Below are 57,671 nucleotides of genomic sequence, written 5' to 3' on the forward strand. Positions count from 1 at the left end.
GCCCAGTTCCCGGGCGCGGCCCACGAAGTGGGCGAAGTCCTCCAGCGTGCCCAGGTCGGGGTGGACGGCGTCGTGGCCGCCCTCCGGGGAACCGATCGCCCACGGCACCCCGACGTCCTCCGGGCCCGCGGTCAGGGTGTTGTTCGGGCCCTTGCGGAACGTCCTGCCGATCGGATGGACCGGCGGCAGGTAGACCACGTCGAAGCCCATCCGAGCGATCGCCTCAAGCCGCCGCTCGGCACTGCGGAACGTCCCGTGCGGCCGCTCAGCCGTCCCCTCCGAACGCGGGAAGAACTCGTACCACGACCCGTACAGCGCCCGCTCCCGCTCCACCAGCAACGGCATCGCCTCCGACGCCGTCACCAGATCCCGCACCGGATACCGCGTCAGCACCGCCTCCACCTCGGGAGACAGCGCCGCCGCCAGCCGCCAGGCGGGCGGGCGGCTCTCGTCCCGGAGCGCCGTGACGGCGTCGAGAACGGCCCGGCGCCGTTCCTCCGGCACGCCGGCGGCGGCCCGTTCGTACAGCCGTGCGCCCTCCTCGAGGACCAGGTCCGTGTCGATCCCCGCCGGGATCTTGATCCGGGCGTGGTGCCGCCAGGTGCCGACCGGGTCCGACCAGGCCTCCACCGTGTAGGTCCAGTGGCCGGGCTCGCCCGCCGTGACGGTGGCGCCCCATCGGTCGGTGCCCGGGGCGAGTTCGCGCATCGGGGTCCAGGGGCCCGGCCGGCCCTCCGGGTCGCGCAGCACGACGTTCGCGGCGACGGCGTCGTGTCCCTCGCGGAACACGGTCGCCGACACCTCGAACGCCTCGCCGGTCACGGCCTTGGCGGGCCGGCGCCCGTGCTGGACCACGGGGCGCACGTCGAGGACGGGGATGCGCCCGACGGCCGTAGGACCGGCCGGCGCGTCGGCCGGGCGCTGCCGGGGCGGGCCGGGGTCGTGGAGGTCTGCCGCCGGCTTCCCGGTCTTCCTGCCCGGGCTCTGCTTGCCGGCTGCGCTGGTTGTCGGTGGTGCTGACGAGTGGTGCGTGGCGGGCATGACCGCTCCTGTCCGCGTCAACGTGGGTGTGGGCGGATGAATATGGGGAGGTGGGTCCTGCGTACGTGCTGTGGTGCTGCCGTGGGGTGTACCGGAGGAGCCTTCCCATCCGTATCGGGTGGGCAATCCGGCACTTTGTTAACTACTCGCGCGTATGTCTACGTTCAAGACCGGCCCTCTTTCCCGGGTGCCCCCGGACAGCCGCCCCACGCCCCGTCACGACCCCGATGACCCCGCCGCGCCCGACACCCGTCCCCGGTACGTCCCCACCGACCCCCCGGTAACCACTACCGTCGACAGGGACGACGAGACGTACAGCGCCGTGCGTCTCACACCACGCACGCGTCCGAGGTGAGATGTGAAGGCGATCCGTCGGTTCACCGTCCGTCCCGTTCTCCCCGAACCCCTCCGGCCGCTGAGCGACCTGGCGCGCAACCTGCGCTGGTCCTGGCATGCGGAAACCCGTGACCTGTTCCAGTCCGTCGACCCCGAGCGGTGGGCCGCGGCCAAGGGCGACCCGGTGCGGCTGCTGGGCGGGGTGCGCCCGGCCCGGCTGGCCGAGCTGGCCGCCGACCGGCGCTTCCTGCGCCGGCTGACCGCGGTCGTCGACGACCTGGGCGACTACCTGACCGGCGACCGCTGGTACCAGCACCAGGGCGACGGACTGCCCGCCGCGGTCGCCTACTTCTCCCCGGAGTTCGGCATCACGGCCGCCCTGCCCCAGTACTCCGGCGGCCTCGGCATCCTCGCCGGCGACCACCTCAAGGCGGCCAGCGACCTCGGGGTGCCGCTGATCGGGGTGGGTCTGCTCTACCGGCACGGCTACTTCCGCCAGAGCCTGTCCCGGGACGGCTGGCAGCAGGAGCACTACCCGGTGCTCGACCCGCACGAGCTGCCCGTCACCCAGCTCGAGGAGGCCGACGGCACCCCGGCCCGGGTCTCGCTCGCGCTGCCCGGGGGCCGCGCGCTGCACGCCCGGATCTGGCTGGCGCAGGTCGGCAGGGTGCCGCTGCTGATGCTCGACTCGGACGTGGAGGAGAACGACCTCGGCGAACGCGGGGTGACCGACCGGTTGTACGGCGGCGGCAGCGAGCACCGGCTGCTCCAGGAGATGCTGCTCGGCATAGGAGGTGTCCGGGCCGTGCGCACCTACTGCCGGCTCACCGGCCACCCGGCGCCCGAGGTGTTCCACACCAACGAGGGGCACGCGGGCTTCCTGGGGCTCGAGCGGATCGCCGAACTGTGCGCCCGGGACCTCGACTTCGACGCGGCGCTGGAGGCCGTGCGGGGCGGCACCGTGTTCACCACGCACACCCCGGTCCCGGCCGGGATCGACCGGTTCGACCGGGAGCTGGTCGCCCGGCACTTCGGACCGGACGCCGAACTCCCGCGCATCGACGTGCAGCGGATCCTGGCCCTGGGCATGGAGACCTACCCGGGCGGCGAGCCGAACCTGTTCAACATGGCCGTCATGGGGCTCAGGCTGGCCCAGCGGGCCAACGGGGTGTCCCTGCTGCACGGGCAGGTCAGCCGGGAGATGTTCGCCGGCCTGTGGCCGGGGTTCGACGCCGAGGAGGTGCCGATCACCTCGGTGACCAACGGGGTGCACGCCCCGACCTGGGTGGCCCCCGAGGTGCTCCGGCTCGGCGCCCGGCAGATCGGCTCCCAGCGGGCCGAGGACGCGCTGACCGTCGGCGGCTCCGAGCGCTGGGACTCGGTCGCGGACATCGCGGACCAGGACATCTGGGAGCTGCGCCGCACCCTGCGCGAACAGCTCGTGTTCGAGGTGCGGGACCGGCTGCGCGCCTCCTGGCGGCAGCGCGGCGCCGGGGACGCGGAGCTGGGCTGGATCGACGGCGTGCTCGACCCCGACGTGCTCACCATCGGGTTCGCCCGGCGGGTGCCGTCGTACAAGCGCCTGACCCTGATGCTGCGCGACCGCGACCGGCTGATGGAGCTGCTGCTGCATCCGGAGCGGCCGGTCCAGATCGTCGTCGCGGGCAAGGCGCACCCGGCGGACGACGGCGGCAAGCGGCTGGTGCAGGAACTGGTGCGGTTCGCCGACGACCCGCGCGTGCGCCACCGCATCGTCTTCCTGCCCGACTACGGCATGGCGATGGCGCAGAAGCTCTACCCCGGCTGCGACGTCTGGCTGAACAACCCGCTGCGCCCGCTGGAGGCCTGCGGCACCTCGGGCATGAAGGCGGCGCTCAACGGCTGCCTCAACCTGTCGGTGCTCGACGGCTGGTGGGACGAGTGGTTCCAGCCGGACTTCGGCTGGGCCGTGCCCACCGCGGACGGCGCCGGCACCGATCCGGACCACCGCGACGACATCGAGGCCGCCGCCCTCTACGACCTGCTGGAGCGGCGGGTCACCCCGCGCTTCTACGAGCGCGGCCGGGCCGGGCTGCCCGACCGCTGGATCGAGATGGTCCGCCGCACCCTCGGCCGGCTCGGCCCGAAGGTGCTCGCCGGCCGCATGGTCCGGGAGTACGTCGACCGGCTGTACGCCCCCGCCGCCCGGTCCCACCGGGCGCTGACCCCGGACACCGCCCGCGAACTGGCCGCCTGGAAGGCCAGGGTGCGGGCGGCCTGGCCCGGCGTGAGCGTCGACCACGTGGAGACGACGGCCACGACGGCCACCGCGGAACTGGGCACGGCCGTGGGGCTGCGGGTGCGGGTGGGCCTCGGCGAGCTGGGGCCGGACGACGTGGAGGTGCAGGCGGTCTCCGGCCGGGTGGACGCGGAGGACCGCATCACCGAGGCCACGGCGGTTCCGCTGAAGCCGGCCGGCGCCCCCGACCTGGAGGGCCGCCGGCTCTACGAGGGCCCTCTCTCACTGGACCGCACCGGCCCCTACGGCTACACCGTCCGCATCCTCCCGGCCCACCGGCTGCTCACCTCGGCGGCCGAACTGGGCCTGGTGACGGTGCCCTCGCAGGACATGGCGGAGGGAGCGGGGGTGCTGCTGCGCTGAGGCGCGCCGGCCCGCCCGGCGGCGCGCCGCTCAGGCCTCGTCGAACTCGGCGCACAGGCGTTTCAGCACGGTGCCGCAGCGGCGGGCGTAGGCGTGCTGGAAACCCCGGGTCGCGGGGCCGCCGGCGCGGGCGTACCACTTGCGGGGGCGGCTGAAGGCGGCCACGGTCAGCCAGACCGTGCCGTCACCCGTACGGTCGACCACGAAGGCCTCCTCGCCGCACTCGGGGTGGCCTTCGAGGGTCCCGTAGGCCCAGCCGGCGCGCCGGGGCTCCTCGACGGTCCAGACAACGCGGCAGGGGGCCTTGATGACGCCGGCCAGGGTGACGGTGACGTCCACGCCCGGGGCGGCGCGGTCGGCGCCGGCGTCGATGCCCACGCCCATGGCGCGGTGCATCTCCCAGGTGAGGAGCGCCTCGGCGGCCCGGTCGAAGACGGCCGTTCCCTCGCCGAGGCGGGTGCGGACGAGCATCGGGCGGAAGCCGGGCGGGCAGGCGGTCGGGTCGTCGCGGGTCGCGCCGACCGGCTCGTAGGTGAAGGGCGCCTGGGGCATGGTCAAAAGAGTAGGGCGGTACCCGGGGCGAGCTGCGCCCGGGTACCGCCCTCGTCCGGCGGGAAGCGACTAGTTGACGTTGACCGCCGTCCAGGCCGCGGCCACCGCCTTGTACTCGGCGCTGGTGGAGCCGTACAGCGCGGACGCCGCGTTCAGGGTCGCCGTGCGGGCGCCCGAGTACTTGGTCGTCGACGTCATGTACGTGGTGAGCGCCTTGTACCAGATCTGCAGCGCCTTGGCGCGGCCGATGCCGGTCACCGCGGCGCCGTTGTAGGTGGGCGAGTTGTAGGACACGCCGTTGATCGTCTTCGCGCCGCTGCCCTCGGACAGCAGGTAGAAGAAGTGGTTGGCGACACCGGACGAGTAGTGCACGTCCTTGTTGCCCACGGTGGAGGACCAGTAGTCGGCGGAGCCGCCGTCCTTGCTGGGCTTGTCCATGTAGCGCAGCGGGGTGCCGTTGCCGTTGATGTTGATCTTCTCGCCGATGAGGTAGTCGCCGACGTCCGAGCTGTTGGCCGCGTAGAACTCCACGCCGGTGCCGAAGATGTCGCTGGTGGCCTCGTTCAGGCCGCCGGACTCGCCGCTGTAGTTGAGGCCCGCGGTGTTGGAGGTGACGCCGTGGCTCATCTCGTGGCCGGCCACGTCGAGCGAGGTCAGCGGGTGGGTGTTGCTGCTGCCGTCGCCGTAGGTCATGCAGAAGCAGCTGTCGTCCCAGAACGCGTTGACGTAGCCGCTGCTGTAGTGGACGCGGGAGTAGGCGCCGACGCCGTTGTTCTTGATGCCGTTGCGGCCGAAGGTGGACTTGTAGAAGTCCCAGGTCTCCTGCGCGCCGTAGGCGGCGTCCGCGGCGGCGGTCTGGTCCGTCGAGGAGCTGGAGGCCGTGCCCGTGCCCCAGACGTTGTCGGCGTCGGTGAACAGGGTGCCGGTGCCGGAGGTGCCGCGGGCCAGGTTGTACGTCTTGTGCCCGCCGCGCGAGGTGTCGTAGAGCTGGTACGTCGAGCCCGACAGGTTGGTGTTGAGGCTGACGGTGCCGGAGTACAGGGTCTTGCCGGTGCCGGTCGCGTTCTCGATGCCCTGGTACTCGTAGAGCTTCTTGCCCGTGGCCGCGTCGGTGATGACGTGGAGCTGGTTCGGGGTGCCGTCCTCCTGGAAGCCGCCGACGACCGTCTCGTAGGCGAGGACGGGCTTGCCGGAGCCGGCCCAGATCACCTTGCGCGCGCCGTCCGCCTGGGCCTTGTCCGAGCCCAGGGTCCGGGCGGCGCCGACGGCCTGCTTCTCCGCCTTGGCGGCGGTGATCTGCGGCTTGAGCGAGGCCACCTTCACGGCCGACTTGGCGGCCTTGGTGACGCCCTCGGCCTTGCCCGACTTGGCGGTGTGGACGATGAGGTCGCCGCCGAGGACCGGCAGGCCCGCGTAGGTGCGCTCGTAGCGGGTGTGCACGGTGCCGTCGACGTCCTTGACGACGTCCTTGACGACCAGCTTCTCCTTGGCGCCGAGGCCTATCTCCCGCGCGGTGTCCGCGGCGCCGGCCTGGGCCTGCTGGATCAGCGTGGTGCGGGCAGCCGCGGAAAGCTGGGTCGGGGCGGCCGCGAGCGGCTTCGCGGCGGCGGCCGCGGCCGGGGTCTGCGCGTTGGCACTGGTGGTCAGTCCAGTGGAAAGCAGGGCTCCGGCGGCGACAGCGGTGGCTACGGCCAGAGTGGTGCGCTTACGACGCGCGTAGAGGGGGCTCACAGAAGCTCCTTCTCAGGTGGGGGAGTCCGGTCAGCGTGGGGTCACTGGCCGGAGGTGTGGAAGTTGCTGTGCTGCTGCGGCGGTGAAGGAAGAGTGGCACCAGGGGTGCGTACATGTCATGACCCTGATGTGATGTTGGCTCAAAACCAACTGTCCGATATTCGTTTCGGCAATGTGAACGGGAGCCGCCCGGGGGCGTGGACCCCCGGACGGCGCGCCGTTTCCCGGCCTGTGGCGAACGGTTTACGGGAAGGTCAGCTTCCAGCTGTTGATCTTGCCCGTGTCATATGTGGCCTGATCCTGCACCTTCAGCTTCCACGTTCCGTTGGCCGATTCGGAGGAGGCGTTGACCGTGTAGGTCGCCTGGACGTTGTCCGCCGAGTCGGAGGAGGAGAAGTTCTTCAGGCGGTACGAGGTGCCCGACGGGCCGACCAGATCGACCACCAGGTCGCCGCGCCAGGTGTGCGAGATGTCCACGCTCACCTGGAGGTTGCCCGGCGCGTTCCCGCTCCTGCCGGAGACCGTGACGCTCGACGTGACGGCGGGTCCGTTGTCCGGGATCGGCACCGGGGTGGTGTTCTCGTACGAGGTGCCGCCGCCCCCGCCGCCGCCGGAGCGCGATCCGACCGCCACGCCCGCCCAGGCGTCCTGCACGGCCTTGTACTCGGCGCTGGTGGTGCCGTACAGCTCGCCGGCCGCCGCGAGGGTGCCGGTGCGCGCGCCCGCGTAGTTGGTGGTGGAGGTCCACTTGGTGGTCAGCGCCCGGTACCAGATCTGCAGCGCCTTGTCCCGGCCGATGCCGGTGACCGGAAGGCCGTCCGCCGTGGGCGAGTTGTAGCTGACGCCGTTGATGACCTTCGTTCCGCTGCCCTCGCTCAGCAGGTAGAAGAAGTGGTTGGCCGGGCCTGAGGAGTAGTGGACGTCGACGCCGCCTATCCCCGAGTACCAGCTGTCCTTGGACGCGCCGTCCTTGCTGGGCTTGTCCATGTAGCGCAGCGGGGTGCCGTCGCCGTTGATGTCGATCTTCTCGCCGATGAGGTAGTCGCCGACGTCGGTGGAGTTGTTCGCGTAGAACTCCACGCCGGTGCCGAAGATGTCGCTGGTCGCCTCGTTCAGGCCGCCGGACTCACCGCTGTAGTTCAGGTTCGCGGTGTTGGAGGTGACGCCGTGGCTCATCTCGTGCCCCGCGACGTCGAGGGACGTCAGCGGGTCGGCGTTGCCGGAGCCGTCGCCGTAGGTCATGCAGAAGCAGCTGTCGTCCCAGAAGGCGTTCACGTAGGAGTTGCCGTAGTGGACGCGGGAGTAGGCGCCGACGCCGTTGTTCTTGATGCCGTTGCGGCCGAAGGTGTTCTTGTAGAAGTCCCAGGTGACCGCCGCGCCGTAGTGGGCGTCCGCGCCGGCGGTGGCGGCGTTGGACGTGGTGCCGTTGCCCCAGGTGTCGCTGGACTGGGAGAACAGCGTGCCGGTGCCCGAGCTGCCGTGGTTCAGGTTGTACGTCTTGTGGCCGCCGCGCGCCCCGTCGGTCAGCGTGTAGGCCGAGCCCGACTGGGTCGTGGTGAGCGTGACCTGGCCGCTGTACTGGGTGTTGCCGACGCCGTTCCTGATCCCCTGGTACTCGAACAGCTTCTTGCCGGTGGCCGCGTCGGTGATGACGTGGAGCTGGTTCGGGGTGCCGTCCTCCTGGAGGCCGCCGACGACCGTCTCGTAGGCGAGGACGGGCTTGCCCGAGGCGGCCCAGACGACCTTGCGCACACGGTCGGCGGCCGGCGCGGTGCCGCCGAGGGACCTGGCCCGCTGGACGGCCTGCCTCTCGGCCGCGGTCCTCGCGACGGCCGGGGTGAGGTCACGGACCTTCAGCGCGGCCCGCGTGGCCTTGACGACCGACTTCACGGCGCCGGATCCGGCGGTGTCCACGACGAGGTCGCCGCCGAGCACCGGAAGTCCGGCGTAGGTGCGCTCGTAACGGGTGTGCAGGGTGCCGTCGGCGTCCTCGACGACGTCCTTGACGACCAGTCTCTCCTGGGCGCCGAGGCCGATCGCCCTGGCCGTCGCGGCGCTCGCGGCGCCGGCGTGCCGGATGAGACCGGTGCGCTGCGACGGTGTGAGGGCGACGGCCACATGGGCCGGGTCGGCCTTGCCGGCCCGCGGCCCGGCGGGTGCGGCGCTCGCGGCGCCGGACTGGACGGCCGCGGCGATCAGGGCGGCGACGCCGGCGAGGGCGACGGTGGCGGTGCGGTGGTGCCCGGTGTGGGGGGTGCGTCTGCGAGAGGTGCTGCTCAACACTGACTCCTTCTGCATGACCGCGGGTCGCGCGGCCAGGGAGACCGGACGGTGGGTTGGGACGTCCGGGCAGAACAGGGCGTTACGCGGAACCACGTGCAGGTGCGGGCGGGCTCACCCGGTGCGCGCGAACCTGTGCGTTCGCTGTGAGCCGGCCGTTGTGAAGCGTGACAGGGGATCACGACACCTGTCAGGACCACGTCACGAACTTGGCCGGAAACAGTTCGTAGTCCGGATGTTCATGTTCGGTATACGAACCGTTGGCCGTGGTACGGGACACGGGCGGCCGCTGCCGTCGCCGGCCACCGGCCGCCCGTGTCCCGCCGGATCAGTCCGCCGCGCCGTCCCCGTGCCAGGTCCGCCACAGGGACGCGTACGCCCCGCCCGCCCGCACCAGGTCCTCGTGCGTGCCCAGTTCCGTCAGGCGGCCGTCCTCCATCACGGCCACCCGGTCCGCGTCGTGCGCGGTGTGCAGGCGGTGCGCGATCGCGATGACCGTACGGGAGGCGAGGACCGCGGCCAGGGCGCGTTCGGCGTGGCGGGCGGTGGTGGGGTCGAGCATCGCCGTGGCCTCGTCGAGGATCAGGGTGTGGGGGTCGGCCAGCACCACCCGGGCCAGCGCCAGCTGCTGGGCCTGGGACGCGTCGGTGGGGTGACCGCCCGGCCCCAGAACGGTGTCGAGCGAGGCGGGGAGGGCGCGCACCCAGTCGTCGGCGCCCACCGCCGTCAGGGCCGCCCACAGCGCGGTATCCGTGGCGGCCGGCTCGGCGATCAGCAGGTTGTCGCGGACCGTGCCAAGGAACACATGGTGCTCCTGGGTGACCAGGACGACCTGACGGCGCAGCAGTTCCGGTTCCAGGGACGCGATGGGCACCCCGCCGACCGTCACCGAGCCCGCGCCGGGGCTGTCGATGCCCGCGAGGAGCCTGCTCAGGGTCGTCTTCCCGGCGCCGGACGGGCCGACCACGGCCAGCCGTTCGCCCGGCCGCACCGTCAGGTCCACGCCGCGCAGCACCTCGCCGCCGCGCTCGTAGGCGTAGCGCACCCCGCGCACGTCGATCCGGTCGCCGGCCGGGGCCGGGCAGGCGCCCGCCGGATCCGTCCGGGGCGCCCGCGCGAGACCCTCCACCCGCGCGAACGAGGCGCCGCTGCTCTGCAGTTGCTCCACCCGCATCAGGATCTGGTCCAGCGGCTCGGTGAACTGGCGCAGGTACAGCGCGGCCGCCACCACCGCGCCGACCCCCACCGCCCCGCGCTGGTGCAGCCAGCCGCCGAGCAGCAGCACGCCCACCACGGGCACGGTGTACGTCACCTCGACCGCGGGGAAGAACACGGTCCGCAGGCGGAGGGTGTGCAAGCGGGCCCGGCGGGACCGGTCCAGCGCGTCCCGGCTCGCCCGGATCCGCCGCCCGCGCAGCCGGAACGCCTCGACCGTGCGCGCCCCGGCCGCCGTCGACGCCACGATCTCGGCCACCTCGGAGTTGGCCGCGCCCTCGGCGAGGTAACCGTCCCGGGCCCGGCGCAGATACCAGCGCAGCGCCACCCACACGGGCGTCAGGCACACCACGCCGAACAGGCCCAGCAGCGGATCGAGCGCGAACACCGCGCCGAGCACGAACAGCGCCTGCACGGTGTTGACGAGCAGGTCCGGGCCGACGTCCCGCAGGGTCGTGCCGACGGTCGCCACATCGGCCGTGCCGCGCGCGGTCAGATCGCCGGTGCCGGCCCGCTCCACCACCGACGCGGGCAGCGCCAGCACCCGGTCGACGTACTCCTCGCGCACCCGGGCCAGCGTCCGCTCCCCGAACCGGTGCCCCACGTACCGCGCCCAGCGCGCCAGCAGCAACTGGGCGAGCGCGCAGACGAGGATGAGCAGCGCCGGCCCGTCCACCGCGCCGACCCCGTGCCCGGCGCGGACCTCGTCGATGATCCGCCCGACCAGCCACGGCCCGGCCAGCCCCGCCCCGGCCGCGAGCGCGTTGAGCACCAGCGCGGCGGTGAACGCCCGCCCGTCGGCGCGCACCAGCCGTACGGTCGCCCGCCGCACCCCGGCCCGGTCCGCGACCGGCAGCAGCCCCTCGCCCGCCGTCACCGTACGGCCTCCTCGGTCTCCTCGGTATCGCGGGCCACCAGTGCCCGGTACGCCGGTTCCTCGGCCAGCAGCCGCCGGTGCGGGCCGCTCGCCGTCACCTTGCCGTCGGCCAGGAACAGCACCGTGTCGGCGCGGTCCAGCACCAGCGGCGAGGTGCTCGTCACGACCGTCGTACGGCCCTCGCGGGCCTCCCGCAGCCGCTCGGCGACCGTGGCCTCAGTGTGCGCGTCCAGCGCCGACGTCGGCTCCACGGCGAGCAGCACCTCCGGGTCGGCGAGCAGCGCCCGCACCAGCCGGATCCGCTGCCGCTGACCGCCGGACAGGCTGCGGCCCTGCCCGGCGACGGCCGAGTCGAGACCGTCCGGCAGCCCTCGTACGACGTCCTCGGCGGCGGCCGCGTGAAGCGCCCGGCGCAGCGCGGCGTCGCCGGCCGGCTCCGCCGCGGCCACCGTCTCCCTGAGCGGCCCGGCGAACAGGTCCGCCTCGTTGTCCGCGACCAGGATCCGGGAGCGCACCGCCGCCAGCGGCACCGCGTCCAGCCGCACCCCGCCCCAGGTCGCGTCGGTGGGCCCGTAGCGGCCGAGGCGGTCCAGCACGGCTGCCGCGTCGGCGGGGCGCGCGGCGGCCAGCGCGATCAGCCTGCCGGGCGGCACCCGCACCCCGGACGCCGGGTCGCGCAGCTCGGCCGGCCCGTCCGGCGCGGGCAGCGAGCCCTCGTCCGGCTCGGGCTCCAGGCGCAGCAGCCCCACCACCCGGCGGGCCGCCACCACACCCCGGTTGAGCTGGTAGGTCAGCTCGATGAAGAACGCCACCGGCACGATCAGCACCGCCACGTAGCCGTACACCGACACCAGCTCGCCGATGCTGATGGCGCCCGCGGCCGCCTGCCGCGCCGCGAGCCAGGTCACCACCGCGAGGAACAGCGTGGGCAGGCCCATGCCCAGCGCCTGCACCCAGCTCGCCACCGCCCCCACCCGGTACCCCTGGACGCGCAGCCGCTGCGAGTCCCGCCGGAAGGCGTCCGCGAACAGCCCCTTGCCGCCCAGGCCGTTGAGGACCCGCAGGCCGCCCGCGAGGTCGCCGATGCGGGCCGTCAGCACGCCCTGCCGCTCCCGGTACTCGCCCTCCGCCCCCTGCAGCCGCAGCGTCAGCGGCCCGGTGACCAGCGCGATCACCGGTACCCCGAGCAGCACCACCGCGGCGAGCTGCGCCGAGACGGACAGCAGCACCCCGGCCACCACCACGTAGACCACCAGCGAGCCCACCCCGGGCCCGACCACGGTCAGCGCCTGCGCGATGGTCTGCACGTCACCGACGCCGATGGTGACGACCTCCCCGGCCCCGGCCCGGCGCGGCAGCGCCGCCCCCAGCCGGGCCGCGTGCCCCACGACCAGCTTCACCGTGCGGAAGTTGGCGTCCATCCGCACCCGGGTCATGGTGCGGTGCCGCATGATGCTCACCCACGAGTTCAGCGCGCCGAACGCGAACATCACGCCGGCCCACCCGGCCAGCGCGCCCATCCGGCCCGGCACCAGGCCCTCGTCCACCGCCCGCGCCATCAGATACGGCTGCGCGGCCATCAGCACCATCCACGCGCTGCCCAGCAGCGCGCCCGTCAGCGAACGCACCCGCTGGCGCAGCACCAGCCAGCCCAGGAAATGCCAGCCACCGCGGACGTCGGGCGTGCCCGGGTCCTCGTACGCGTCGATCAAGGCGCCATCCCGTCCTGTCCGTCCCGTTACGCGAGGCTGTCCCGCCACGCCTTGTGCAGGTCCGCGAACCTGCCGGTGCCCGCGATGAGTTCGTCCGGGCCGCCGTCCTCGACGATCCGCCCGTGCTCCATCACCAGCACCCGGTCGGCGATCTCCACGGTCGACAGCCGGTGCGCGATCACCACGGCGGTACGGCCGCGCAGCACCGTGGTCATGGCCCGCTGGACGGCCCGCTCGCCCGGGACGTCCAGCGAACTGGTCGCCTCGTCCAGGATCAGCACCGCCGGATCGGCCAGCAGCGCGCGGGCGAAGGCGACCAGCTGGCGCTGCCCGGCCGAGATGCGGCCACCGCGCTTGCGCACGTCCGTGTCGTAGCCGTCGGGCAGCGCGCTGATGAACTCGTGGGCGCCGATCGCCTTGGCGGCCCGCTCGATGTCCTCGCGCGTGGCGTCGGGCCGGCCGATCGCGATGTTGTCCGCCACCGTTCCGGAGAAGAGGAACGCCTCCTGCGTCACCATGACCACCCCGCGCCGCAGTTCGGGCATCGCCAGCCCGCGCAGGTCGACCCCGTCCAGCAGCACCCGCCCCTCGGTCGGGTCGTAGAACCGGGCGAGCAGCTTGGCCAGCGTCGACTTGCCCGCGCCGGTGGAGCCGACGACGGCGACGGTCTGCCCGGCGGGCAGCGTCAGATCGAAGCGGGGCAGCACCTCGCCGCCCGTGCGGTAGGCGAAGCGGACCCCGTCGAAGACCACCTCGCGGCCCGGGAGCCCGCTCCTGCGCGCGGGCAGTTCGCGCGGCGCCGACGGCTCCGGCACGGACGGCGTCTGCGCCAGCAGCCCGGCGATCTTCTCCAGGGAAGCGGCCGCCGACTGGTAGGAGTTCAGGAACATCCCCAGCCGGTCGATCGGGTCGTACAGCCGCCGCAGGTACAGCACCGCCGCCGCCAGCACGCCCAGCTCCAGTGAGCCGGACGCCACCCGGTAGGCGCCCCACAGCACGATCCCGGCGACCGCCGTGTTGGCCACGAGCCGGGAGCCGACCACGTACCGGGCCATCTCCAGCAGGGCGTCCCCGTTGGTGCGTTCGTGCCGCTGGTTCAGCACGGCGAACTCGGCGTCGTTCGCCGCCTCCCGGCGGAAGGCGCGCACCGGCCGGATGCCGTTCATCGTCTCCACGAACTTCACGATCACCGCCGCGATCGCCGTGGACCGCGCCCGGTACACCCGTCCCGCGCGCCGCTGGTACATCCGCACCAGCAGGTACAGCGGCACGAAGGAGGCCACCGCGACCGCGCCGAGGCCGAGGTCCAGCCACAGCAGCATCGCCGCGATGTAGACGAAGGACAGCACGACGGTCACCAGTTCCTGCAGACCCTCGTCGAGGAGTTCGCGCAGCGACTCGACGTCCGTCGTGGAGCGGGAGATCAGGCGGCCGCTCGTGTACCGCTCGTGGAAGTCGACGCTGAGGGCCTGCGCGTGCCGGAAGATCCGGCCCCGCAGATCCAGCAGCACGTCCTGGTTGACCCGGGCGGAGGCCTCGATGAACGCGAACTGCAGGCCGCCGGACAGCAGCGCGCACACCAAGTAGCCGGCGCCCACCGCGAGCAGCGGCCCGTGGTCGTGGTCCCGGAACGCCGGCACGGCGCTGTCGATGGCGTAGGCCACCAGCAGCGGGCCGGCCTGCACGGCGGCCTGCTGGAGCAGCAGCAGGAACGTGGTGAGGGCGACCCGGGACCTCATGGGCGCGAGCAGCGAGCGCAGCAGCGCGGCCGTGGCGCCGGGCGGGGCGGGCAGGACGTCGCGGTCGAAGGGGTCGCCGTCGCCGGCGCCCGGTGGCCCGGGCCGCCGGTCGTCCTCGTCCGTGGCCGGGGCGGCGGTGGTCGTGGTGGTCATCGGATGTCCTCCCGTCGCCCGGCGTCCGCGCCCGACATCAGGTGCGCGTACTCGGCGTTCGTGCGCAGCAGTTCCTGGTGGGTGCCGACGGCGGCGATCCGGCCGCCCGAGAGCAGGGCGACCCGGTCGGCGAGCAGCACCGTCGACGGCCGGTGGGCCACGATCAGCGCGGTGGTGTCGGCCAGCACCCGCCGCAGCGCGGCCTCCACGGCGGCCTCCGTGTGCACGTCCAGGGCGGACAGCGGGTCGTCCAGGACCAGGAACTCCGGCCGGCCGACCACCGCGCGGGCCAGGGCCAGGCGCTGGCGCTGCCCGCCGGACAGGCTCAGCCCCTGCTCGCCGACCTGGGTGCCGGTGCCTTGCGGCAGCGCGTGCGCGAACTGCGCCTGGGCCACCTCGAGCGCCCGGTCCAGTTCCGCCCCGCCCGCGCCGTCGGCCGCGCCCATCAGCACGTTCTCGCCGACGGTGGCGGAGAACAGCGTGGGTTCCTCGAAGGCCACGGCGACCCTGGCGCGCAGCTCCTCACGGGGCATCGCGGTGATGTCCAGGCCGTTCAGGGTGATGCGTCCGGAGGTGACCTCGTGCAGCCGGGGGACCAGCGCGGTCAGGGTCGTCTTGCCGCTGCCGGTGGCCCCGACCAGGGCCATGGACTCGCCGGGGCGGATGTGCAGGTCGATGTGTTCGAGCAGGGGCGGGGAGTCCGGCGGCGCGTCGGGATAGCGGAACCGGACGTCGTGGAAGCGCAGCCCGGTCTCCGGTGCGGCGCCGGCGCCGGGCGCGAGCGCCCCGGTGCTCTCCGGCTCCTCGTCCATCACCTCGAAGTACCGCTCGGTGGCGGTCGCCGCCTCCTGGCTCATGGCCAGCAGGAACCCGATGGAGTCCACCGGCCAGCGCAGGGCGAGCGCGGTGCTCAGGAAGGCGACCAGCGTGCCGGCGGACAGGGCGCCGTCGGCCACCTGCAGCACGCCGACGACCAGCGCCGCGCCGATCGCCACCTCGGGGAGCGTCACGATGACGCCCCAGATGGTGGCCAGCAGCCGCGCCTTGCGCAGTTCCGTGCCGCGCAGCCTGCCCGACATCTCGCGGAACGCCCGCGCCTGACTGCGGTGCCGGCCGAAGCCCTTGATGATGCGGATGCCGAGCACGCTCTCCTCGACGACCGTGGTCAGGTCGCCGACCTGGTCCTGGGCGCGCCGCGCCACCTCGGCGTAGCGCCGCTCGAAGACCACGCAGGTCCACATCACCGGCACGGCGGGCCCGAGGATGACCAGCCCGAGCACCCAGTCCTGCATCAGCATGATCACCACGCCGACGAGGATCGTCACCCCGTTGACCAGCAGGAAGGTCAGCGGGAACGCCAGGAACATGCGCACCAGCATCAGATCGGTCGTGCCCCGGGAGAGGAGCTGGCCGGACGCCCACCGGTCGTGGAAGGACACCGGTAGCCGCTGCAGCCGGCGGAACAGGGCCGCCCGCATCTCCGCCTCGACGTGCGACAGCGGCCGCGCCACCAGCCAGCGTCTTATGCCGAACAGCACCGCCTCGGCGACGCCGAGCAGCAGCAGGAACAGGGCGCCCAGCCACACCCCGGCCGGGTCCCGGCCGGCCACGGGGCCGTCGACCATCCATTTCAGGACCAGTGGGATCACCAGTCCGGTGCAGGAGGCGACGACCGCGACGAACGCGGCCGTGAACAGCCGGGCCCGCACGGGGCGGACGTACGGCCAGAGCCGGAGCAGGGTACGGACGGCGGAGCGGTCCTCGGTGGTTGCACGTGTCGTGGGCATCATCGCGAGCCTACGGACCGGCACCGACGACGCCCACCGAGTTTCGGCCGGACCCCCCTCCGCCGCTGGTCCTACGACCTGCGGATTCGGCCGTCCGGCGGGCCGCCCGCACGTCTGCGGTCGTACCCCGCCATCGACCGATCGGACGATGCCGCCGTCGCGGGACGGAGGATATGCCGGGCGAACCGGCCCCGGGACCCTGGGGCCATGCCAGTCATCGAAGTCACCGCACTGCGCAAGCTGTACGGCGGCCGCGCGGTCGTCGACGGCGTCTCCTTCGGGGTGGAGGAGGGCGAGATCTTCGGGATCCTCGGCCCGAACGGCGCCGGCAAGACCACCACCGTCGAGTGCGTCGAGGGCCTGCGCGTCCCCGACGGCGGCCGCGTCCGGGTCACCGGTCTCGACCCGGTCGCCGACCACGAGCGCGTGGCGCGGGTGCTCGGCGCCCAGCTCCAGGAGAGCGGGCTGCAACCGAAGATCACCGTTCGCGAGGCGCTGGAACTGTACGCGTCCTTCCATCCCCGCCCGCTGGACTGGGGGCCCCTCGCCGAGCGCCTCGGCCTCACCGCCCGGCTCGGCAGCCGCTTCGGCGGGCTCTCCGGCGGGCAGAAGCAGCGGCTTTCCATCGCGCTCGCCCTCGTCGGCGACCCGAGGATCGTGGTCCTCGACGAGCTCACCACCGGCCTCGACCCGCGGGCCCGCCGGGACACCTGGCAGCTCATCGAGGACGTCCGGGCCGGCGGGGTGACCGTCCTGCTCGTCACCCACTTCATGGAGGAGGCCCAGCGGCTGTGCGACCGGGTCGCCGTGATCGACAAGGGCCGGCTGGCCGCCCTCGACACACCGTCGGGGCTGATCCGCCGCTCGGCCGGCGCCACCGTCATCAGCTTCACCCCCTCCGCGCCGCTGGACGAGCGCGACCTGAACGCGCTCCCGCGACTGGCCTCGGTCGAGCACAAGGACGGCCGGATCACGCTCTCCGGCACCGACGACACCGTCAACGCCGTCATCACCCTGCTCGCCCGCCACCGCGTCACCGCCCACCAGCTCCGCGTCGTGGACGCCACGCTCGACGACGCGTTCCTCGACCTGACGAAGGAGCCGGCGCCATGACCGACGCCGTACTGCGCACCGAGGCCCGCCTCTTCCGCCGCGAGCCCGGCGCCGTCTTCTGGATCCTGCTGTTCCCGACGCTGCTGCTGGTGATCCTCGGCTCGATCCCGTCCTTCCGCCGGCACCAGGACGCCCTCGGCGGGCTGCGCGCGATCGACGCCTACGTCCCGGTGGCCGTGCTGCTCGGTCTGATCGTCGGCGGCCTCCAGGCCATGCCGCAGGCCCTGACCGGCTACCGGGAGCGCGGCATCCTGCGGCGGATGCGGACGACGCCGGTGCGGCCGGGCTCCGTGCTCGCGGCGCAGATGGTGGTCTTCGGCCTCGCCTCCCTGGCCTCGGCGGTGCTGGTCCTGGTGGTGGGGCGGCTCGCCTTCGGTGTACGCGTCCCGGGGCAGCCCGCCGGTTACGCGCTGGCCCTGCTGCTGGCCGTCCTGGTCTCCCTCGCCCTCGGATCGGTGGTGTCGGCCCTGTCCCGGACGACGAAGACCGCGGGCGCGATCGGGACCGCGGTGCTCTTCCCGGCCATGTTCTGCGCCGGTGTCTGGCTGCCGGTGCGGGCCATGCCGCACCTCCTCGCCAGGACCGTGGGCCTCACCCCCTTCGGGGCGGCCGCCCAGGCCCTGGACCGGGCGGCGGCCGGGCACTGGCCGGGCTGGAGCCACCTGGGGGTGCTCGCGCTGTGGATCCTGCTGCTCACCGGTGCGGCCGGCCGCTGGTTCCGCTGGGAGTAGGAACGGCCGGTGCGGACCGACGGGCCTGTGCAGACTGGGGACATGACCGCGGTGGACACACGGATCGACCGGCGCTGGGAGCAGTTGCACACCTGGGGGCCCTACGGCCTGCTCGGCATCGGCCTCGTCCTCGCGGCCGCCTCCGCCGACCCGCACGCCAGCCGGTCCACGTGGTACACCGCGTGGGCGCTGGTCGGCGCCGCGGTCGTGCTCCAGCTCTGGTGGCACGCCGCCCGCCCGCGCCGGCCCGGCGGCTGCCGGACGCCGTCCCCGGCCGGGACCGCCTACTACGGTGTCCGCTGGGCCCTGGCCTTCGCCCTGACCTGGCTCAACCCGTTCTTCGCGTTCTACGCCGCGGCCGGTTACATGGACGCCGACGACACCCTGCCGCGCAGGTGGCAGCGTGCCGGGCTGTTCGCGAGCGCCGTCACCGTGGCCGGCGCGCAGGCCGGCGGGCTGCCCTTCGGCGGCGCGGTCCAGTGGATCCTCTTCGCCGGCCTGCTGGTGGCCAACTCCGGCCTGCAGATGGTGGTCGCCCACCTCACCGAGCAGGAGGCGGAGCGCACCCGCGAACGCACCGAGACCATCGCCGAACTCGAGCGGACCAACGCCGCCCTGCAGCAGGCACTCGACGAGAACGCCGCGCTGCACGCCCAGCTCCTGGTGCAGGCGCGGGAGGCCGGCGTCGCCGACGAGCGGCGCCGTCTCGCCGCCGAGATCCACGACACCATCGCCCAGGGCCTGACCGGCATCATCGCCCAGCTCCAGGTCGTCGCCGGCGCCCCCGACCTGGTCGTGGCCCGCACCCACCTGGAGCGCGCCTCCGCTCTCGCCCGGCACAGCCTCGGCGAGGCCCGCCGCTCGGTGCACAACCTCGCCCCCGTCGCCCTCGCCGACGACGGACTGCCCGGCGCGCTGCGCAAGACGGTCGCCGAGTGGCGTGAACGCGTCGGGGTGCGCGCCGACTTCACGGTCACCGGCACCGCGGAGCCGCTGCACGACGAGGTCTCCGCCACCCTGCTGCGCATCGCCCAGGAGGCCCTGTCGAACACCGCCCGGCACGCCGGGGCCGCCCGCGTCGGCGTCACCCTGTCCTTCATGGGCGACGAGGTCGTCCTCGACATCCGCGACGACGGCCGCGGCTTCGACCCGCTCGCCGCCCCCGCGCGCACCCGCTCCGGCGGGTTCGGCCTGCCCGGGATGCGCGCCCGCGCCGAACGCATCGCGGGCTCCGTCGCCCTCGAGTCCGAACCGGGCCACGGCACCGCGGTGTCGGCTCGCGTACCGTTGGTGCGCCATGACCGATGAGCCCGTCATCACGCTGCTGATCGTCGACGACCACCCGGTCGTACGGGACGGTCTGCGCGGCATGTTCGAGTCCGCGCCCGGCTTCACCGTGCTCGGCGAGGCGGCCGACGGCGTCGAGGCGGTCGCCAGGGCGGCGTCGCTCGACCCGGACGTGATCCTGATGGACCTGCGGATGCCCGGCGGGGGAGGGGTGGACGCCATCCGCACGCTCACCCGCGGCGGCGCCCGCGCCAGGGTGCTCGTGCTGACGACGTACGACACCGACTCCGACACCCTGCCCGCGATCGAGGCCGGCGCGACCGGCTACCTCCTCAAGGACGCCCCGCGCGAGGAGCTGTTCACCGCCGTGCGCGCCGCCGCCCGGGGCCGGAGCGTCCTCTCCCCGGCCGTTGCCTCCCGGCTGGTCTCAGCGGTCCGCGCACCCGGCGGCGAGCCGCTGTCCGCCCGCGAGCGCGAGGTGCTGGGCCTGGTCGCGCGGGGCACGCCGAACCGCGAGATCGCCCGCGAACTGTTCATCAGCGAGGCCACCGTGAAGACCCACCTCACCCATCTGTACGCCAAGCTGGGCGTCAACGACCGCGCGGCCGCGGTGGCGGCGGCCTACGACCGCGGCATCCTCGGCCGCCCGGCCGGGTCGTAGGGGCCGGGCGAACGGCCCCGGCACGGGCCGCACCCGCCACGGCGCCGGGGCCGGACCGGGCGTCGCCCGCGCTCACCCCGCCCGCAGGAACAGCACCGACCGCGCAGGCACCGTGACCGCCGCGCCCGCCGGGTGGAGCGTCCCCGGCGCCTCGGACTGCTCCTCGCGCGAGGTGTCGACCACCACCTCGTAGCGCTGAGCCCACGGCGGCCCCGGCAGCACGAAGGCCGTCGGGCGGTCACCGGCGTGCAGTACCGCGAGGAAGCTGTCGTCCAGGACCGGAGCGCCCCGCTCGTCCCGGCCCGGGATGTCCTGACCGGACAGATACATGCCAAGCGTGGCGGCGGGGGCGTACCAGTCCCCCTCGGTCATCTCCTCGCCCCGCGGGGTGAACCAGGCCAGATCGCGCAGCCCGGCCGCCGAGTGGGCGCGCCCGGAGAAGAACGCCCGGCGGCGCAGCACCGGATGACGGTGGCGCAGGGCGATCAGCCGGGAGGTCAGGTCGAACAGGGGCCGCCAGGACGGGTCGTCCAGCAGGGACCAGTCCAGCCAGCTGATCTCGTTGTCCTGGCAGTAGGCGTTGTTGTTGCCGCGCTGGGTGCGGCCGAGCTCGTCGCCGGCGACCAGCATCGGCACCCCTGTGGACAGCAGCAGCGTCGTCATCAGGTTCCTGAGCTGCCTGCGCCGCAGGGACCGGATCCGCTCGTCGTCCGTCTCGCCTTCCGCCCCGCAGTTCCAGGAGCGGTTGTCGTCGGTGCCGTCCCGGTTGCCCTCGCCGTTGGCCGCGTTGTGCTTCCCGCCGTACGACACCAGGTCGCGCAGGGTGAGACCGTCGTGCGCGGTGACGAAGTTGACGGAGGCGTAGGGGCGCCGGCCGCCCCAGGCGTACAGGTCGCTGGAGCCGGACAGGCGGTAGCCCATCTCACGCACGTCGGGCAGGGCGTGCCGCCAGAAGTCCCGCACGGTGTCCCGGTAGCGGTCGTTCCACTCCGTCCACAGCGGCGGGAACGCGCCCACCTGGTAGCCGCCCGAGCCGACGTCCCAGGGCTCGGCGATCAGCTTCACCCGGCGCAGCACCGGGTCCTGGGCGATCACCGCGAGGAACGGGGACAGCATGTCCACGTCGTGCATGGAGCGGGCGAGCGCCGCCGCGAGGTCGAAGCGGAAGCCGTCCACGCCCATCTCGGTCACCCAGTAGCGCAGCGAGTCCGTGATCAGGCGCAGCACCTGGGGCTGGACCACGTGCAGGGTGTTGCCGCAGCCGGTGTAGTCGGCGTACCGGCGGGCGTCGGGCTGGAGCCGGTAGTAGCCCCGGTTGTCGATGCCCTTCAGGGAGAGCGTGGGGCCCAGTTCGCCCGCCTCCGCCGTGTGGTTGTAGACCACGTCCAGGATGACCTCGATGCCGGCCGCGTGCAGCGCGCGCACCATCCGCTTGAACTCGCCGACCTGAGCGCCCTGCGTCCCCGAGGCCGCGTAGGCCGCGTGCGGGGCGAAGTAGCCGATGGAGTTGTAGCCCCAGTAGTTCTTCAGGCCCCGGCGCAGCAGGTGGTCCTCGTGCGCGAACTGGTGCACGGGGAGCAGCTCCACGGCCGTGACGCCCAGCCTCGTGAGGTGCTCGATGGCCGCCGGGTGGGCGAGCCCGGCGTAGGTGCCGCGCAGCTCCTCCGGGATGCCGGGGTGCAGCTTGGTGAAGCCGCGCACGTGCAGTTCGTAGATGACCGAGTCGGCCCAGGGCGTCTTGGGGCGGCGGTCGTCGGACCAGTCGTCGTCGTCGTGGACCACGACGCCCTTGGGGACGTGCGGCGCGGAGTCCCGGTCGTCCCGGACGGTGTCGGCGACATGCTGCTCCGGCCAGTCGCGGACGTGCCCGTAGACCTCCGGAGGCAGGCGGAACTCCCCGTCCACCGCGCGCGCGTAGGGGTCGAGCAGCAGCTTGGCCGGGTTCCAGCGAGCGCCGGTCCACGGGTCCCAGCGGCCGTCCACGCGGTAGCCGTAGCGCTGTCCGGGCATCACGCCGGGCACGAAGCCGTGCCAGATCTCGTGCGTCAGTTCGGTCAGCGGGACCTGGGTCTCCCGGCCCCGCTCGTCGAACAGGCACAGCCGGACCGCCTCCGCCCCGGCCGCCCACAGCGCGAAGTTGGTGCCCGCGACCCCGTCAGGACCGACCCGGAAGCGGGCCCCCAGCGGGGTCGGCGCACCGGGCCAGACGGGCGGCGCGGGCGGCACGGCGCGACGGGCGCCGCTCACCGCGGCCGCCGCCGGCCCGCTCCCGGCGGCCGGTTGCCCGGCCCGTGCCCGCTGCTCGGCTGCGCTCGTCACCAGTCGGCCCCTCCTTCAGCGGCTCGCCCGCGGGGCGCGGCGCCGTGCCGAACGGGCGGGCGCGCGCGCAGGCGCACGCCCGTCCGCCCGGTCCGGTCGCGCCCCGGCGGCTCCGACGCGGGCTCGGGGAGCCTCCCCCCGCGGGAGGAAGGCTCCCCTTCGTGTCGTCCTCCCCACTGTTCTGCCCAGCCCGGGCGTCGCACTCACGTTTCCCCGGGGCGTGCCCGCTCGTTGAGTTCCATGTGAGTCATGCACAAGGACGCGCACGGCGCGCGGGGGCCGCGCTGGCCGCCGTACTGACATGGGTGGGACTGCTGGCCGGCTGCACCGCGGGCGGCTCCGGCGGTCTGGGTATCGACCGGGTGCTGGGCGGACCGCCGCCGGCCCCGAAGGACAGCATCCGGGTCACCCCGGAGGACGGCAGCACCGCCGTCCGGCCCGCGGAGCGGCTACGGGTAGGGGTGCCCGACGGCCACCTGGAGAAGGTGAGCGTCGTGAGGTCGCAGGACGCGCAGGACGCCCCGGTCCCGGGGCACCTGTCCGCCGACGGACGGAGCTGGGAACCGGACGGCGGACGACTGGCGCTGGCCGCCAAGTACACCGTCGACGCGGTCGCCCTCGACTCCCGGGGCCGCCGCTCGGCCCGGCACACCACGTTCACGACGTACGTGCCGGCGGAGCGGTTCATCGGCTACGTCACGCCGGAGAACCGGGCCACCGTCGGCACCGGGATGATCGTCTCCCTGTCCTTCAACCGGGAGATCACCGACCGCGCCGCCGTCGAGCGCGCGGTGCGCGTGCGAGCGAGCCCGCCGGTGGAGATCCGCGCCCACTGGTTCGGCAAGGACCGCCTCGACTTCCGCCCCGAGCGCTACTGGAAGCCCGGCACCGAGGTCACCGTCGACCTCGGCCTCAGGGACGTGGAGGGCGCGCCCGGGGTCTACGGCCTGCAGGACAAGACGTTCGCCTTCACCGTCGGCCGCGGCCAGGTCTCCCGGGTGGACGCAACCCGGCACATGATGGAGGTGCGGCGCGACGGGCGGCTGCTGGCCACCGTGCCGATCACCGCGGGCGCCCCGAAGACCACCACCTACAACGGGAAGATGGTGGTGATGGAGATGCTCGAGGTCACCCGCATGAACAGCCGGACGGTCGGCTTCGGCGGCGAGTACGACATCCCCGACGTCCCGCACGCCATGCGGCTCACCGACTCCGGCACCTTCCTGCACGGCAACTACTGGTCGCCGGAGGCCCCGGGGAACGTGAACGTCAGCCACGGCTGCGTCGGGCTCCGTGACGTCAAGGGCGGCGGCTCGGACACGCCCGCGGGTTGGTTCTTCGACCGCAGCCTCGTCGGTGACGTCGTCGAGGTCGTCAACAGCAAGGACAAAACGGTCTCTCCCGACAACGGGCTCGGCGGGTGGAACATGGCATGGAAGCAGTGGAAAGCGGGCAGTGCCGTCAAGTAAGGCCGAAGGAAGGCCTGTTCGGGCCCAGTGGGCCGTTGAAGTTGCGACGGAACGGTGACATTCCCCCGGGCCCTCCGCTCCTGACCCTGCGGTTAACATGCGCACACCGAATGCGGTGGGGAGCGGGCCGGACCTGGTCCGGCGAGGGGAGAACAAGTGAACGTGCGGCCGATATCGGGGGCGTCGGTGGGGGGCCGAAAGTCCGGCCGTAAGGGGCTGGTGCTGATATCCGGCGCTCTGCTCGTGGCCGTCACCGCGTGCGGCGGTGGCGGTGGCCAGGAGTCCGGACCCGGTTCCGGGAACGGGAAGAACGCGGACTCCGGCGCGCGGCAGAGCGAGCAGTCCACGGCGGCCGTCAGCATCTCGCCGAAGTCCGGGGCGACGGGCGTCGACACCAGCGGCGCGCTGAAGGTGAGCGTCAGCAAGGGCAAGCTGACCGAGGTCACCGTCAAGAACGCCAAGGGTGCGAAGATCGACGGCGCGGTCACCGGCGACGGCGCCGCCTGGAAGCCGTCGACCCACCTGGCCGCCGGCACCAAGTACAGCGTGCACGCGGTCGCGAAGGACTCCGAGGGCCGCGAGGCCGCCGAGGACTCCAGCTTCACCACGCTCACCCCGCGGAACACCTTCGTCGGCTACTTCACCCCCGAGGACGGTTCGACCGTCGGAGTGGGCATGCCGTTCTCCGTCCGCTTCACCCGGGGCATCACCAACCCGGCGGACGTCGAGAAGGCCATCAGCATCAGGACCGAGCCGGCCGTCGACGTCGAGGGCCACTGGTTCGGCAACGACCGCCTGGACTTCCGCCCGGAGAAGTACTGGAAGGAAGGCACCAAGGTCACCGTCGACCTCAACCTCGACGGCGTCGAGGGCCGCGACGGCGTCTACGGCAAGCAGCGCAAGACCGTGAAGTTCACCATCGGCCGCTACCAGGTCTCGATCGTGGACGCCAAGAAGCACACGATGAAGGTCACCCAGAACGGCAAGGTCATCAAGACCATCCCGGTCACCACCGGCAAGCCCGGCTACGACACCTGGAACGGCCAGATGGTCATGAGCGAGAAGCTCACCGTGACCCGGATGAACGGCGAGACCGTGGGCTACGGCGGCGAGTACGACATCAAGGACGTCCCGCACGCCATCCGCCTGACCAACTCCGGCACCTTCATCCACGGCAACTACTGGGGCGGCGGGGCGTTCGGCAACTACAACGCCAGCCACGGCTGCGTCGGCCTGCGCGACGTGCGCGGCGGTTACGACAAGGGCGTGCCGGCGGCCTGGTTCTTCAACCACTCCCTCATCGGCGACGTGGTCGTCGTGAAGCGTTCCCACGACCGGACGGTGGCCCCGGACAACGGGCTCAACGGCTGGAACATGTCGTGGGAGGAGTGGAAGAAGTGAGCTGCGGCTCTCCGCCGCGGTGAGAGCGGGTTCACCGGTCCGCTTGCCGGGTGCGGGTGCGGGTGCGGGTGCGGGTGCGGGTGCGGGTGTGCCGTGGCTGGTCGCGCGGTTCCCCGCGCCCCTTCGGGGCGTCTGTGACGGACGGCACCGCATCCACCCCCGTTAGTCCCCGTTAACCTGCTCCGCATGACCGTGAATCTCGAAGTCGCCGAAGGTGTCGGAACCCTCCGCCTGGACCGGCCGCCGATGAACGCGCTGGACGTGGCCACGCAGGACCGGCTGAAGGAGCTCGCCGAGGAGGCCACGCGCCGCGAGGACGTTCGCGCCGTGGTGATCTACGGCGGCGAGCGGGTGTTCGCGGCGGGCGCGGACATCAAGGAGATGCAGGCCATGGACCACACCGCGATGGTCCTGCGCGCCCGCGCCCTGCAGGACTCCTTCACCGCCGTGGCCCGCATCCCCAAGCCCGTCGTCGCGGCCATCACCGGCTACGCGCTCGGCGGCGGCTGTGAGCTGGCCCTGTGCGCCGACTACCGCATCGCCGCGGACAACGCCAAGCTGGGCCAGCCGGAGATCCTGCTCGGCCTGATCCCGGGCGCGGGCGGCACCCAGCGCCTGCCCCGGCTGGTCGGCCCCTCCAAGGCGAAGGACCTCATCTTCACCGGCCGTCAGGTGAAGGCCGACGAGGCGCTCGCCATCGGCCTGGTGGACCGGGTCGTCCCGGCCGCCGAGGTGTACGAGCAGGCGCACGCGTGGGCGGCCAGGCTGGCGCAGGGGCCGGCGATCGCGCTGCGCGCGGCCAAGGAAGCCGTCGACACCGGTCTTGAGACCGACATCGACACCGGGCTCGCCGTCGAACGCAACTGGTTCGCGGGCCTGTTCGCCACCGAGGACCGCGAGCGCGGCATGCGCAGCTTCGTCGAGGAGGGCCCGGGCAAGGCCAAGTTCCTGTGAGCCGGCGAGTGTGAACTGACCGACAAGCGCTTGCAATTGACGCGCCGTCTGATTCCGGTCCCTCGACGGGGCGGTCTGTGGGAGCCTTGACCCCACCTTGAGCCTGCCTCGTCGAGGGAGTTGACGATTGCCCGGAAGTGAGTCGTCCGCGCAGGTCGGCCGGGGTGCCGGTGATCCTGAGATGCCTTCGGCATATGCCGGAGGGCCGGAGCGGTGCGGGAGTGCGTCGGGGGCGTATTCCCCGGGAACGCCCACGGGGACGGCTCCGGGCGGCCATCATGGGGGCATGGCGGGGCTGGAGGGCATCGGACAGCCGCGGGGACACAGCCGTGCGACCGCGGCGCGCTGGTCGCCCGCGGTGGAGGACGAACGGGCGCTCAAGGCGCTCGAGCTGTTCGGCAATCCCACGGAGGCGGAGGTGCCGCTGCCGTCCCGCCCGGAGTCCGCGGCCACCGCGCGCCGGCTGGCCCAGGTCGTCGTCCTGCGCCACTGGGGACTCAGCCCCAGGATGACCGAGGACGCCGTCCTGCTCGTCTCCGAACTCGTGGGCAACGCCGTACGGCACACCGGGGCACGGGTGTTCGGCCTGCGGATGCGCCGGCGGCGCGGCTGGATCCGGGTGGAGGTCCGCGATCCCTCGCGCGGGCTGCCTTGTCTGATGCCGGTTCAGGAGATGGACGTCAGCGGTCGCGGCCTGTTCCTGGTGGACAAACTGGCCGACCGCTGGGGTGTGGACCTGCTGCCGCGCGGCAAGACCACCTGGTTCGAGATGCGCGTCGCCGAGCGCGAGACCGCCCGCTGAGACCACCGCCCGCTCGCTGAGACCACCGCCGCCCCGGCGGGCGCCAACTCGGAGCGACCCGACATCCTCCTCCGATCGGGCCAATCGGGCGTTTTCTTACCCTTCCCCCCTTAAATGGTGCGGGTGACCACGACCAACCGTCGCGAGATGCTGCGTGCGAGCGCCGGGCTCGTCGCCGGGGGCGCGCTCGCCGCCGGTTGCGCAGGCACCCCGGCCGGACCGAGCGAGACCGCCTCGGCCGACCCGCCCGCCCGCGTGCCCGGCCACCACGCGGCCACCACCCGGACCGCCCCCGCCCCCCGCTCCTATCCCGGACAGCCCGCCCAGATCACCCACGGCCCGCGCGGCCGCCCCCGGGTCGCCCTCACCTTCCACGGGCAGGGCGACCCCCAACTCGCCACCTCCCTGCTCACCGCGGCCGAACAGCGCGGCGCCCGGCTGACCGTGCTGGCCGTCGGCACCTGGCTGGACCAGCACCCGGACCTGGCCCGGCGCATCCTCGACGGCGGCCACGACCTGGGCAACCACACCCAGCGGCACGTCAGCGTCAACGCCATGTCACCGGCCGACGCCCGCAAGGAGATCACCGACTGCGCCGACCGGCTGAAGCGGCTCACCGGATCCATCGGCACCTGGTTCCGGCCCTCCCGTTCCCCGACCGCCTCCGCGCAGGTCGCCGCACTGGCACGCGCCGCGGGCTATCCGCACGTGCTGTCCTACGACGTCGACTCGCTCGACTACACCCGGCCCGGCGCCGACGCCATCACCCGCAAGGTCGCGGCCGAGGTGCGCGCCGGCTCGGTGGTGAGCCTGCACTTCGGCTACCCGGACACGGTCGCCGCCCTCCCCGCCGTACTCCACGAACTCGACCGCCGCGGACTGCGCGCGGTCACCACCACGGAGCTGCTGAGCTGATGCGAACCACGAACGCCGCCCGCCTCCTGGCCGCCGGAGCCGCCCTCACCGCCCTGACCCTGCTGTCCGGCTGCGGCAGCTCCCAGAAGCACGAGAACGAGGCCATCGGCAGCAAGGCCCCGGTACCGCCGCAGGTGCGAAAGCCCCAGGTGGACGTGTTGCCGGGGATGCCGCCTGTGGAGGACCCCACCGACATCTACGCCGCCGACCGCCCGGGCAAGCTCTCCCCGGTGGTCGCGGACTTCCCCTCCCGGATCTACGTCCCCAACACCAACTCCGACACCGTCACGGTCATCGACCCGAAGACGTACAAGATCATCGAGACCATCCGGGTGGGCCGCCAGCCGCAGCACGTCGTGCCCTCCTGGGACCTGAAGACGCTGTGGGTCAACAACGACCTCGGCAACTCCCTGACCCCCATCGACCCGCGCACCGGCAAGGCGGGCGAGCCGGTCGACGTGCACGACCCGTACAACCTGTACTTCACGCCCGACGGCAAGTACGCGATCGTCATGGCCTCGAAGGACCGCCGGCTGGTCTTCCGCGACGCGCACACCATGAAGGTGGTCAAGTCCGTCCCGGTCGCCTGCGCCGGCGTCAACCACGCCGACTTCTCCATCGACGGCCGCTACTTCATCGTCTCCTGCGAGTTCAGCGGCGAACTGCTCAAGGTCGACACCGCGAAGATGGAGGTCATCGGCAAGCAGAAGCTGTCCGTGCAGGGCGCCATGCCGCAGGACGTGAAGGTCTCGCCCGACGGCAAGCGGTTCTACATCGCCGACATGGTGGCCAACGGCATGTGGGTCCTTGACGGCGACACCTTCGGCAAGCCGGAGTTCCTCGCCACCGGCAAGGGCGCGCACGGCCTGTACGTCAGCCGCGACTCGCGCGAGATGTACGTCTCCAACCGCGGCGAGGGCTCCATCTCCGTCTTCGACTTCACCCGGAACCGGCTCACCAAGAAGTGGCACCTGCCCGGCGGCGGCAGCCCCGACATGGGCGGGGTGTCGGCCGACGGCAAGGTGCTGTGGCTCTCCGGCCGCTACAACGCCGAGGTGTACGCCATCGACACCCGCACCGGCGGCGAACTGGCCCGCATCAAGGTCGGCAGCGGCCCGCACGGACTGGCCGTCTACCCCCAGCCGGGCCGCTACTCCCTGGGCCACACCGGCGTCTTCCGCTGAGCCGGAGCCCTCAGGGGGCCAGCAGCAGCGCCTCCGCGCCCACCACGCGGTAGCCGGCCGCCTGGAACGCCCGCATGCTGCGGGCGTTCCCCGGCGCCGTCTGCGCCCACAGCGGCTCCGCCGCCAGATGCCGGGCGGCCGTCACAAGTGCCCGGCCGAGACCCCGGTGCCGTGCGCCCTCGTCCACCTCGACGCTGACCTCCAGCCGCCCGCCGACCCCGCGTCCCATGACCAGCACCCCGCCGTCCGCCGTCCAGGCCCGTACCTCGTCGCGCCGGCGCCGGGCGTAGGCGATGCGCGGGTGGCCGGCGTCCTCGATCTCGGTCAGCGCGAGGGCCGGGGGGCCGGGCAGGGGCGAGCCGACCAGCAGCGCGTCGATCGTCTCGGCCCGGCGCCCGGTCCGGGCCAGGAGGGCGGCCAGGAAGACGGGGTTCATCGCCGCGGACAGCGGATCGCAGTCCACGGCGTCCAGCGTCTCGCGCACCCACCGCGGGTCCTCGTCGGTGAAGACGACGGAGTGCGCGGTGAAGGCCAGCACCCCCGCGTCCCGCGCCCGGTGCTGCGGCACCACCGTCGTACGGCCGTCGCCCGGCGGGAAGACCCCGCGCGCCACCGCGTCCAGAACGTCCCGAAGGCTCCGCACCCCACCGCTCCCTGCTTCTCCGCCGAAAGGAAGACCCAGACTCGCAGACGTGATCGACGACGGCACCGTACTTCTCGCCGCCGGCGGGCGGGCGCGCGCCACCGGCCGCACCCGCCTCGCCACGGACGACGGCGCCGCCCGGGTCACCCCGAGCGCCCACGGGGAGCACCCGGCCCCGGTGGCCGCCGCACCGGAGGCGCACACGGGCCGTTAACCGGAGGCGCACACAGGCCGTTAATCTGACCAGCGTCAGTACGCCAGCACGGCATGAAGAACGCGAACATAAGGGGCGGATCGGTGGCGGACATCGAGGAAGCACGCAAGCAGTTCCAGCGGATCGACGCGGACGGTGACGGTTTCATCACCGCGGCGGAGTTCAAGTCCGCCCTCGCCCAGGGGGGTGACTGGAACGTCACCGACACGGTGGCGGAGGCCATCATCCGCACCCGCGACCTCAACGGCGACAAGGTCCTGTCGTTCGACGAGTTCTGGACCTACCTGGGCAAGTGACGCCTACGCAGGGGGCGCCGGCCCGCGGCGGGACGGCGCCCCCTGCGTGACGCGGTCCGCCGGGCCCCGCCCGCGTCCGCCCGTTCGGCGGACGCGCCGGAATAGCCCGGCGCCGGCCGGGGTTGTCACCCGCGTCAGAAGCATGCACATGCATGGACTGGAAGGTCTGTCATGAAGATCGGCATCATCGGCGCGGGCAACATCGGCGGCAATCTGACCAGGCGGCTCACCGCGCTCGGGCACGACGTGTCCGTGGCCAACTCCCGTGGCCCCGAGACCCTGAAGGCGCTCGCCGAGGAGACCGGCGCGACGGCGGTACGGGCGGAGGAGGCCGCCCGGGGCGCCCAGGTCGTCGTGGTCACCGTCCCGCTCAAGGCCGTTCCCGGCCTCCCCGCCGGCCTGCTGTCGGAGGCCGCCGAGGGCGTGGCCGTGATCGACACCGGCAACTACTACCCGCGGGAGCGGGACGGCCGGATCGCCGGGATCGAGGACGAGGGACTGACCGAGAGCCGCTGGACCGAACAGCACCTCGGGCACCCCGTGATCAAGGCTTTCAACGGCACCTACGCCCAGGACATCCTGGACCGCCCCCGCCCGGCCGGCGACCCCGAGCGGATGGCGCTGCCGGTCGCCGGTGACGACGAGGCCGCCAAGCGGACCGTCCGCGCCCTCATCGACGAACTCGGCTTCGACACGGTCGACGCGGGCGGCATCGACGACTCCTGGCGCCAGCAGCCCGACACCCCGGTGTACGGCCTGCGCGCGGGCGCCGAGGCGGTCCGCGAGGCCCTCGCGAAGGCGTCCCCGGAGCGGCCGGCGGCCTTCCGGGGCTGACCGGCCGCACGGGGCGGACGGGCGTCAGGGCGTGGCCCACCTCCGCAGGGCGGCCTTGTCGGCGAAGGCGGCCACGTCCTTGTCGTGGGGCTCACTGGTGTACTGGTGGAAGCGCCACTTGGCCTTGATGCGGGGGTGCCCCGCGCTCACGTAGTCGGCGATCCACAGGCCGTCGCCGGCGTACGAGGTGTGGTCCTTGTTCAGCCAGTAGTCCCGGTTGGTGTAGAGCAGCACCCTGTTGTGCGGGCGCAGTCGCTTCACCGTGCGGATGAACAGGTCCTTCTCCGCGTTGCTGGCGTGGGTGCCCTCACCGGTGGTCTCCCAGTCGACGGCGAGCAGCTCGCCCGCCTTCTCCGGGGCGTGCCGGACGAAGTACTCGGCCTGGGCGGTGACGTTGCCCGGCCACAGGAAGTGGTAGTAGCCGACGACGAGTCCGGCGTCGCGGCCGTGCTTGGTCTGGGCGGAGAGCCGGGGGTTGACGTACGAACGCCCCTCCGTCGCCTTGATGAAGACGAAGGAGAGGCCGTCCGTGCCGTAGGACGACGACTGGTAGGCGCTCACGTCGATGCCGTGCAGCATGGGGGGACTCCCTGAAGTGCGGTGGGGTGACAGGAGTTGACTGATATATGCCCCGTCAGGCCCGATAGATCCGCCCGTGCGCCGTGCCGCCGCGTCCCGGCCGCAGCCGTCAGCTTCCGTCGCTGACGGCCCACTTGGCGCAGGAGTCCGGGCAGGTCTCGCCCTCGTACCCGGCGACCTGGAGGCCGCGAGGTCTCCGCGGCTCCCGCACGCCGTGCCGGGTCACTGGCCCACCAGACCCAGCCGGGCGGCCGTGACTCCCGCCTCGAAGCGGCTGGAGGTGCCGAGCTTCTCCATGATCTGGTTCATCAGACGGCGCAGGGTGCGGTCGGAGCAGGCCAGCCGGCGGGCTATGGTCTCGTCCTTGGCACCGGTGGCCAGCAGGGCCAGCACCTCGCGCTCCTGCGCGGACAGCGCGCAGCCGGTGCGGCCGCGTCCGGGCCGGCGCTCGGTGTGCGGCCGGGCGAGGTCCCAGGCGTGCGTGAAGACCTTGCAGAAGCACTGCGCCACGGGTGTGCTGTGCAGGATGACGTCGCCGCCCTCGCCCTGCGGCCCGGGCCCCGCCCCGATGATGACGATCGCCCGGTCCAGGATGTTCATGTGCAGCGGCACCGTCGGGGCGACCCGCACCTCGGCCCCGGCCGCGGTCAGCGCGTTCAGGTAGCGGGACGGCGCCTGCGAGCGGACGGCCTGCTGGGACGTCAGCATGCGTATCCGGACGCCGTTCGCCAGCATCTCCAGGTCCCCGGCGAGGCTGGCCTCCAGGACCTGCGCGTCGGGGAAGGAGTTGCGCATCGCCAGGAACTCCTCCCGGCCTAGCGCGTCCAGTTCCTCCAGCCGCTCGCGGGTGTGCCCGCGGTCCGTGAAGTACTCGATCTCCACCGCCTCCCGCGCTTCGAAGCGCGGGGCCGTCAGCACGGACAGCAGGTCGTCCAGCGCCTCGGCGTCCCGGCCGGCGTGCTCGGCCGTCTCCCGCAGCCGGCGCGCGTGCTCCGCGACGAGGCGCCGCAGGGCCCGGTCCGGGGTGCCGAGGCGTTCGCCGTCCGGGTCCAGGAGCCGCCGGTCCGTCAGCCACCGGGCCAGCTCGGGCGGCATCCGCCGCAGTTCCTCCCGCTCGGCGGCGGCGTCCCGTGCCCCCGACGCCGTGATCCGCTCGATCATGGCCAGGTAGGCCGCCCTCGCCCCGGCGGCGGCCGGCGTCCCGCCGTGGGCGGGGTTCTGCGCCGCATGCATGCGCGCACCCTACGGGCGCCCCCCGGCCAAGGCCAGGGACGTCACACCCGGGCGGACGGGTCCGGCGGCCGCACTGGCCGGAAGCGGACGTGCCGGAATCGGACAGGAGCGGACGGACCGAACGGCGGTTAGTGTCGTCGCCGCCCACCCGGCTCCCCGGTGGCCACCGGTGCGCTCCCTGTCCGTCCCGCGCCGGGAGCCGCCGGGGAGCCGGGCGCGGGCCCATGGATCCGGCCGGTTCCGCGCGGCGAGGCTTGACCCGTGTTTGGCATGCGCATGCTCATAGCGGGCGCGCGGAACCGCCCGCCCGGATCCCCACCCACCCGCATCGACCGGGAGGCGCGGCACCACCACGCCCCGCCCCCCGTTTCCTCCCACCCCACAAAGGAGACACGGTGCTTCGAAGAATCTCCCCGGCCGGTCTGTCCGTGGCCGGCCTCACCCTGGCCGTGGCACTGGGCCTGGCGGCGCCTCCCGCGAGCGCCCGGCCGGCCCCCGAGGCCACCCGTACCGCGGCCGCCCCCCTCACCCAGGCCGCGCCCGACATCGACGTCACCAAGGTCCAGGCGCACCTGAGCGAACTGAACGCCATAGCCACCCGCAACGGAGGCAACCGCAGGTCGACCACACAGGGCTACCGTGACTCGGTCGCCTACGTGAAGGGCAAGCTCCAGGCGGCCGGTTACACCGTCACCGAGCAGGCCTGCACCTCCGGCTGCACCAGCGGCGCCGGACCCAACCTGATCGCCGAGTGGCCGCAGGGCGACTCCTCGAAGGTGTACATGTTCGGCTCGCACCTCGACAGCGTCTCCGCCGGGCCCGGCATCAACGACAACGGCTCCGGCAGCGCCACCCTGCTGGAGGTCGCGCTGAAACTCGCCGAGACGCGTCCCTCGATGGCGGCACGCGTCCGCTTCGGCTGGTGGACGGACGAGGAGCAGGGCCTCAACGGCTCGGACTTCTACGTCCGTTCGCTGACCTCGGCGCAGCGCTCGGCGATCAAGGCGTACTACAACTTCGACATGGTCGCCTCGCCCAACGGCGGCTACTTCATCAACCACATCACCTCCGCCGCCGCCGCGCCGATGAAGGCGTACTGGGACTCGCTGAACCTGCAGCCCGAGGAGAACACCGAGGGCGCGGGCCGCTCCGACGACTACTCCTTCGAGAACTACGGCATCCCCACCTCCGGCTACGCCATGGGCGCCAGCGCCCGCAAGACCTCGGCGCAGGCGGCCAAGTGGGGCGGCACGGCGAACGCCGCCTACGACGGCTGCTACCACTCCTCCTGCGACACCACGGGCAACATCAACGCCACCGGGCTGAACCGCAGCGCCGACGGCGTCGCCTACACCCTGTGGTCGCAGGCCGTCTCGGCCACCGCCCCGGCCGACGACTTCTCGCTCTCGGCGAGCCCGGCCACGGGCAGCGCCGCCCCGGGCACCTCGCTCACCACCACCGTCTCCACCGCCACGACCAGCGGCTCCGCGCAGACGGTCGGCCTGTCGGCCGCCGGCGCCCCCGCCGGCGTGACGGTCTCCTTCAGCCCGGCGTCGGTCACCTCCGGCGGCTCCGCCACGGCGACGGTCGCCGTCGGCTCCTCCGTGGCGCCGGGCACGTACAACCTGACCCTCACCGGCACCGGGACCACCACGCACACCGCGCCGTACACCCTGACCGTCACCGGCGCCGGCGGCTGCACGGCCTCGCAGGTGGTCTCCAACGGCGGCTTCGAGAGCGGTACTTCGCCGTGGACCGGGGACACCGGCGCGATCGGCGCGTTCAGCGGCCAGTCCGCGCACTCCGGCACCCGGTTCGCCTGGCTGGCGGGCTACGGCAGCGCGGCCACCGACACGGTCGGCCAGAGCGTGACGATCCCGGCCGGCTGCACCAGGGCGACCCTGAAGTACTGGCTGCACATCGACACCGCCGAGTCCGGCTCGACGGCGTACGACACCTTCCAGGTCAAGGTCGACGGGACCGCGAAGCAGACGTTCTCCAACGCCGGCGCGGCCTCCGGATACACCGAACGCACCCTGGACCTCAGCCAGTACACCGGCCGGCAGATCACGCTGACCTTCACGGCCACCGAGGACGCCAGTCTCCAGACCAGCTTCGTCGTCGACGACGTCACCCTGACGACCGGCTGATCCCGGCACCTGGACGACCGGGGGGAGGCGGGCGCTCCGCGCAGCCCGCCTCCCCTCGCGCCACCCGTCGCCGTACCCCGCCCGCGGCTGCAACCGACGCGGTACCGCGGAAGTCCGATGCCCGCCGGCGGAACCGGCGTTACCCTGCGACGATGCGGATCCGCCCCCTTGTCGGCGACATGCTGTTCGCCGTGGCGCTGACCACAGTGGCCGTCACCCTGGGCGCCGAGGCCGCGCGGCAGGGACAGCGCCCGCTCGACGCGGCCGCCTACGCCCTGGTGCTCCTGGTCCACCTGCCGCTGGCGTTCCGCAGCCAGGCCCCCGTCACGGTCTGCGGACTGATGTACGGCACCTGGGCGGTCTACATCGGCGCCGGCAACTGGCCCGTGGTGGGCAGCATCGGCCCCATGCTCGCCCTCTACACGGTGGCCTCCCTGCGCCCGCCCCGCGTCTCCGTGCCGTGCGCGGTGCTGCTGGGCGGGATCTGGATCTACGCGGGCGCGGTCAGCCACGCCGACTCCTGGGCGTCCGTCGCCGGGCAGGCGCTGGTCTACCCGGCGGTGCTGTGGCGGTTCGGCGTGGTCGCCCGCCGCTCGGCCGAACTGACCCGGCAGCTCCGCCGCGAGCAGGCCGAACGCGCCCGGCGCGAAGTCGCCGAGGAACGCGGCCGGATCGCCCGCGAACTGCACGACGTGGTCGCCCACCACATGTCCGTGATCTCGGTGCAGACCGGTCTCGCCCGGTTCGTCTTCGACACCGACCGCGAGACCGCGCGGGCCGCGCTCGGCACCATCGACGCCACCGGCAAGGAGGCGCTGGAGGAACTGCGCCGCATGCTCACCGTGCTGCGCGCCGCCGGCGACGGCGCCCCCGCCAGCCCGATGCCCGGCCTGGCACGCCTCGGGGACATGGCCGAACGCGTCCGGGCCGGCGGCGTCCCCGTCACCCTGACCGTCGAGGGCACGCCCCGCCCGCTCGCCCCGGGAATCGACCTGTGCGCCTACCGGGTGGTCCAGGAGGCGCTCACCAACGTCATGAAGCACGCGCCCGGCGCGAGCGCGGAGGTACGGCTGACCTACGAACCGCACCAGGTGAGCGTCGCCGTCACCGACGACGGGCAGGGGGTGGTTTCGGACAGAGTGCGCAGCGACGGCGGCCACGGCTTGATTGGCATGCGGGAACGGGCCAAGCTCTACGGCGGGCGCATCAGCACCGGCCCGCAGGACCAAGGCGGCTTCGCCGTGCGGCTGACCCTGCCGACCTCCGCGCGGGCCGACGCGCAGGGGGACCACACCGTCACATGACCACAGTGCTCGTCGTCGACGACCAGTACCTGATCCGGGCCGGACTGGTGGCCCTGCTGCGGGCCGCACCCGGCGTCGAGGTGGCCGGCGAGGCGAGCGACGGCGCGGAGGCCGTGGCGCTCGCCGCCGAGAAGGCCCCCGACGTGGTCCTCATGGACATCAGGATGCCCGGCATGAACGGCATCGAGGCCACCGAGCGCATCCTCGCCCAGGCCACCGGCCCCGCGCCCAGGATCCTGGTGCTGACCACCTTCGACCTCGACGAGTACGTGTACGGGGCGCTGCGCGCCGGCGCCTCGGGGTTCCTGCTGAAGGACTCCGGACCGGAACGGCTGCTCGCCGCGGTGGCGGCGGTCAGCGGCGGCGACGCCCTCTTCGCGCCCAGCGTCACCCGCCGCCTGGTCGAGGCGTACGCGCGCCGGCCCGAGTGCGAACGGCCCGCCGACCTGGACGCGCTGACCTCCCGTGAGCTGGAGGTCCTGAAGCTGATCGCCCGCGGTCTGTCCAACCCGGAGATCGCCGACCGCCTCTACATCAGCGAGGCGACCGTGAAGACCCACCTGAACCGCACGATGACCAAGCTGGATCTCGGCAGCAGGGCCCAGGCCGTGGTCGTGGCCTACGAGACGGGACTCGTCACCCCGGGTGGATAGCCCCCGGTGGTGGCCGCGTCCCCGGGTAAACCCGCGCGGTACCCGGCGTACCCCGCGCGGCGGAACGCGGATTGGAACCAGCGTGGGATTCGCCCCGGCGGCCGCTTCCGTAGCGTCGTTGCCGCAAGCCGGTTCCACAACGGGGGACGGTGGTCCCGGCCCGCCCGGCGCGGCGACGACCGCTGCGCGCCGGGCCGGCCGGGCCGCTGCCTCGGTCTGCATCCACGACGGAGGAATCATGGTCATACCGCGTAACCGCACCCGTGCCGCGGTCCTGGTCGCCACGGCGGCCCTGCTCGCCGGACTCGGCGGCACGGCCGCCGCCACCGGCGCCGCCGCGGCCGGCACGAGCGCCGCGGGCTCGTGCACCTTCGCCCACCCCAAGACGGTGAAGACGGCGAAGGTCGACTCGATCAACATCCAGCTCCGGTACAGCACTTCCACCCGCTGCGCCTGGGGCCGCATCTACCACGCCGACCGGGGCGACAAGGTCTGGGTGGACCGCTCGTCCAACGGCGGCCGGACCTGGGACGGCCCGCTGAGCCTGACCACCGTGCGCAGCGGCTCCGACACCCACACCGCCTCGCGCTACGACGGCGGCTACGTGATGCGCGCCTGCGCGTGGAACGACGAGACGCACCACATCAAGTGCACCGGCTGGTACTGAGCACCCCGGCGCCGCCGCGCCGCGGCTGATCCGGGCCGGGCGGACGAGGGCCCGAACCGCCCCACCGCCCGGCCCGCCCGCCGGTTCAGCACTCGATGATGTTCACCGCCAGCCCGCCCCGGGCCGTCTCCTTGTACTTCACCGACATGTCCGCGCCGGTGTCCTTCATCGTCTTGATGACCTTGTCCAGGGACACCTTGTGCGAGCCGTCGCCGCGCATCGCCATCTTCGCCGCGGTGACCGCCTTCACCGCGGCCATGCCGTTGCGCTCGATGCACGGGATCTGGACCAGGCCGCCCACCGGATCGCAGGTCAGGCCCAGGTTGTGCTCCATGCCGATCTCGGCCGCGTTCTCCACCTGCTCGGGGCTGCCGCCGAGCACCTCGGCGAGGGCGCCGGCGGCCATGGAGCAGGCGGAGCCGACCTCGCCCTGGCAGCCGACCTCGGCGCCGGAGATGGAGGCGTTCTCCTTGAACAGCATGCCGATGGCGCCGGCGGCGAGCAGGAAGCGGACCACGCCGTCCTCGTCGGCGCCCGGCACGAAGTTGATGTAGTAGTGCAGGACCGCCGGGATGATGCCCGCCGCTCCGTTGGTCGGGGCGGTGACCACCCGGCCGCCGGCCGCGTTCTCCTCGTTCACGGCCATCGCGTAGAGCGTGATCCACTCCATCGCGTGCGCGAGCGGGTCGCCCTCGGCGCGCAGCTGGCGGGCCGAGACGGCAGCGCGGCGGCGCACCTTGAGGCCGCCGGGCAGGATGCCCTCCCGGGTCATGCCCCGCTGGACGCACTCGCGCATGACCCGCCATATCTCCAGCAGGCCCGCCCGGATCTCCTCCTCGGTGCGCCAGGCGCGCTCGTTCTCCAGCATCAGCGAGGAGATCGAAAGACCCGTCTCCCGGGTCAGGCGCAGCAGCTCGTCGCCGGTGCGGAACGGGTACTTCAGGACCGTGTCGTCCAGCACGATGCGGTCCGCGCCGACCGCGTCCTCGTCCACGACGAAACCGCCGCCGACCGAGTAGTACGTCTTGGCGAGCAGCTCGGCGCCGGAGGCGTCGTACGCCCACACCGTCATGCCGTTGGCGTGGTACGGCAGCGCCTTGCGGCGGTGCAGGACCAGGTCGTCGTCGAAGGAGAAGGCGATCTCGTGCTCACCGAGCAGCGAGATCCGGCCCGAGCCCCGGATCGCCTCCACCCGCTCGTCGGCCGACTCGACGTCCACCGTGCGCGGCGAGGCGCCCTCCAGACCGAGCAGCACCGCCTTCGGGGTGCCGTGGCCGTGGCCGGTGGCGCCGAGCGAGCCGTACAGCTCGCAGCGCACCGCGGCGACGGAGTCCAGCAGGTCCTCGTTGCGCAGCCTGCGGGCGAACATGCGCGCCGCGCGCATCGGGCCGACCGTGTGGGAGCTGGACGGGCCGATGCCGATCGAGAACAGGTCGAAGACCGAGATGGCCACGGAAACTCCTCAATACGGGGTGGTGCGGGGTGCGGCACCGCGCACACGTTCCAGTGTGCGCGGTGCCCGGTGAAACGCGGACCTACTTGTTCAGACCCGGGTACAGCGGGTGCTTGTCGGCCAGGGCCTTCACCCGGGCCTTGAGCGACTCCACGCCGGCTCCCTCGAACGGGGAGGGCGCCTTCAGGGTCTCGGCGATCACGTCCGCGACCTCGGCGAAGTCCTCGGCCGTGAAGCCGCGGGTGGCCAGGGCCGGCGTGCCGATGCGCAGGCCCGAGGTCACCATCGGGGGACGCGGGTCGTTCGGGACGGCGTTGCGGTTGACCGTGATCCCGACCTCGTGGAGGCGGTCCTCGGCCTGCTGCCCGTCCAGCTCGGACTCGCGCAGGTCGACCAGGATCAGGTGCACGTCCGTACCGCCGGACAGCACGTTGACCCCGGCCTCTCGGGCGTCGGCGGCGGTCAGCCGCTCGGCGAGGACGCGGGCGCCGTCCACCGTACGGCGCTGGCGCTCCTTGAAGTCCTCCGAGGCGGCGACCTTGAAGGAGACCGCCTTGGCCGCGATCACGTGCTCCAGGGGACCGCCCTGGAAGCCCGGGAAGACGGACGAGTTCAGCTTCTTCGCGAAGGCCTTCTTCGCCAGGATGATGCCGCCGCGCGGGCCGCCGAGTGTCTTGTGGGTCGTGGAGGTGACCACGTCCGCGTACTCGACCGGGTTCGGGTGCAGACCCGCCGCGACCAGGCCGGCGAAGTGCGCCATGTCGACCCACAGGTACGCCTCGACCTCGTCGGCGATCCGGCGGAACTCGGCGAAGTCGAGCTGCCGCGGGTACGCCGACCAGCCGGCGATGATCACCTTCGGGCGGTGCTCCTTGGCCAGCCGCTCGACCTCGGCCATGTCGACCAGGCCGGCCTCGTCGACGTGGTACGCGACCACGTCGAACTGCTTGCCGGAGAAGTTCAGCCGCATCCCGTGGGTCAGGTGGCCGCCGTGCGCCAGGTCCAGGCCGAGGATGGTGTCCCCGGGCTGGGCGAGGGCGAACAGCGCCGCCTGGTTCGCGGAGGCGCCTGAGTGGGGCTGGACGTTGGCGTACTCGGCGCCGAACAGCTCCTTGACCCGGTCGATGGCGATCTGCTCGGCGACGTCGACGTGCTCGCAGCCGCCGTAGTAGCGGCGGCCGGGGTAGCCCTCCGCGTACTTGTTGGTCAGCACCGAGCCCTGGGCCTCCATCACCGCGAGCGGCGCGAAGTTCTCCGAGGCGATCATCTCCAGCGTCGACTGCTGGCGGTTCAGCTCGGCGTCGACCGCGGCGGCGATCTCCGGGTCCAGTTCGTGCAGGGACGTGTTCAGGACAGTCATACGGCTACGACTCCTCAGCCGGCGTTCTGGGCGGTGTACTCGTCGGCGGAGAGCAGGTCGGCCGGCTCCTCGGTGACGCGTACCTTGAACAGCCAGCCGCCCTCGAAGGGAGCGGAGTTCACCAGCGACGGGTCGTTGACGACGTCCTCGTTGATCTCGGTGATCTCACCGGTGACCGGCGAGTACAGGTCCGAGACCGACTTGGTCGACTCCAGCTCGCCGCAGGTCTCGCCCGCGGACACCGTGGAACCGACCTCGGGGAGCTGGGCGTAGACCACATCGCCGAGCGCGTTCGCCGCGAACTCGGTGATGCCGACCGTCGAGACGCCGTCCTCGGCGGCCGACAGCCACTCGTGCTCCTTGCTGTAGCGCAGCTGCTGGGGGTTGCTCATGGCCTGAATTCTCCTGTACGCGCGGGAGTGCTGATGAATGGGGGACTGCTGGGCCCGCTGCCGAGCAGCAGGAATGTACGCTGCGTCACGTCCGGTGGACGGACCGCGCCCAGTGTCTACTTCTGGCGCTTGTAGAAGGGCAGCGCCACGACCTCGTACGGCTCGTGGCTGCCCCGGATGTCCACGCCGACACCCTCGGTGCCCGGCGCCGCGTAGGCCGCGTCGACGTACGCCATCGCGATCGGCTTGCCCAGGGTGGGGGAGGGGGCGCCGGAGGTGACCTCGCCGATCACCGCGCCGCCGGCGACGACGGGATACCCGGCGCGCGGCACCCGGCGGCCCTCGGCGACCAGGCCGACGAGCTTGCGCGGCGGGTTCTGCTCGGCCTCGGCGGCGGCCTCGGTGAGCGCCTCGCGGCCCACGAAGTCGCCCTCCTTCTCGAACTTCACCACCCGGCCGAGCCCGGCGTCGAAGGGCGTCAGGGCGGTGGTCAGCTCGTTCCCGTACAGCGGCATGCCCGCCTCCAGGCGCAGGGTGTCCCGGCAGGACAGGCCGCACGGCACCAGGCCGGCGCCCTCGCCCGCCTCGGTCAGCGCCTGCCACAGCCGGACGGCGTGCTCCGGCCGCACGAACAGCTCGAAGCCGTCCTCGCCGGTGTAGCCGGTGCGCGCGATCAGCGCGGGCACCCCGGCGACGGTGCCGGGCAGGCCCGCGTAGTACTTCAGGCCGTCCAGGTCGGCGTCGGTCAGCGACTTCAGGATGCCGGGGGACTCGGGGCCCTGGACCGCGATCAGCGCGTAGGCGTCCCGGTCGTCGCGCACCTCGGCGTCGAAGCCGGCGGCACGCTCGGTGAGCGCGTCCAGCACCACCTGGGCGTTGGAGGCGTTGGCGACGACCATGTACTCGGTCTCGGCGAGCCGGTAGACGATCAGGTCGTCCAGGATGCCGCCGTCGGCCTGGCAGATCATGGTGTAGCGGGCGCGGCCGACGCCCACGGAGGCGATGTTGCCGACCAGGGCGTGGTTCAGCAGGGCGGCCGCCTGCGGCCCGGTCACGGTGATCTCGCCCATGTGGGAGAGGTCGAAGAGGCCGGCCCGGGTGCGCACCGCGACGTGCTCGTCGCGCTCGGATCCGTAGCGCAGCGGCATGTCCCAGCCGGCGAAGTCGGTCATCGTCGCACCGAGCGAGCGGTGCAGGGCGTCGAGCGCCGTACGGCGCGGCCCGGTGGGTTCGGTACTGCTCATCGGTCGGTCGTCTCCCAGGGCAGGTATGACAGGCGAGGAACGTTCCTCCCCATCTGTCATCGGAACCTGAGAGGTTCGCCGTGATGCTCACGAGGAGTGGTCACGGCTTGCACCTTGGGTGGAGCCACTGTCGCAGCGGCCCGCTTTTCAGATGTGCCTCGCCCGCGCGGTAACGGGGCCTGAGAGATTCAAGGGAGGGACTTGCTCCTTCGGCGTCCCAGCGAAAGCTGGCTGGGAACTCTCCCGCGCGGATTCAAGCGGCCGGTATGCAGTTGGCGCGCACATCATTGCATGCCCCGCCCCGCCGCGTCAGGGCCCGCATCTGTGACCGAGCTGTGGCAGGACGCGCACCCAATCGCTGGACCTGCGCATTACCTTCTCTTTACATTATTGGGGCAAAGGGGTCTCCAAGCCCACCAGGGGAGGACGATCACGGTGAACAGGACCACGGCCTACGCCGCCACCGCCGGTCCCGCGGTGCCGAAGCAGCCCTCCGTCCCGGTGCGCGGGCGCTGCGCCGAGCGTCCCGCCCCGGTCGTCCGCGACCTGCGCGAGCGCGCCGGGCACAGCCCGCACGACCTGCTCTTCGGCCCCCGCGACCTGGTGGTGGTCACCGGGCTGCCCGGCAGCGGCAAATCCACCCTGATGCACCGCGCGGTCCCCGGCCACCGCGTCGACTCCCAGGACACCCGCGACCGCTGGGACGCCCGCCTGCCCCGCTTCCTCCCCTACGGGCTCTACCGCCCCCTGGTCCGGATCGCCCACTACGCGGGCCTGCGCCGCGCCCTCGGCACCGGCGAGGGCGTCGTCGTGCACGACTGCGGCACCCAGGCCTGGGTGCGCGGCTGGCTGGCCCGCGCGGCCCGGCGCCGCGGCGGCACCCTGCACCTGCTCCTGCTCGACGTCACCCCGGAGACCGCCCGCACGGGCCAGCGCGAGCGCGGCCGCGGCGTCTCCCGCTACGCCTTCGGCCGCCACCGCCGCACGGCGGCCCGCCTGCTGAGCGCCGTGGAGCGGGGCGAACTGCCCGCCGGCTGCGGCTCGGCGGTGCTGCTGGACCGGGACGCCGCGGACGTGCTGCGCCGCATCGGCTTCGCCGGCCGGTCCGACTGAGCACCGCCGCCGCCACCCGCTAGCCTTTCGGACCACAGCAGTGGTTCCCAGCAGGCGGCAGGCAGATGGACTTCTCGGCGGCGGACCTTCCCGCGGACTACCCGGCACAGACGCACCCCCACCCGCACGGCGGTTGGCCCGGCAACGAACTGGAGGAGGTGCTCTCGGCCTCCCTCGGCATACCCGGAGCGGGCGGCCGGATCGCCGAGGTGCTGGGCCGCAGCCTGCTGTGGATCCCGCTGCCCAACGGCGGCGGCCCGCACAGCGGCCCGCTGGACCTGCCCACGACGGAGCTCGACGGCCAGGTGTACGTCCCGGTGTTCAGCTCAGAGGAGCAGCTCCGGCTGGCCGCCGGCCCCCACATGTCGTACACCGTCGCGCCGGCGGTGGAGTTCGCCCGCGGCCTGCCCCCGCAGGCCGGCATCCTGGTGAACCCCGACGGGGTGGTCGGGCTGCCGCTCCCGCCCGAGGCGGTGGCCGAACTCTGCCGCACCGGCCACACCCCGCTGGACGGCCCCGCCACCGGCGGCCGGGTCCGCCTCTTCGAGCCGGACTGGCAGGAGGACCCGGTCGACTTCCTCTCCGCCGCCTCCGCCGAGTTCGCCGGCACCGGCGTGGTCGTCACGGCCCGCCGCTGCCTCGCCGTCGTCGAGACGGCGGAGCCGGTGATGTTCGTGGGCGTCGAACTCTCCCAGTGGGAGGGCGACCTGCGGGCCCTGCCCCTGGAGGCCCTGGGCCGCGCCCTCGGGCGGGCCCCGGTGAAGTGGCAGGTCAACCTCGTCCTCCTGGACGTCACGGACGACCCGGTGGCCACCTGGCTCAAATCCAGCGTCCGCCCCTTCTACCAGTACGGCCACTGACCGGCGGGCTCGGGGACAGCAGGCCCGAGGGGCGCGGGGCGGTGCCGGTCGGCGGCTCCGCCGCGGGGCGCGACCGGCCCCCGCCGAGCCGCACCCGCGCCCGAACACGGGGCCCCGGGCCGTCGGGCGCATAAGCTGTCCCCCAACACGGGGCAAGAATCGAAGGGGCGGTAAAGACAGGTGAGCGCGAGCCCAAGCGGCAGCGTCGAGCACATGCTGCGCCAGGTCACCCCCGGCCGCTACGACGCCTACGAGGCACTGCTGCGCGCCCTCGCCACCCCCTCCTCCGGCCAGATCTGGATGCTGCTCTGGCACGGCCAGGCCGGCTCCCCGGACGCCCAGTACGGGAACATGGAGGTCGGCGGGTTCGGCTACGCCCCCTGTGTGACCTCGGCGCAGGAGCTGTCGGCCAGTGGCTGGAACCGCTCCTACGAGGTGGTCGACGGGCTCGACGTGGCCCGCACGCTCTATCCCGACCACTACGGCCTCTGGCTCAACCCGCACGCCCCGGGCGGCGGCGTGGGCGTCCCCTGGCCGGACCTGCGCCGCATCGCCACCGGCCTCGACCGCCAGCCCGCCGGCCCCCTGAGGCTGTCGGAACCCGGCGTCGACGTCGCGCAGTTCTACGCCCTGCTCACGCAGAACGCCCACCGCACCCCGGCCCTGCGCTCGCTGCGCCGCGCCTGGGTGCAGCCCACGCTCGGCGCGCCGTACCTCGCCATCGGACTGGACGTGTACGACACCTCGCCCGCCGCCGTCGACTCGGTGCGGGCGATGATGCAGCAGTCCGTCGGCGCGGTCCCGGAGGGGCTGCCGGTGTCGACGGTCGCGATGACCGACGACTACGACCCGGTGGTGCTGTGGATGCGGGCCAACGCCCGCCCGTTCTACGACCGCGAGGCGCACGCGGCCCTTCCCCAGCCGCAGCCGCCGGCTCCCGGATACGGCTACCCGCCGGTCCACGGGGGCTACTGAGCAGGCGCGCGAGGCGGTCCGCCACTTGGACAGTGATGGAGGATTCGTGTGCGAGACGGACTTCTCCGCGCGTAGAAGACCGATGTTTCGTCCGAATCGAGCGGAAACGGCGTTCCGCCCCAAGTGCCCCTCGTCCGGTGGCCGTTACCCACTGATCGGATAACGGAATCCCCCGGACTGCATCACGGTTGCGCATACTTTCCCCGCCAGCTCTGGCGGGTGATCGCAAAGAAGCTGAAGACTCGCGATTCAGACGTGAGGTCGAACCTCACGATCGATGCAAGTCGACAAAGCCGCAAACCGCGGCAGGCGCAGGCCGGTCACCACCGGCGAGAGGGGTCGGGTCACTGTGACCGCACCGATCGAGACCACCGGGGCGGCAGCCGAGGCACAGCCGGAAGCTGTGCTCGAGGGTGCCGGTAAGGGGCGGATCGAGGGTCGTTCCCTTGGGCAGATCGCCTGGTCGAGATTCAAGAAGGACAAGGTCGCGGTGGCGGGCGCCGTCATCGTCGTCCTGCTCATCGCCCTGGCCGTCCTCTCCCGGCCCCTGCAGGCCCTGCTCGGCCTCGACCCCAACGCCTTCAACCAGGACCTGATCACTCCCGACACCTCGCTGCCCAAGGGCAGTTGGGGCGGCATGAGCGCGGACCACCCGCTCGGTGTCGACCCGAAGTTCGGCCGGGACATCGCCACCCGAGTCCTGGAGGGCTCCTGGGTGTCGCTGGTGGTCGCCTTCGGCGCCACGATCCTCTCCAACGTGATCGGCGCCATCATGGGCGTCATCGCGGGTTACTACGGCGGCCGGGTGGACAACGTCATCAGCCGCCTGATGGACACCTTCCTCGCCTTCCCCCTCCTGCTGTTCGCCATCGCGATCTCGGCCACGCTGCAGGGCGGCGCGTTCGGCCTCAACGGGCTCCCGCTCCACCTGAGCGTGCTGATCTTCGTCATCGGCTTCTTCAACTGGCCCTACCTGGGCCGGATCGTGCGCGGCCAGACCCTCGCCCTGCGGGAGCGCGAGTTCGTCGACGCCTCCCGCGGCATGGGCGCCAAGGGCCCGTACATCCTGTTCCGCGAGCTGATGCCCAACCTGGTCGGCCCGATCATCGTCTACTCGACGCTGCTCATCCCGACCAACATCCTCTTCGAGGCGTCCCTGAGCTTCCTCGGTGTCGGCATCCAGCCCCCGCAGGCCTCCTGGGGCGGCATGCTCCGCGAAGCGGTCACCTACTACCAGGTCGATCCCCAATACATGATCGTGCCCGGTCTCGCCATCTTCGTGACCGTCCTGGCGTTCAATCTGCTGGGCGACGGTCTCCGCGACGCTCTCGACCCGCGCAGCCGCTGACGCCTGCCACCACCCGAGAGCCCGAAAAGTTTCCGACAATGGAGGGGAAAGCACCCATCATGCGAAGGTCAGCGCTGGCCGCTATCGCGGCCATCGGCTCCGCCAGCCTGCTCGTTGCAGGCTGCAGCAAGGCCGATGACAACAAGGACAACAACGGCTCGTCCGCCGGGGCCAACGCCGCGACCAAGGGTGTGGTCAACGCTTCCGACAAGAAGGGCGGCACGGTCACCTACGAGCTGTCCGACGTGCCGGACTCCTTCGACCCCGGCAACACGTACTACGCGTACATGTACAACCTCAGCCGGCTCTACGCCCGCCCGCTGATGACGTTCCAGCCCGGCGCCGGCGAGAAGGGCAACACCCTCGTCCCGGACCTCGCCGCGAGCAAGGGCGTCCCGAGCGACGGCGGCAAGACCTGGACGTACAAGCTGCGTTCGGGCCTGAAGTACGAGGACGGCTCGCCGATCACCTCGAAGGACGTCAAGTACGCCGTCGAGCGCTCGAACTTCGCGCGTGACGTGCTCTCCCTCGGCCCGAACTACTTCCAGCAGTTCATGGCCAAGGGCGACAAGTACAAGGGCCCGTACAAGGACAAGAGCGGCAAGGGCCTGTCCTCCATCGAGACGCCGGACGACACCACCATCGTCTTCCACCTGAACCAGGCGTTCCAGGAGTTCGACTACCTCGTCGCCGCCCCGCAGACGGCCCCGGTGCCCCAGTCCAAGGACAAGGGCGTCGACTACGTCAAGCACATCGTGTCGTCGGGCTCGTACAAGTTCCAGAGCTACGAGGACGGCAAGCAGGCCGTGCTCGTGCGCAACGAGAACTGGGACGCGAAGACCGACCCGCTGCGCAAGCAGCTCCCGGACAAGATCGTCGTCAAGCTGAAGGTCAACCCGGAGACCATCGACCAGGACGTCCTGGCCGGCGACGCGATCGACCTGGCCGGTGCCGGTGTCCAGGCCTCCACCCAGGCCAAGGTGCTCACCGACACCGCGAAGAAGGCCAACACGGACAACACCTACGGTGGCCGGCTCGTCTACATGGCGATCAACACCAAGGTGAAGCCGTTCGACAAGCCCGAGTGCCGCAAGGCCGTGCAGTACGCGATCGACAAGGTCTCGGTGCAGACCGCCGAGGGCGGCCCGATCCGCGGCGACATCGCCTCCACCGTGCTGCCCCCGGACATCCCGGGCTACGAGAAGTCGGACGTCTACGCGACCTCCGGCAACAAGGGCGACGCGGCCAAGGCCAAGGAGCAGCTGAAGGCCTGCGGCAAGTCGTCGATCACCACCACCATCTCGGCCCGCTCGGACCGTCAGCAGGAGATCGACGCCGCCACGGCGATCATCAGCTCGCTGAAGAAGGTCGGCATCAACGCCAGCCTGAAGCAGTACCCGTCCGGCAAGTACTTCACCGACTACGCGGGTGTGCCGAAGTTCACCGAGAAGCAGAACATCGGCCTGATCATGATGCAGTGGGGTGCCGACTGGCCCTCCGGCTACGGCTTCCTGCAGCAGATCCTGAACGGCAAGGCGATCAGCCAGTCCGGTAACACCAACCTGTCGCAGTACGACAGCAAGGACGTCAACTCCCTGCTGGGCAAGGCGATCGGCACCCAGGACGACACCGAGCGCAACAGCCTCTACACCCAGATCGACAAGAAGACCATGGACGACGCCGTCCTGGTCCCGCTGACCTACTTCAAGGTCCTGCTGGCCCGCCCGCAGAACTACACCAACCTGGTTTCCACGGCGGCCTTCAGCGGTCAGTACGACTACCTCAACATCGGCGTCGCGTCGAAGTAGCAGCCCCGGAAGGCAGGTGAAGGCATTGGTGCCCGCGGGCTTCGCGGCCCGCGGGCACCAGCGCCGGTCCCCGTGATCTCGTACATCCTCCGCCGGACGTTCGCGGCAGTGATCCTGCTGCTGGTCGTCTCCGCGGTCACCTTCGCCATCTTCTTCCTGCTGCCACGGCTTGCCGGCCAGACAGCGGACCAGCTGGCGCAGCAGTACATCGGCAAGAGCCCGTCGAAGGCGGACATCGCCGCTGTCAAGCACAACCTCGGTCTGGACCAGCCCGTCTACGTCCAGTACTGGCACTTCATCAAGGGGATCGTGGCCGGCGCCACCTACGACCTCGGCCCCACCACGGTGCACTGCGACGCACCCTGCTTCGGTTACTCCTTCAAGAACCACCAGGCGGTGTGGCCGGAGCTCACCTCGCGCCTTCCGATCACCCTGTCGCTGGCCGTGGGCGCCGCCGCGCTGTGGCTGGTCTCGGGCGTCGTGGCCGGTGTCATCTCGGCCCTGAAGCCGCGCTCGTTCCTCGACCGCACCTTCATGGGCATCGCGCTCACCGGCGTCTCGCTGCCCATGTTCTTCACGGGCAACCTGGCGATCCTGCTCTTCACCTACCAGTGGCCGATCTTCGGCAAGACCTACGTCCCGCTCACCGAGAACCCGGCGCAGTGGGCCAACACCCTCTTCCCGGCGTGGTGTTCGCTCGCGCTGCTGTACTCCGCCATCTACGCGCGGCTGACCCGCTCGGGCATGCTGGAGACGATGAACGAGGACTTCATCCGCACGGCCCGCGCCAAGGGCCTGCGGGAGCGCACCGTCGTCACCCGGCACGGACTGCGCGCCGCACTGACCCCGATCATCACGGTCTTCGGCATGGACATCGGCCTGCTGCTCGGCGGCGCCGTGATCACCGAGTCGGTGTTCTCGCTGCCCGGCATCGGCCAGTACGCGGTGCAGGGCATCACCGACAACGACCTGCCGAAGATCCTCGGCGTGACGTTGCTCGCCGCCGCCTTCGTCGTCTTCGCAAATCTCCTGGTGGACGTGCTCTACGCCGCCGCCGACCCGCGGGTGAGGCTCTCGTGACCGAACTCTCCAAGACCGGCGCCGCCGTGGGCGAGCCCACCACCGCGTCCCAGCCCCCCAAGGCCTTCCTCGAGGTCCGCGACCTCAGGGTGCACTTCCCGACCGACGACGGCGTGGTCAAGTCCGTCGACGGGCTCAGCTTCTCGCTGGAGAAGGGCCGGACCCTCGCCGTCGTCGGCGAGTCCGGCTCCGGCAAGTCGGTCACCTCGCAGGCCATCATGGGCCTGCACCGGCTCGGCACCCGCGGCAAGAACGTGCGGATGACCGGCGAGATCTGGCTGGACGGCAAGGAACTGGTCTCCGCCGCCCCGGACGAGGTGCGCAGGCTCCGCGGCCGCGAGATGGCGATGATCTTCCAGGACCCGCTGTCCGCGATGCACCCGTACTACAAGGTCGGCGACCAGATCGTCGAGGCCTACCGGGTCCACCACGACGTCAGCAAGAAGGTCGCCCGCAAGCGGGCCGTCGAGATGCTCGACCGGGTCGGCATCCCCGAGCCCGCCAAGCGCGTCGACGGCTACCCGCACGAGTTCTCCGGCGGTATGCGCCAGCGCGCCATGATCGCCATGGCCCTGGTCAACAACCCCGAGCTGCTCATCGCGGACGAGCCGACCACCGCCCTCGACGTCACCGTCCAGGCGCAGATCCTCGACCTGATCCGTGACCTGCAGAAGGAGTTCGGCTCCGCGGTCATCATGGTCACCCACGACCTCGGTGTGGTCGCCGAGATCGCCGACGACGTCCTCGTGATGTACGGCGGCCGGTGCGTGGAGCGCGGGCCGGCCGCCCAGGTCTTCGAGCAGCCGCAGCACCCCTACACCTGGGGTCTGCTCGGCTCGATGCCCCGCATCGACCGCGACACCTCCGAACGGCTCATCCCGGTCAAGGGCCAGCCGCCGAGCCTCATCAACGTCCCCTCGGGCTGCGCCTTCCACCCGCGCTGCCCGTACGCGGACATCCCCAAGGGGAACGTCACCCGCACGGTGCGCCCCGAGCTGGAACAGGTGAGCACCGGGCACTGGTCCGCCTGCCACCTCCCGGCCGAGGACCGTGAGCGGATCTGGACCGAAGAGATTGCGCCGAAGCTGTGAGTGAGACCAAGAAGACGGACGAGGCCGTGATCCCGCAGCAGGCGCAGGCCCCCGCGGACGGCTCGGCCGACCGTGAGGTGCTGCTCCGGGTCGAGGGTCTGAAGAAGCACTTCCCGATCAAGAAGGGCATTCTCCAGCGCCAGGTCGGCGCGGTGAAGGCCGTCGACGGGATCGACTTCGAGGTGCGCAAGGGCGAGACCCTGGGCGTGGTGGGCGAGTCGGGCTGCGGCAAGTCGACCATGGGCCGGGTCATCACCCGCCTCCAGGACCCGACCGGCGGCACGATCACCTTCGACGGGCAGGACATCACGAAGCTGCGGACCGGGCAGATGCGCCCGCTGCGCCGCGACATCCAGATGATCTTCCAGGACCCGTACGGCTCCCTGAACCCCCGCCACACCATCGGCTCGATCGTCTCCGCGCCGTTCCGGCTGCAGGGCGTGGAGCCGGAGGGCGGGGTGAAGAAGGAGGTCCAGCGGCTGCTCGAACTGGTCGGTCTGAGCCCCGAGCACTACAACCGCTACCCGCACGAGTTCTCCGGCGGCCAGCGCCAGCGCATCGGCATCGCCCGAGCGCTCGCCCTGAAGCCGAAGCTGGTCGTGGCCGACGAGCCGGTCTCCGCGCTGGACGTGTCGATCCAGGCGCAGGTCGTGAACCTCATGGACGACCTCCAGCAGGAACTCGGCCTCACCTACGTGATCATCGCGCACGACCTCTCGGTCGTCCGGCACGTCTCGGACCGGATCGCGGTGATGTACCTCGGCAAGATCGTCGAGCTGGCCGACCGCACCTCGCTGTACGAGGCGCCGATGCACCCGTACACCAAGGCGCTGATGTCGGCGGTGCCGGTGCCGGACACCAAGCGCCGGGGCCAGAAGAGCGAGCGCATCCTGCTGCGCGGTGACGTGCCCTCGCCCATCGCCCCGCCGCCCGGCTGCCGGTTCCACACCCGTTGCTGGAAGGCGACGGAGATCTGCCGGACGACCGAGCCGCAGCTGCTGGAGCTGAAGCCGGGCCAGCGGGTCGCCTGCCACCACCCGGAGAACTTCGCCGACCAGGCCCCGCAGGACACGGTGCTGCTGTCGGTGGCGAAGGAAGCCTCGGAACTGGTCCCGGACGCCGTGCTGGAGGAGTCGGCGGCGGCCGCCGAGGCGAAGCCCGCTGCCGAGGCGAAGCCTGCCGCTGCCGAGGCCGTCGCCGCGGAGAAGCCCGCTGCTGCCGAGGCCGGCGGCGCGGAGGAATCCGCTGCTGCCGAGGCCGGCGCTGCGGGCAAGCCCGCGACCGCCGAGGCCGAAGCGACCGCCGAGGCCGAAACGGCTGCCGCATCCGACGCCGCCGTGGAGGGTAAGCCCGCCGCGGAGGAGAAGTCGGCCGTGGAGGGTAAGCCCGCCGCGGAGGCGAAGCCCGCCGAGGTGGAGAAGCCCGCCGCGGATGCGGAGCCTGTCGCGGAGGAGAAGTCCGCCGAGGTGAAGGAGTCGGCGGAGGCTGCCGAGGCCGTCGCCGAGGCCGGTTCCGCCAAGACCGGGCCGGGGGCCAAGACCTCCGCCGACGAGGCCGGGACCGAGGCCGCCGCCGTCGCGGAGCCCACCGCCTCCACGGGCGCCGCCGCCGACGCTCCCGCCGAGGGGCCGGAGGCCGCCGCCGAGGAGACCGCGCGCGAGGCCGGCACCGACTCCCAGGAGTCAACCGGCAAGTAGCCCATGACAGAACCGTAAAGTCATGTACATGCCTGAGCGGGGGAGTGCAGAGTCGTCCGTGTCCGACCACTGATCGGCACGCTCGAAGGGACGACCATGGCACTCTCCCGTTCGGCACGGTTAGGAGCCCTCGCCACCGCGGCGGCCTCCTTCCTCCTCATCGCGGCGTCGCCCGCCCCGACCCCCGGCGCACCCGGCATCGGCGACCCCTACTTCCCCCAGCTCGGCAACGGCGGCTACGACGCCCGCCACTACGACCTGGACGTCGCCTACGCGCCCGGCACCGGCCGCCTCGACGGCCGCACCACCCTCCGGGCACGGGCCACCCAGAACCTGTCCTCCTTCGACCTGGACCTCCAGCGGCTGGAGATCACCCGCGTCGAGGTCGACGGCAGCCGGGCGCGCTTCACCCGGGACGGCGACGAGGTCACCGTCACCCCCCGCCACACCCTGCGCGAGGGCCGCGAGTTCACCGTCTCCGTCACCTACGGCGGCGTGCCCGAACCGCTCGGCGGCCCCATCATCTTCGGCTCCGAGTACGGCTGGATGAAGACGGCCGACGGCGTCTTCGTGGCCTGCGAGCCGAACGCCGCCTCCACCTGGTTCCCGTCCAGCGACCACCCCTCCGACAAGGCCACCTACGACATCCGGATCAAGGCGCCCAAGGGCCTGACCGCGGTCTCCAACGGCCGGCTGGTCTCCACCCGCGACCGGGGCGGTTCGACGTACACGCACTGGCGGGAGAGCCGGCCGATGGCCACGTACCTCGCGACCGCCACCATCGGCAGGTTCGACGTGCGCACCGGCCGCACCCCGGGCGGCACCCCGATCTACGTCGCCGTCGACCCGGTGCTGAAGAACGGCAACAGCGTCGACGTCTACGGCGTCACCGCCGCCGCCACCGACTACTGGTCCGAGGTCTTCGGCCCGTACCCGTTCGAGGAGACCGGCGCCATCGTGGACGACATGCCCGAGGCGGGGTTCTCGCTGGAGGTGCAGAGCAAGCCCGCCTACTCGGCCGTGCGCAACGAGGCGACCATCGTGCACGAACTGGCCCACCAGTGGTTCGGCGACTCGGTGAGCGTGGCGCGGTGGAAGGACACCTGGCTCAACGAGGGCTTCGCCACCTACGCCCAGTGGCTGTGGGCGGAGCACCAGGGCACCCGCTCGGCCCACGACTCCTTCCGCGCCGCCTACGACGCGCGCCCCGCCGACTCCTCGTTCTGGCAGATCAAGGTGGCCGACCCGCAGCGGGACACGATGTTCGCCTCCCCCGTCTACCAGCGCGGCGCGATGACCCTGCAGATGCTCCGCGAGCGGATCGGCGACCGGGCCTTCTTCGCGCTGCTGCCGGCCTGGACCCGGCTGCACCGCTACGGCAACGCGGACACGGCCGACTTCGTCCGTCTCGCCGAGCGGATCAGCGGGCAGCGACTGGACGACCTGTTCGGCGCCTGGCTCTACACGACAGGCAAGCCTGCCCTGTGACCTGCGCTTGTAAGGTGCACACTCCCTGACAGGTGAGAATGTCGGGGTGCAACTGCAGCAACTCTTCAGTCCCTCCGTCCAGCACACACTCGACGTCATCGGCATCTTCGTGTTCGCGATCTCCGGGGCGCTGCTGGCCGTCCGGAAGAACTTCGACGTCTTCGGCATAGCCGTGCTCGCCGAGGTCACGGCGCTGGGCGGGGGACTGTTCCGCGACGTGGTCATCGGGGCCGTGCCCCCGGCCGCCTTCACCGACCTGGGGTACTTCCTGACCCCCCTGATCGCCACCCTCGTCGTGTTCTTCCTCCACCCGCACGTGGAGCGGATCCAGACGGGGGTCCTGGTCTTCGACGCGGCCGGCCTCGGCCTGTTCTGCGTCAGCGGCACGATCAAGGCGTACTCCTACGGCCTCAACCTGACCGCGTCGGCGACCCTCGGCCTCGCCACCGCGGTCGGCGGCGGCGTGCTGCGGGACGTGCTCGCCAACGAGGTCCCCTCGCTGCTGCGCTGGGACCGCGACCTGTACGCGGTCCCGGCGATCGTCGGCGCCACCATGGTGGCGCTGTGCATCCGCTACGACGTGCTGACCCCGCTCGCCAGCGGGCTCGCGGTCGTCACCGCCTTCGCCCTGCGGCTGCTCGCGATGAGGTTCCACTGGCGAGCGCCGCGTGCGTGGAACCGGCGGTCGACGGTGACCGAGGAGTAGTCCCGGTGGGTCCGCTGGCCGCCCCGCTCGCCGCTCCGCCGCCGGTCCCGCTCGGGCTTCCGGTGGCGGCCCCGGTGAGCGAGCGGTCCTCGCCCGCGGCGCGGTTCTGGCCCATCTGCAGGGTCAGCCAGCGGAACACGTCGGGGACCTGCGGCCGCCACAGCGCCATCGTGTGACCGCCGGCGCTGCGCGGCAGGAACACCACGTGCACGGTCGTCGGAGCCTTGGCGACCGCCTGCAGGGCGACGCCCGCCTGGTAGCCGTCGCCGGACTCGCCGGAGACGTAGAGGGCGACCCGGGGCGGCTCGGCCGCGCCGCGCAGCAGCAGGTAGGGGTTGTTCCGGGCGCGCAGGGCGGGGGTCTGGGCGGCCAGCGAGTTGCGCTCGCCGATCGGGTCGTTGTAGCCGGAAAGGCTCACGGCGGCCCGGTAGCGGTCGGGGTGGGCCACGGCCAGCTTCACCGCGCAGTGGGCGCCGGCCGAGTAGCCGGCCACCGCCCAGCCCGACGGCGCCGGCTGGGCGCGGAAGTTGTCCAGCACCATCCTCGGCACGTCGACGCTGAGCCAGGTGTCGGCGTTGACCTGCCCGGGGACGTTGGCGCAGCCGGTGTCTACGCCGGCCAGCAGGTTGGTGCGCGGCGCGACCATGATGAAGGGCGCCACGCGGCCCGCGCGCATCAGCGGCAGCACCTGCTCGTGCGCCCGGAGCGCGCCGAACCAGGCCTTCGCCGAGCCGGGGTAGCCCGGCAGCAGCTCCACTACGGGGAACTTGCGGTGGCGGTAGGCCGGTTCGCCGTACTGCGGCGGCAGCCAGACGTAGACCTCGGCGTTCACGCCGGAGACCCGGCCGCGGAGCTGGGTGACGCGCACCCCGCCGGCCGCGCGCATGCCGGCGCCGTCGGCCGGCCTGAACACCTGCCGGACCTTGGGCAGCTGCTTGAGGGCGATGCCGCCGGTGCCGTCGCGGCCGAGGTCGGCGGCCTGCTGGACGTGGTTGCCGGTGCCGATGAGGTCGGCCCAGTTGTCGTACAGGCCGTTCTGGTTGTTGACCAGTACGAAGACCAGCGTGACGGCCGTGCCCTGGGCGAACAGCAGCATCAGCACCCGGGCCGCGGCGCGCAGCGGCCCGGGCCCGGGCGTCCTCGACCACAGCAGGAGCGGCAGTATGAGGGCGACCACGGAGAGCACGACGGTCGTGCAGAGGAACGGAGTCCCGGTGAGGCTCATGTCCCCATAGAGGGTGATCGGCGCCCGGGGGTTGTGGACGTGTCCGGACACTTACCTGGAAATTGCCGGAATCTCACCCGGGGGGCCCTCTCGTGTAGGCCGGGTGGCCGCCTGGCGTTCACCCGGCCCCCGTCAGAAAAGCTACCGCTTAGTAATTACCTGTTGTACCGTTCACCCATGCCAGAAGCAGCTTCCGCACCCTCCTCCACCCTCGGCGACGCTCGGGCGGGGGGACCCCCGTCGCGGGCCGTGATCGGAGACAGCGAGTTCGACCGCGACACGGCGGTCACCCGGCGCGAGCCCGGTGTCTACGACATCGACCTCTCGGCTGGCTGGACCATCATCAACGCCGTCAACGGCGGCTATCTGCTGGCCGTCCTCGGCAGGGCCCTCGCGGACACCCTCCCGCACCCGGACCCGTTCACCGTCTCCGCGCACTACCTGACCGCGTCCCAGCCGGGCCCGGCGGTCGTGCGCACGCAGACCGTGCGCACCGGCCGCACCCTGTCCACCGGCCAGGCCTCGCTCTTCCAGTACGACGACCAGGGCAACGAGGTCGAGCGGATCCGCGTCCTCGCCTCCTACGGCGACCTCTCCGGCCTGCCCGACGACGTCCGTACGACGGCCGCCCCGCCGGCCATCCCGCCGCTGGACCAGTGCTTCGGCGCGGATGACGGCCCCGCCCCGGTCGAGGGCAGCTCGGCCATCACCGGCCGGCTGATGCTCAAGCTGGACCCCGCCACCCTCGGCTGGGCGCTCGGCGCGCCCTCCGGCAAGGGGGAGATGCGGGCCTGGTTCGGGCTGGCCGACGGCCGCGACGCCGACCCGCTCTCGCTGCTGCTCGCGGTGGACGCGCTGCCGCCCACCGCCTTCGAGATCGGGCTCAAGGGCTGGGTGCCCACGGTGGAACTCACCGTCCACGTCCGGCACCGCCCGGCCCCCGGACCGCTGCGGGTGTCGATCACCACCCGCAACCTGGCCGGCGGTTTCCTGGAGGAGGACGCCGAGGTCTGGGACAGCGAGGACCGGCTGGTCGCCCAGTCCCGGCAGCTCGCCCGGGTCAGGCTCGGCTGAGCGGGGTGCGGCCGAGCCAGGCCGCGAGCCTTTCGTAGGCGCCGGCGCCCTCGGGGGCGTCGGCGCGGTCGGCGAACGGGGTGGCGGCGTCCCGGGGCCTCGTGTCGGGCAGCACCCGGCGGGCGTTGGCGAGCGAGAACTCGGCCAGCTCCGGATCGAGCTCGAAGGGGTGGCCCAGGGCCTCGGCGAGGTCCCAGGTGTGGGTGACGATCTCCATCACATAGCCGGACAGCGCCGCGTGGCCGGGGACCTCGCCCCACGGCACGCGCACCGTCGTCACCATCCGCTCGTCGCCCTCCCAGGCCCTGAGCACCCGGACCCTGACCTCGTCGTAGGCCGCCGCCCAGCCGTCGTCCGCGACGCCGTCGGTGGACGGGTCGACGGCGAGGCCGTCGCCGCCCTCGCCGACCACCGCGATCCGCCGGGTGCCGCCGACGACGTGGCCGAGCAGGCCGCGGACGTCGAACTCGGAACACGGGGTCGGCCTGCCGAGGTCCTCGGGGCGCACGGTCTTGATGAGCGCGGCCGCCTGCTCGGTGGCGCGGACGTAGTAGGGACGCGGGTCGGTGTACTCGTTCGTCATGACATGCCTCTCGCTGAGTCGGTACGCCGAGCATCCCCGGATAACCTGACATCCGCCGTCAGCATTTGCGCGGACCGGGGACCCGGCGCGATCCTGGGCGCGTGAAGTCCGACCGGCTGCTGTCGATTCTGCTGCTCCTGCAGACCCGCGGCCGTGTTCCGGCGCGCGAACTGGCCGGCCGGCTGGAGGTGTCGGTCCGCACCATCTACCGCGACGTGGAGGCGCTCTCGGCGTCCGGGGTGCCCGTGTACGCCGAGCGCGGGCGGCACGGTGGCATCGAACTCCTCGCCGGTTTCCGCACCGACGTCACCGGCCTGACCGCGGACGAGTCCCGGGCGCTGTTCATCCTGGCCGCGCAGGGCGCCCACGCGGCGCTCGGTCTGGACACGGCCCTCGGCTCGGCGCTGCGCAAGGTGATGGCCGCGCTGCCCGCGCCGCACCGGCCCGCCGCCGAGGTCGCCAGCCGCCGCGTCCTGGTCGACGCCACCCGCTGGCTCAGCGGCCCGCAACAGGCCGTGGACCTGGAGGTGCTGCAGGACGCGGTCTTCTCCGACCGGCGGCTGCGGCTGCGCTACCGGCACAGCGGGGACCAGGAGCCGTCCGCGTACACCGTGGACCCCTACGGCCTGGTCGCCAAGGCCGGCGTCTGGTACCTGGTCGCCGACCGCCGCGGCGCGCCCCGGCTGTTCCGCGCCGACCGG

Annotated in this window: 47 protein-coding genes, 1 pseudogene and 1 riboswitch (1 of these 49 running past the window's edge); of the genes and pseudogenes, 30 read left to right on the top strand and 18 right to left on the bottom strand. The window is 72.4% G+C overall.

Translation table 11 applies throughout. The features are described 5' to 3' along the window. Positions 1-1,041 (bottom strand): maltotransferase domain-containing protein (locus tag TNCT1_RS24185; protein WP_143635713.1); only part of this gene is annotated, 1,041 nt, incomplete at its 3' end. A 358-nt stretch (positions 1,042-1,399) separates the two neighbouring features. Here TNCT1_RS24185 and TNCT1_RS24190 point away from each other — a divergent pair. Continuing rightward, complete coding sequence (locus tag TNCT1_RS24190; RefSeq protein WP_143635716.1) at positions 1,400-4,018, top strand: glycosyltransferase family 1 protein; 2,619 nt, start codon at positions 1,400-1,402, stop codon at positions 4,016-4,018. A 30-nt stretch (positions 4,019-4,048) separates the two neighbouring features. Here the strand turns inward: TNCT1_RS24190 and TNCT1_RS24195 are convergent, their stop codons facing one another. The 7 genes from TNCT1_RS24195 to TNCT1_RS24225 all read right to left on the bottom strand — a co-directional run bounded on the left by TNCT1_RS24195 (position 4,049) and on the right by TNCT1_RS24225 (position 16,064). Next, entirely contained in the window at positions 4,049-4,570 is a 522-nt protein-coding gene (locus TNCT1_RS24195) for a DUF1990 domain-containing protein (RefSeq protein ID WP_143635718.1), read from the bottom strand. 69 nt (positions 4,571-4,639) lie between these two features. After that, on the bottom strand, positions 4,640-6,301 hold the full coding sequence (locus tag TNCT1_RS24200) for a M4 family metallopeptidase (protein ID WP_143635720.1): 1,662 nt from the start codon (positions 6,299-6,301) through the stop codon (positions 4,640-4,642). A 243-nt stretch (positions 6,302-6,544) separates the two neighbouring features. After that, entirely contained in the window at positions 6,545-8,584 is a 2,040-nt protein-coding gene (locus TNCT1_RS24205; RefSeq protein ID WP_235902870.1) for a M4 family metallopeptidase, read from the bottom strand. A gap of 325 nt (positions 8,585-8,909) precedes the next feature. Beyond that, positions 8,910-10,673: an ABC transporter ATP-binding protein gene (locus tag TNCT1_RS24210; RefSeq protein ID WP_143635724.1), complete on the bottom strand. Its 1,764-nt coding sequence runs from the start codon at positions 10,671-10,673 to the stop codon at positions 8,910-8,912. Next, positions 10,670-12,385, bottom strand: coding sequence for an ABC transporter ATP-binding protein (locus tag TNCT1_RS24215; protein WP_143635726.1), 1,716 nt, complete (start codon positions 12,383-12,385; stop codon positions 10,670-10,672). The genes TNCT1_RS24210 and TNCT1_RS24215 overlap by 4 nt, the downstream gene beginning before the upstream one ends. Positions 12,386-12,411: 26 nt before the next feature. After that, positions 12,412-14,277 (bottom strand): ABC transporter ATP-binding protein, encoded by a 1,866-nt coding sequence (locus TNCT1_RS24220; RefSeq protein WP_143635728.1) that lies wholly within the window; start codon positions 14,275-14,277, stop codon positions 12,412-12,414. After that, positions 14,274-16,064 (bottom strand): ABC transporter ATP-binding protein, encoded by a 1,791-nt coding sequence (locus TNCT1_RS24225; RefSeq protein ID WP_143635731.1) that lies wholly within the window; start codon positions 16,062-16,064, stop codon positions 14,274-14,276. Before TNCT1_RS24225 ends, TNCT1_RS24220 begins: the two co-directional genes overlap by 4 nt. 207 nt (positions 16,065-16,271) lie before the next feature. Between TNCT1_RS24225 and TNCT1_RS24230 the strand changes: the two genes are divergently transcribed. From TNCT1_RS24230 to TNCT1_RS24245, 4 genes are read left to right on the top strand one after another with little or no spacing between them, the layout of a single operon-like run. Continuing rightward, complete coding sequence (locus tag TNCT1_RS24230) at positions 16,272-17,177, top strand: ABC transporter ATP-binding protein (RefSeq protein ID WP_143635733.1); 906 nt, start codon at positions 16,272-16,274, stop codon at positions 17,175-17,177. After that, positions 17,174-17,908, top strand: a complete 735-nt coding sequence (locus TNCT1_RS24235; protein ID WP_143635735.1) for an ABC transporter permease — start codon at positions 17,174-17,176, stop codon at positions 17,906-17,908. Before TNCT1_RS24230 ends, TNCT1_RS24235 begins: the two co-directional genes overlap by 4 nt. A gap of 42 nt (positions 17,909-17,950) precedes the next feature. After that, a complete protein-coding gene (locus TNCT1_RS24240) occupies positions 17,951-19,216 on the top strand; it encodes a sensor histidine kinase (protein WP_143635738.1) in 1,266 nt (421 codons plus the stop codon). Beyond that, positions 19,206-19,856: a response regulator transcription factor gene (locus tag TNCT1_RS24245; RefSeq protein ID WP_143635741.1), complete on the top strand. Its 651-nt coding sequence runs from the start codon at positions 19,206-19,208 to the stop codon at positions 19,854-19,856. Before TNCT1_RS24240 ends, TNCT1_RS24245 begins: the two co-directional genes overlap by 11 nt. 72 nt (positions 19,857-19,928) lie before the next feature. Here the strand turns inward: TNCT1_RS24245 and glgX are convergent, their stop codons facing one another. Next, on the bottom strand, positions 19,929-22,175 hold the full coding sequence (gene glgX, locus TNCT1_RS24250; protein ID WP_174266431.1) for a glycogen debranching protein GlgX: 2,247 nt from the start codon (positions 22,173-22,175) through the stop codon (positions 19,929-19,931). A 242-nt stretch (positions 22,176-22,417) separates the two neighbouring features. On the opposite strand from glgX, the gene TNCT1_RS24255 reads away from it, so the two are divergent. From TNCT1_RS24255 to TNCT1_RS24280, 6 genes are all read left to right on the top strand, one after another. Beyond that, positions 22,418-23,644: an Ig-like domain-containing protein gene (locus TNCT1_RS24255; RefSeq protein ID WP_143635743.1), complete on the top strand. Its 1,227-nt coding sequence runs from the start codon at positions 22,418-22,420 to the stop codon at positions 23,642-23,644. A 156-nt stretch (positions 23,645-23,800) separates the two neighbouring features. After that, positions 23,801-25,045, top strand: a complete 1,245-nt coding sequence (locus TNCT1_RS24260; RefSeq protein WP_174266432.1) for an Ig-like domain-containing protein — start codon at positions 23,801-23,803, stop codon at positions 25,043-25,045. A gap of 186 nt (positions 25,046-25,231) precedes the next feature. Then, a complete protein-coding gene (locus tag TNCT1_RS24265; protein ID WP_143635745.1) occupies positions 25,232-25,999 on the top strand; it encodes an enoyl-CoA hydratase/isomerase family protein in 768 nt (255 codons plus the stop codon). 286 nt (positions 26,000-26,285) lie between these two features. Then, positions 26,286-26,801 (top strand): ATP-binding protein, encoded by a 516-nt coding sequence (locus TNCT1_RS24270; protein ID WP_143635748.1) that lies wholly within the window; start codon positions 26,286-26,288, stop codon positions 26,799-26,801. Positions 26,802-26,915: 114 nt separating this feature from the next. Continuing rightward, positions 26,916-27,716 carry a polysaccharide deacetylase family protein gene (locus tag TNCT1_RS24275; protein ID WP_143635750.1) on the top strand — a complete coding sequence of 267 codons (801 nt, stop codon included), beginning with the start codon at positions 26,916-26,918 and terminating at the stop codon, positions 27,714-27,716. Further along, positions 27,716-28,900, top strand: a complete 1,185-nt coding sequence (locus tag TNCT1_RS24280; protein WP_143635752.1) for a beta-propeller fold lactonase family protein — start codon at positions 27,716-27,718, stop codon at positions 28,898-28,900. Before TNCT1_RS24275 ends, TNCT1_RS24280 begins: the two co-directional genes overlap by 1 nt. A 10-nt stretch (positions 28,901-28,910) precedes the next feature. Here the strand turns inward: TNCT1_RS24280 and TNCT1_RS24285 are convergent, their stop codons facing one another. Then, complete coding sequence (locus TNCT1_RS24285) at positions 28,911-29,543, bottom strand: N-acetyltransferase (RefSeq protein ID WP_143635754.1); 633 nt, start codon at positions 29,541-29,543, stop codon at positions 28,911-28,913. Positions 29,544-29,592: 49 nt separating this feature from the next. Between TNCT1_RS24285 and TNCT1_RS35620 the strand changes: the two genes are divergently transcribed. The 3 genes from TNCT1_RS35620 to TNCT1_RS24295 all read left to right on the top strand — a co-directional run bounded on the left by TNCT1_RS35620 (position 29,593) and on the right by TNCT1_RS24295 (position 30,887). Continuing rightward, positions 29,593-29,757: a hypothetical protein gene (locus TNCT1_RS35620; RefSeq protein WP_160160429.1), complete on the top strand. Its 165-nt coding sequence runs from the start codon at positions 29,593-29,595 to the stop codon at positions 29,755-29,757. Between the two features lie 83 nt (positions 29,758-29,840). Further along, complete coding sequence (locus tag TNCT1_RS24290) at positions 29,841-30,053, top strand: EF-hand domain-containing protein (protein WP_143636142.1); 213 nt, start codon at positions 29,841-29,843, stop codon at positions 30,051-30,053. A gap of 171 nt (positions 30,054-30,224) precedes the next feature. Beyond that, positions 30,225-30,887, top strand: a complete 663-nt coding sequence (locus tag TNCT1_RS24295) for an NADPH-dependent F420 reductase (protein WP_143635756.1) — start codon at positions 30,225-30,227, stop codon at positions 30,885-30,887. Positions 30,888-30,911: 24 nt separating this feature from the next. Here the strand turns inward: TNCT1_RS24295 and TNCT1_RS24300 are convergent, their stop codons facing one another. Both TNCT1_RS24300 and TNCT1_RS24305 read right to left on the bottom strand, forming a co-directional pair. Further along, on the bottom strand, positions 30,912-31,466 hold the full coding sequence (locus TNCT1_RS24300) for a GH25 family lysozyme (protein ID WP_143635758.1): 555 nt from the start codon (positions 31,464-31,466) through the stop codon (positions 30,912-30,914). A 222-nt stretch (positions 31,467-31,688) separates the two neighbouring features. Further along, complete coding sequence (locus TNCT1_RS24305) at positions 31,689-32,699, bottom strand: LuxR C-terminal-related transcriptional regulator (RefSeq protein WP_143635760.1); 1,011 nt, start codon at positions 32,697-32,699, stop codon at positions 31,689-31,691. A 395-nt stretch (positions 32,700-33,094) separates the two neighbouring features. On the opposite strand from TNCT1_RS24305, the gene TNCT1_RS24310 reads away from it, so the two are divergent. From TNCT1_RS24310 to TNCT1_RS24325, 4 genes are all read left to right on the top strand, one after another. Continuing rightward, positions 33,095-34,849, top strand: coding sequence for a M28 family peptidase (locus TNCT1_RS24310; RefSeq protein ID WP_235902872.1), 1,755 nt, complete (start codon positions 33,095-33,097; stop codon positions 34,847-34,849). A 152-nt stretch (positions 34,850-35,001) separates the two neighbouring features. After that, positions 35,002-36,153: a sensor histidine kinase gene (locus TNCT1_RS24315; protein ID WP_143635764.1), complete on the top strand. Its 1,152-nt coding sequence runs from the start codon at positions 35,002-35,004 to the stop codon at positions 36,151-36,153. After that, complete coding sequence (locus TNCT1_RS24320) at positions 36,150-36,806, top strand: response regulator transcription factor (RefSeq protein ID WP_143635766.1); 657 nt, start codon at positions 36,150-36,152, stop codon at positions 36,804-36,806. Before TNCT1_RS24315 ends, TNCT1_RS24320 begins: the two co-directional genes overlap by 4 nt. Positions 36,807-37,044: 238 nt before the next feature. Beyond that, positions 37,045-37,473, top strand: coding sequence for a DUF2690 domain-containing protein (locus TNCT1_RS24325; protein ID WP_143635768.1), 429 nt, complete (start codon positions 37,045-37,047; stop codon positions 37,471-37,473). An 85-nt stretch (positions 37,474-37,558) separates the two neighbouring features. Here the strand turns inward: TNCT1_RS24325 and TNCT1_RS24330 are convergent, their stop codons facing one another. The 4 genes from TNCT1_RS24330 to gcvT form a co-directional block, all read right to left on the bottom strand. Continuing rightward, a complete protein-coding gene (locus TNCT1_RS24330) occupies positions 37,559-38,926 on the bottom strand; it encodes an L-serine ammonia-lyase (protein WP_143635770.1) in 1,368 nt (455 codons plus the stop codon). Between the two features lie 82 nt (positions 38,927-39,008). Further along, entirely contained in the window at positions 39,009-40,286 is a 1,278-nt protein-coding gene (glyA, locus tag TNCT1_RS24335; protein WP_143635772.1) for a serine hydroxymethyltransferase, read from the bottom strand. 14 nt (positions 40,287-40,300) lie between these two features. Then, positions 40,301-40,678, bottom strand: coding sequence for a glycine cleavage system protein GcvH (gcvH, locus tag TNCT1_RS24340; protein WP_143635774.1), 378 nt, complete (start codon positions 40,676-40,678; stop codon positions 40,301-40,303). Between the two features lie 116 nt (positions 40,679-40,794). Then, entirely contained in the window at positions 40,795-41,922 is a 1,128-nt protein-coding gene (gcvT, locus tag TNCT1_RS24345; protein WP_143635776.1) for a glycine cleavage system aminomethyltransferase GcvT, read from the bottom strand. A 157-nt stretch (positions 41,923-42,079) separates the two neighbouring features. Next, positions 42,080-42,178, bottom strand: a riboswitch (glycine riboswitch). A gap of 173 nt (positions 42,179-42,351) precedes the next feature. On the opposite strand from gcvT, the gene TNCT1_RS24350 reads away from it, so the two are divergent. From TNCT1_RS24350 to TNCT1_RS24395, 10 genes and pseudogenes are all read left to right on the top strand, one after another. Next, entirely contained in the window at positions 42,352-43,035 is a 684-nt protein-coding gene (locus TNCT1_RS24350; RefSeq protein ID WP_174266444.1) for an AAA family ATPase, read from the top strand. Positions 43,036-43,100: 65 nt separating this feature from the next. After that, positions 43,101-43,895, top strand: coding sequence for an enhanced serine sensitivity protein SseB (locus TNCT1_RS24355; protein WP_143635780.1), 795 nt, complete (start codon positions 43,101-43,103; stop codon positions 43,893-43,895). 213 nt (positions 43,896-44,108) lie between these two features. Beyond that, entirely contained in the window at positions 44,109-44,870 is a 762-nt protein-coding gene (locus TNCT1_RS24360) for an enhanced serine sensitivity protein SseB C-terminal domain-containing protein (RefSeq protein WP_373920503.1), read from the top strand. A 349-nt stretch (positions 44,871-45,219) separates the two neighbouring features. Next, positions 45,220-46,218, top strand: coding sequence for an ABC transporter permease (locus TNCT1_RS24365; RefSeq protein ID WP_143635784.1), 999 nt, complete (start codon positions 45,220-45,222; stop codon positions 46,216-46,218). Between the two features lie 38 nt (positions 46,219-46,256). Then, positions 46,257-48,026, top strand: coding sequence for an ABC transporter substrate-binding protein (locus TNCT1_RS24370; protein WP_143635786.1), 1,770 nt, complete (start codon positions 46,257-46,259; stop codon positions 48,024-48,026). A gap of 72 nt (positions 48,027-48,098) precedes the next feature. After that, positions 48,099-49,106, top strand: coding sequence for an ABC transporter permease (locus TNCT1_RS24375; RefSeq protein WP_143635788.1), 1,008 nt, complete (start codon positions 48,099-48,101; stop codon positions 49,104-49,106). After that, entirely contained in the window at positions 49,103-50,197 is a 1,095-nt protein-coding gene (locus TNCT1_RS24380) for an ABC transporter ATP-binding protein (protein ID WP_143635790.1), read from the top strand. Before TNCT1_RS24375 ends, TNCT1_RS24380 begins: the two co-directional genes overlap by 4 nt. A 26-nt stretch (positions 50,198-50,223) precedes the next feature. Continuing rightward, positions 50,224-51,418 (top strand): annotated as a pseudogene (locus TNCT1_RS36410) (ABC transporter ATP-binding protein); the annotation flags it as partial. Positions 51,419-51,990: 572 nt separating this feature from the next. Then, the gene (locus TNCT1_RS24390) at positions 51,991-53,382 is read left to right on the top strand and encodes a M1 family metallopeptidase (RefSeq protein ID WP_143635794.1); all 1,392 of its coding nucleotides are present in this window, start codon (positions 51,991-51,993) and stop codon (positions 53,380-53,382) included. A 46-nt stretch (positions 53,383-53,428) separates the two neighbouring features. Then, on the top strand, positions 53,429-54,088 hold the full coding sequence (locus tag TNCT1_RS24395) for a trimeric intracellular cation channel family protein (protein WP_174266433.1): 660 nt from the start codon (positions 53,429-53,431) through the stop codon (positions 54,086-54,088). Here TNCT1_RS24395 and TNCT1_RS24400 read toward each other — a convergent pair. Beyond that, positions 53,997-55,313, bottom strand: a complete 1,317-nt coding sequence (locus TNCT1_RS24400; RefSeq protein ID WP_143635796.1) for an esterase family protein — start codon at positions 55,311-55,313, stop codon at positions 53,997-53,999. The genes TNCT1_RS24395 and TNCT1_RS24400 overlap by 92 nt on opposite strands. Before the next feature lie 177 nt (positions 55,314-55,490). Between TNCT1_RS24400 and TNCT1_RS24405 the strand changes: the two genes are divergently transcribed. Continuing rightward, positions 55,491-56,387, top strand: coding sequence for a thioesterase family protein (locus TNCT1_RS24405; RefSeq protein ID WP_235902874.1), 897 nt, complete (start codon positions 55,491-55,493; stop codon positions 56,385-56,387). Here the strand turns inward: TNCT1_RS24405 and TNCT1_RS24410 are convergent. Continuing rightward, complete coding sequence (locus tag TNCT1_RS24410) at positions 56,374-56,970, bottom strand: TIGR03086 family metal-binding protein (RefSeq protein ID WP_143635798.1); 597 nt, start codon at positions 56,968-56,970, stop codon at positions 56,374-56,376. The genes TNCT1_RS24405 and TNCT1_RS24410 overlap by 14 nt on opposite strands. Before the next feature lie 101 nt (positions 56,971-57,071). Here TNCT1_RS24410 and TNCT1_RS24415 point away from each other — a divergent pair, with 101 nt between their 5' ends. Continuing rightward, positions 57,072-57,671, top strand: the 5' portion of a protein-coding gene (locus TNCT1_RS24415) for a YafY family protein (protein ID WP_143635800.1). 402 nt of this gene lie beyond the right edge of the window; the window shows 600 of its 1,002 coding nt (coding positions 1-600); its start codon is at positions 57,072-57,074; its stop codon lies beyond the right edge, outside the window.

The organism is Streptomyces sp. 1-11, assembly GCF_007176755.1.
GTDB lineage: Bacteria > Actinomycetota > Actinomycetes > Streptomycetales > Streptomycetaceae > Streptomyces.

Coding starts and splice junctions, on each gene's coding strand:
- TNCT1_RS24195 (WP_143635718.1), bottom strand. CDS start 4,570: ATGCCCCAGGCGCCCTTCACCTACGAGCCGGTCGGCGCGACCCGCGAC.
- TNCT1_RS24220 (WP_143635728.1), bottom strand. CDS start 14,277: ATGACCACCACGACCACCGCCGCCCCGGCCACGGACGAGGACGACCGG.
- TNCT1_RS24225 (WP_143635731.1), bottom strand. CDS start 16,064: ATGCCCACGACACGTGCAACCACCGAGGACCGCTCCGCCGTCCGTACC.
- TNCT1_RS24230 (WP_143635733.1), top strand. CDS start 16,272: ATGCCAGTCATCGAAGTCACCGCACTGCGCAAGCTGTACGGCGGCCGC.
- TNCT1_RS24235 (WP_143635735.1), top strand. CDS start 17,174: ATGACCGACGCCGTACTGCGCACCGAGGCCCGCCTCTTCCGCCGCGAG.
- TNCT1_RS24240 (WP_143635738.1), top strand. CDS start 17,951: ATGACCGCGGTGGACACACGGATCGACCGGCGCTGGGAGCAGTTGCAC.
- TNCT1_RS24245 (WP_143635741.1), top strand. CDS start 19,206: ATGACCGATGAGCCCGTCATCACGCTGCTGATCGTCGACGACCACCCG.
- TNCT1_RS24265 (WP_143635745.1), top strand. CDS start 25,232: ATGACCGTGAATCTCGAAGTCGCCGAAGGTGTCGGAACCCTCCGCCTG.
- TNCT1_RS24270 (WP_143635748.1), top strand. CDS start 26,286: ATGGCGGGGCTGGAGGGCATCGGACAGCCGCGGGGACACAGCCGTGCG.
- TNCT1_RS24275 (WP_143635750.1), top strand. CDS start 26,916: ATGGTGCGGGTGACCACGACCAACCGTCGCGAGATGCTGCGTGCGAGC.
- TNCT1_RS24280 (WP_143635752.1), top strand. CDS start 27,716: ATGCGAACCACGAACGCCGCCCGCCTCCTGGCCGCCGGAGCCGCCCTC.
- TNCT1_RS24295 (WP_143635756.1), top strand. CDS start 30,225: ATGAAGATCGGCATCATCGGCGCGGGCAACATCGGCGGCAATCTGACC.
- TNCT1_RS24300 (WP_143635758.1), bottom strand. CDS start 31,466: ATGCTGCACGGCATCGACGTGAGCGCCTACCAGTCGTCGTCCTACGGC.
- TNCT1_RS24305 (WP_143635760.1), bottom strand. CDS start 32,699: ATGCATGCGGCGCAGAACCCCGCCCACGGCGGGACGCCGGCCGCCGCC.
- TNCT1_RS24315 (WP_143635764.1), top strand. CDS start 35,002: ATGCGGATCCGCCCCCTTGTCGGCGACATGCTGTTCGCCGTGGCGCTG.
- TNCT1_RS24320 (WP_143635766.1), top strand. CDS start 36,150: ATGACCACAGTGCTCGTCGTCGACGACCAGTACCTGATCCGGGCCGGA.
- TNCT1_RS24325 (WP_143635768.1), top strand. CDS start 37,045: ATGGTCATACCGCGTAACCGCACCCGTGCCGCGGTCCTGGTCGCCACG.
- glyA (WP_143635772.1), bottom strand. CDS start 40,286: ATGACTGTCCTGAACACGTCCCTGCACGAACTGGACCCGGAGATCGCC.
- gcvH (WP_143635774.1), bottom strand. CDS start 40,678: ATGAGCAACCCCCAGCAGCTGCGCTACAGCAAGGAGCACGAGTGGCTG.
- gcvT (WP_143635776.1), bottom strand. CDS start 41,922: ATGAGCAGTACCGAACCCACCGGGCCGCGCCGTACGGCGCTCGACGCC.
- TNCT1_RS24355 (WP_143635780.1), top strand. CDS start 43,101: ATGGACTTCTCGGCGGCGGACCTTCCCGCGGACTACCCGGCACAGACG.
- TNCT1_RS24360 (WP_373920503.1), top strand. CDS start 44,109: ATGCTGCGCCAGGTCACCCCCGGCCGCTACGACGCCTACGAGGCACTG.
- TNCT1_RS24370 (WP_143635786.1), top strand. CDS start 46,257: ATGGAGGGGAAAGCACCCATCATGCGAAGGTCAGCGCTGGCCGCTATC.
- TNCT1_RS24390 (WP_143635794.1), top strand. CDS start 51,991: ATGGCACTCTCCCGTTCGGCACGGTTAGGAGCCCTCGCCACCGCGGCG.
- TNCT1_RS24400 (WP_143635796.1), bottom strand. CDS start 55,313: ATGAGCCTCACCGGGACTCCGTTCCTCTGCACGACCGTCGTGCTCTCC.
- TNCT1_RS24405 (WP_235902874.1), top strand. CDS start 55,491: ATGCCAGAAGCAGCTTCCGCACCCTCCTCCACCCTCGGCGACGCTCGG.
- TNCT1_RS24410 (WP_143635798.1), bottom strand. CDS start 56,970: ATGACGAACGAGTACACCGACCCGCGTCCCTACTACGTCCGCGCCACC.